57 protein-coding genes (2 of these 57 only partly in view) are annotated in these 54921 nt (G+C 62.1%); 25 read left to right on the top strand and 32 right to left on the bottom strand.

The genetic code is table 11. The features are described 5' to 3' along the window. The 3 genes in view from nadA to GYK42_RS10065 are tightly spaced (each overlapping or abutting the next) and all read left to right on the top strand, a layout consistent with a single transcriptional unit that may run on beyond the window. On the top strand, window positions 1-219 hold the end of the coding sequence (gene nadA / locus GYK42_RS10055; RefSeq protein ID WP_034756048.1) for a quinolinate synthase NadA. It extends 915 nt beyond the left edge of the window; 219 of the gene's 1134 nt are visible here — the last part of the coding sequence; its start codon lies beyond the left edge, outside the window; it ends in the stop codon at window positions 217-219. Next, window positions 216-1082, top strand: coding sequence for a carboxylating nicotinate-nucleotide diphosphorylase (nadC, locus tag GYK42_RS10060; RefSeq protein ID WP_166447394.1), 867 nt, complete (start codon window positions 216-218; stop codon window positions 1080-1082). The genes nadA and nadC overlap by 4 nt, the downstream gene beginning before the upstream one ends. Then, window positions 1082-1840 carry a substrate-binding periplasmic protein gene (locus tag GYK42_RS10065; protein ID WP_166447395.1) on the top strand — a complete coding sequence of 253 codons (759 nt, stop codon included), beginning with the start codon at window positions 1082-1084 and terminating at the stop codon, window positions 1838-1840. Before nadC ends, GYK42_RS10065 begins: the two co-directional genes overlap by 1 nt. Before the next feature lie 42 nt (window positions 1841-1882). On the opposite strand, the gene ypfJ is transcribed toward GYK42_RS10065, so the two are convergent. Then, on the bottom strand, window positions 1883-2776 hold the full coding sequence (gene ypfJ / locus GYK42_RS10070; RefSeq protein ID WP_166447396.1) for a KPN_02809 family neutral zinc metallopeptidase: 894 nt from the start codon (window positions 2774-2776) through the stop codon (window positions 1883-1885). Window positions 2777-2929: 153 nt separating this feature from the next. Between ypfJ and GYK42_RS10075 the strand changes: the two genes are divergently transcribed. Further along, window positions 2930-3823 (top strand): GNAT family N-acetyltransferase, encoded by an 894-nt coding sequence (locus GYK42_RS10075; protein ID WP_166447397.1) that lies wholly within the window; start codon window positions 2930-2932, stop codon window positions 3821-3823. Window positions 3824-3832: 9 nt separating this feature from the next. On the opposite strand, the gene GYK42_RS10080 is transcribed toward GYK42_RS10075, so the two are convergent. After that, window positions 3833-4531, bottom strand: a complete 699-nt coding sequence (locus GYK42_RS10080; protein ID WP_166447398.1) for a DAPG hydrolase family protein — start codon at window positions 4529-4531, stop codon at window positions 3833-3835. Window positions 4532-4638: 107 nt separating this feature from the next. On the opposite strand from GYK42_RS10080, the gene GYK42_RS10085 reads away from it, so the two are divergent. Further along, the gene (locus GYK42_RS10085) at window positions 4639-5322 is read left to right on the top strand and encodes a TetR/AcrR family transcriptional regulator (protein WP_166447399.1); all 684 of its coding nucleotides are present in this window, start codon (window positions 4639-4641) and stop codon (window positions 5320-5322) included. Here the strand turns inward: GYK42_RS10085 and GYK42_RS10090 are convergent. The 7 genes from GYK42_RS10090 to GYK42_RS10120 all read right to left on the bottom strand — a co-directional run bounded on the left by GYK42_RS10090 (window position 5285) and on the right by GYK42_RS10120 (window position 10658). Beyond that, complete coding sequence (locus GYK42_RS10090) at window positions 5285-5965, bottom strand: DNA alkylation repair protein (RefSeq protein WP_166447400.1); 681 nt, start codon at window positions 5963-5965, stop codon at window positions 5285-5287. The genes GYK42_RS10085 and GYK42_RS10090 overlap by 38 nt on opposite strands. Window positions 5966-6022: 57 nt before the next feature. Continuing rightward, on the bottom strand, window positions 6023-6799 hold the full coding sequence (locus GYK42_RS10095) for a peptidylprolyl isomerase (protein ID WP_034756072.1): 777 nt from the start codon (window positions 6797-6799) through the stop codon (window positions 6023-6025). A gap of 111 nt (window positions 6800-6910) precedes the next feature. Then, window positions 6911-7690, bottom strand: coding sequence for a peptidylprolyl isomerase (locus GYK42_RS10100; RefSeq protein WP_034756076.1), 780 nt, complete (start codon window positions 7688-7690; stop codon window positions 6911-6913). Window positions 7691-7774: 84 nt separating this feature from the next. Beyond that, window positions 7775-8062, bottom strand: a complete 288-nt coding sequence (locus tag GYK42_RS10105) for a BolA family protein (protein ID WP_058048143.1) — start codon at window positions 8060-8062, stop codon at window positions 7775-7777. Then, a complete protein-coding gene (locus tag GYK42_RS10110; RefSeq protein ID WP_071077228.1) occupies window positions 8059-8688 on the bottom strand; it encodes a septation protein A in 630 nt (209 codons plus the stop codon). The genes GYK42_RS10105 and GYK42_RS10110 overlap by 4 nt, the downstream gene beginning before the upstream one ends. Before the next feature lie 80 nt (window positions 8689-8768). Beyond that, window positions 8769-9170, bottom strand: coding sequence for a peptide-methionine (R)-S-oxide reductase MsrB (msrB, locus tag GYK42_RS10115; RefSeq protein WP_034756083.1), 402 nt, complete (start codon window positions 9168-9170; stop codon window positions 8769-8771). A 9-nt stretch (window positions 9171-9179) separates the two neighbouring features. Beyond that, on the bottom strand, window positions 9180-10658 hold the full coding sequence (locus tag GYK42_RS10120; RefSeq protein WP_205711356.1) for a protein adenylyltransferase SelO: 1479 nt from the start codon (window positions 10656-10658) through the stop codon (window positions 9180-9182). 226 nt (window positions 10659-10884) lie between these two features. On the opposite strand from GYK42_RS10120, the gene GYK42_RS10125 reads away from it, so the two are divergent. Next, complete coding sequence (locus GYK42_RS10125; RefSeq protein WP_072453534.1) at window positions 10885-12537, top strand: 3-(methylthio)propionyl-CoA ligase; 1653 nt, start codon at window positions 10885-10887, stop codon at window positions 12535-12537. A 6-nt stretch (window positions 12538-12543) separates the two neighbouring features. On the opposite strand, the gene GYK42_RS10130 is transcribed toward GYK42_RS10125, so the two are convergent. From GYK42_RS10130 to GYK42_RS10145, 4 genes are read right to left on the bottom strand one after another with little or no spacing between them, the layout of a single operon-like run. Next, window positions 12544-14070, bottom strand: a complete 1527-nt coding sequence (locus tag GYK42_RS10130) for a chemotaxis protein CheW (protein ID WP_240943537.1) — start codon at window positions 14068-14070, stop codon at window positions 12544-12546. After that, window positions 14057-14581, bottom strand: coding sequence for a chemotaxis protein CheD (locus GYK42_RS10135; RefSeq protein ID WP_166447401.1), 525 nt, complete (start codon window positions 14579-14581; stop codon window positions 14057-14059). The genes GYK42_RS10130 and GYK42_RS10135 overlap by 14 nt, the downstream gene beginning before the upstream one ends. After that, window positions 14578-15402, bottom strand: coding sequence for a CheR family methyltransferase (locus GYK42_RS10140; RefSeq protein WP_166447402.1), 825 nt, complete (start codon window positions 15400-15402; stop codon window positions 14578-14580). Before GYK42_RS10140 ends, GYK42_RS10135 begins: the two co-directional genes overlap by 4 nt. Before the next feature lie 3 nt (window positions 15403-15405). After that, on the bottom strand, window positions 15406-17406 hold the full coding sequence (locus GYK42_RS10145; protein WP_240943538.1) for a methyl-accepting chemotaxis protein: 2001 nt from the start codon (window positions 17404-17406) through the stop codon (window positions 15406-15408). A 620-nt stretch (window positions 17407-18026) separates the two neighbouring features. On the opposite strand from GYK42_RS10145, the gene GYK42_RS10150 reads away from it, so the two are divergent. Then, complete coding sequence (locus GYK42_RS10150; protein ID WP_166447404.1) at window positions 18027-20114, top strand: 3-hydroxyacyl-CoA dehydrogenase NAD-binding domain-containing protein; 2088 nt, start codon at window positions 18027-18029, stop codon at window positions 20112-20114. A 108-nt stretch (window positions 20115-20222) separates the two neighbouring features. Here GYK42_RS10150 and GYK42_RS10155 read toward each other — a convergent pair whose 3' ends face one another. The 3 genes from GYK42_RS10155 to GYK42_RS10165 all read right to left on the bottom strand — a co-directional run bounded on the left by GYK42_RS10155 (window position 20223) and on the right by GYK42_RS10165 (window position 21971). Beyond that, window positions 20223-21071 (bottom strand): alpha/beta fold hydrolase, encoded by an 849-nt coding sequence (locus tag GYK42_RS10155; RefSeq protein ID WP_166447405.1) that lies wholly within the window; start codon window positions 21069-21071, stop codon window positions 20223-20225. A gap of 106 nt (window positions 21072-21177) precedes the next feature. Beyond that, entirely contained in the window at window positions 21178-21576 is a 399-nt protein-coding gene (locus GYK42_RS10160; RefSeq protein WP_166447406.1) for a VOC family protein, read from the bottom strand. Between the two features lie 101 nt (window positions 21577-21677). After that, a complete protein-coding gene (locus tag GYK42_RS10165) occupies window positions 21678-21971 on the bottom strand; it encodes a DUF2798 domain-containing protein (protein ID WP_166447407.1) in 294 nt (97 codons plus the stop codon). A 96-nt stretch (window positions 21972-22067) separates the two neighbouring features. On the opposite strand from GYK42_RS10165, the gene GYK42_RS10170 reads away from it, so the two are divergent. Then, window positions 22068-22973, top strand: a complete 906-nt coding sequence (locus tag GYK42_RS10170; RefSeq protein WP_166447408.1) for a LysR family transcriptional regulator — start codon at window positions 22068-22070, stop codon at window positions 22971-22973. Here GYK42_RS10170 and GYK42_RS10175 read toward each other — a convergent pair. Further along, complete coding sequence (locus GYK42_RS10175; RefSeq protein WP_166447409.1) at window positions 22970-23719, bottom strand: nucleotidyltransferase domain-containing protein; 750 nt, start codon at window positions 23717-23719, stop codon at window positions 22970-22972. The two genes, GYK42_RS10170 and GYK42_RS10175, sit on opposite strands and share 4 nt — an antisense overlap. Before the next feature lie 195 nt (window positions 23720-23914). Between GYK42_RS10175 and GYK42_RS10180 the strand changes: the two genes are divergently transcribed. Then, the gene (locus GYK42_RS10180) at window positions 23915-24118 is read left to right on the top strand and encodes a hypothetical protein (RefSeq protein ID WP_046682764.1); all 204 of its coding nucleotides are present in this window, start codon (window positions 23915-23917) and stop codon (window positions 24116-24118) included. Between the two features lie 87 nt (window positions 24119-24205). Here the strand turns inward: GYK42_RS10180 and GYK42_RS10185 are convergent, their stop codons facing one another. Further along, on the bottom strand, window positions 24206-25906 hold the full coding sequence (locus GYK42_RS10185) for an MFS transporter (RefSeq protein WP_046682763.1): 1701 nt from the start codon (window positions 25904-25906) through the stop codon (window positions 24206-24208). Window positions 25907-26135: 229 nt separating this feature from the next. On the opposite strand from GYK42_RS10185, the gene GYK42_RS10190 reads away from it, so the two are divergent. From GYK42_RS10190 to GYK42_RS10200, 3 genes are all read left to right on the top strand, one after another. Beyond that, window positions 26136-27314, top strand: a complete 1179-nt coding sequence (locus GYK42_RS10190) for an acetyl-CoA C-acyltransferase (protein ID WP_166447410.1) — start codon at window positions 26136-26138, stop codon at window positions 27312-27314. Window positions 27315-27440: 126 nt separating this feature from the next. Then, window positions 27441-27743, top strand: a complete 303-nt coding sequence (locus GYK42_RS10195; protein ID WP_166447411.1) for a Dabb family protein — start codon at window positions 27441-27443, stop codon at window positions 27741-27743. 119 nt (window positions 27744-27862) lie between these two features. After that, window positions 27863-28861: an NADP-dependent oxidoreductase gene (locus GYK42_RS10200; protein ID WP_166447412.1), complete on the top strand. Its 999-nt coding sequence runs from the start codon at window positions 27863-27865 to the stop codon at window positions 28859-28861. Window positions 28862-28934: 73 nt separating this feature from the next. On the opposite strand, the gene GYK42_RS10205 is transcribed toward GYK42_RS10200, so the two are convergent. After that, entirely contained in the window at window positions 28935-30131 is a 1197-nt protein-coding gene (locus GYK42_RS10205; RefSeq protein WP_166447413.1) for an FAD-dependent oxidoreductase, read from the bottom strand. 125 nt (window positions 30132-30256) lie between these two features. On the opposite strand from GYK42_RS10205, the gene GYK42_RS10210 reads away from it, so the two are divergent. Together GYK42_RS10210 and GYK42_RS10215 are read left to right on the top strand one after the other, a co-directional pair. Further along, window positions 30257-31057: an AraC family transcriptional regulator gene (locus GYK42_RS10210; RefSeq protein ID WP_166447414.1), complete on the top strand. Its 801-nt coding sequence runs from the start codon at window positions 30257-30259 to the stop codon at window positions 31055-31057. A gap of 68 nt (window positions 31058-31125) precedes the next feature. Beyond that, window positions 31126-31551 carry a GNAT family N-acetyltransferase gene (locus tag GYK42_RS10215; RefSeq protein ID WP_166447415.1) on the top strand — a complete coding sequence of 142 codons (426 nt, stop codon included), beginning with the start codon at window positions 31126-31128 and terminating at the stop codon, window positions 31549-31551. 49 nt (window positions 31552-31600) lie between these two features. On the opposite strand, the gene GYK42_RS10220 is transcribed toward GYK42_RS10215, so the two are convergent. From GYK42_RS10220 to GYK42_RS10260, 9 genes are all read right to left on the bottom strand, one after another. Further along, entirely contained in the window at window positions 31601-32611 is a 1011-nt protein-coding gene (locus GYK42_RS10220) for an ABC transporter permease subunit (protein ID WP_046682756.1), read from the bottom strand. A gap of 36 nt (window positions 32612-32647) precedes the next feature. Further along, window positions 32648-34147: a sugar ABC transporter ATP-binding protein gene (locus GYK42_RS10225; RefSeq protein ID WP_166447416.1), complete on the bottom strand. Its 1500-nt coding sequence runs from the start codon at window positions 34145-34147 to the stop codon at window positions 32648-32650. A gap of 83 nt (window positions 34148-34230) precedes the next feature. Beyond that, window positions 34231-35166 (bottom strand): ABC transporter substrate-binding protein, encoded by a 936-nt coding sequence (locus GYK42_RS10230; RefSeq protein WP_138829099.1) that lies wholly within the window; start codon window positions 35164-35166, stop codon window positions 34231-34233. A 55-nt stretch (window positions 35167-35221) separates the two neighbouring features. Beyond that, a complete protein-coding gene (gene tal, locus GYK42_RS10235) occupies window positions 35222-36172 on the bottom strand; it encodes a transaldolase (protein WP_166447417.1) in 951 nt (316 codons plus the stop codon). A gap of 2 nt (window positions 36173-36174) precedes the next feature. Next, window positions 36175-37659 (bottom strand): xylulokinase, encoded by a 1485-nt coding sequence (gene xylB, locus GYK42_RS10240; RefSeq protein WP_431190167.1) that lies wholly within the window; start codon window positions 37657-37659, stop codon window positions 36175-36177. A 31-nt stretch (window positions 37660-37690) separates the two neighbouring features. Next, the gene (locus tag GYK42_RS10245) at window positions 37691-38698 is read right to left on the bottom strand and encodes a LacI family DNA-binding transcriptional regulator (RefSeq protein ID WP_072453547.1); all 1008 of its coding nucleotides are present in this window, start codon (window positions 38696-38698) and stop codon (window positions 37691-37693) included. 282 nt (window positions 38699-38980) lie between these two features. Continuing rightward, the gene (locus GYK42_RS10250) at window positions 38981-39718 is read right to left on the bottom strand and encodes an NRDE family protein (protein WP_166447419.1); all 738 of its coding nucleotides are present in this window, start codon (window positions 39716-39718) and stop codon (window positions 38981-38983) included. Beyond that, window positions 39709-39999: a DUF4936 family protein gene (locus GYK42_RS10255; protein WP_166447420.1), complete on the bottom strand. Its 291-nt coding sequence runs from the start codon at window positions 39997-39999 to the stop codon at window positions 39709-39711. Before GYK42_RS10255 ends, GYK42_RS10250 begins: the two co-directional genes overlap by 10 nt. Window positions 40000-40006: 7 nt before the next feature. Next, window positions 40007-41113 (bottom strand): YgfZ/GcvT domain-containing protein, encoded by a 1107-nt coding sequence (locus GYK42_RS10260; protein ID WP_166447421.1) that lies wholly within the window; start codon window positions 41111-41113, stop codon window positions 40007-40009. Window positions 41114-41289: 176 nt separating this feature from the next. Here GYK42_RS10260 and mltG point away from each other — a divergent pair, with 176 nt between their 5' ends. From mltG to GYK42_RS10310, 10 genes are all read left to right on the top strand, one after another. Further along, complete coding sequence (gene mltG, locus GYK42_RS10265; protein WP_166447422.1) at window positions 41290-42276, top strand: endolytic transglycosylase MltG; 987 nt, start codon at window positions 41290-41292, stop codon at window positions 42274-42276. Between the two features lie 24 nt (window positions 42277-42300). Continuing rightward, entirely contained in the window at window positions 42301-42942 is a 642-nt protein-coding gene (gene tmk, locus GYK42_RS10270; protein ID WP_166447423.1) for a dTMP kinase, read from the top strand. 15 nt (window positions 42943-42957) lie between these two features. Then, window positions 42958-43986 carry a DNA polymerase III subunit delta' gene (locus tag GYK42_RS10275; RefSeq protein ID WP_070218347.1) on the top strand — a complete coding sequence of 343 codons (1029 nt, stop codon included), beginning with the start codon at window positions 42958-42960 and terminating at the stop codon, window positions 43984-43986. Between the two features lie 90 nt (window positions 43987-44076). After that, a complete protein-coding gene (locus tag GYK42_RS10280) occupies window positions 44077-44463 on the top strand; it encodes a VOC family protein (protein ID WP_166447424.1) in 387 nt (128 codons plus the stop codon). A gap of 56 nt (window positions 44464-44519) precedes the next feature. Further along, complete coding sequence (locus tag GYK42_RS10285) at window positions 44520-45152, top strand: carbonic anhydrase (protein WP_166447425.1); 633 nt, start codon at window positions 44520-44522, stop codon at window positions 45150-45152. Between the two features lie 65 nt (window positions 45153-45217). Then, window positions 45218-45997, top strand: a complete 780-nt coding sequence (locus GYK42_RS10290) for a TatD family hydrolase (protein ID WP_166447426.1) — start codon at window positions 45218-45220, stop codon at window positions 45995-45997. 16 nt (window positions 45998-46013) lie between these two features. Then, a complete protein-coding gene (locus GYK42_RS10295; protein ID WP_166447427.1) occupies window positions 46014-46664 on the top strand; it encodes an ankyrin repeat domain-containing protein in 651 nt (216 codons plus the stop codon). Window positions 46665-46917: 253 nt separating this feature from the next. Beyond that, the gene (locus GYK42_RS10300; protein WP_046682741.1) at window positions 46918-47841 is read left to right on the top strand and encodes a methyltransferase domain-containing protein; all 924 of its coding nucleotides are present in this window, start codon (window positions 46918-46920) and stop codon (window positions 47839-47841) included. 100 nt (window positions 47842-47941) lie between these two features. Beyond that, window positions 47942-48190: a hypothetical protein gene (locus GYK42_RS10305; protein WP_034756165.1), complete on the top strand. Its 249-nt coding sequence runs from the start codon at window positions 47942-47944 to the stop codon at window positions 48188-48190. A gap of 163 nt (window positions 48191-48353) precedes the next feature. Further along, on the top strand, window positions 48354-48551 hold the full coding sequence (locus GYK42_RS10310; RefSeq protein WP_034784591.1) for a hypothetical protein: 198 nt from the start codon (window positions 48354-48356) through the stop codon (window positions 48549-48551). A gap of 57 nt (window positions 48552-48608) precedes the next feature. Here GYK42_RS10310 and GYK42_RS10315 read toward each other — a convergent pair whose 3' ends face one another. Next, a complete protein-coding gene (locus GYK42_RS10315; protein WP_240943539.1) occupies window positions 48609-49727 on the bottom strand; it encodes a phospholipase A in 1119 nt (372 codons plus the stop codon). 285 nt (window positions 49728-50012) lie between these two features. On the opposite strand from GYK42_RS10315, the gene fusA reads away from it, so the two are divergent. Next, a complete protein-coding gene (gene fusA / locus GYK42_RS10320; RefSeq protein ID WP_166447428.1) occupies window positions 50013-52121 on the top strand; it encodes an elongation factor G in 2109 nt (702 codons plus the stop codon). 98 nt (window positions 52122-52219) lie between these two features. Here the strand turns inward: fusA and GYK42_RS10325 are convergent, their stop codons facing one another. The 3 genes in view from GYK42_RS10325 to GYK42_RS10335 are tightly spaced (at most 21 nt apart) and all read right to left on the bottom strand, a layout consistent with a single transcriptional unit that may run on beyond the window. Further along, window positions 52220-53389 (bottom strand): HlyD family efflux transporter periplasmic adaptor subunit, encoded by a 1170-nt coding sequence (locus GYK42_RS10325; protein WP_166447429.1) that lies wholly within the window; start codon window positions 53387-53389, stop codon window positions 52220-52222. 21 nt (window positions 53390-53410) lie between these two features. Beyond that, window positions 53411-54847, bottom strand: a complete 1437-nt coding sequence (locus GYK42_RS10330; RefSeq protein ID WP_166447430.1) for an efflux transporter outer membrane subunit — start codon at window positions 54845-54847, stop codon at window positions 53411-53413. 17 nt (window positions 54848-54864) lie between these two features. Beyond that, window positions 54865-54921, bottom strand: the 3' end of a protein-coding gene (locus tag GYK42_RS10335) for a DHA2 family efflux MFS transporter permease subunit (RefSeq protein ID WP_166447493.1). Its footprint extends 1449 nt past the window's final position; only the last 57 of its 1506 coding nucleotides appear in the window; its start codon lies off the right edge, out of view; the stop codon is at window positions 54865-54867.

Genomic DNA, 54921 nt, shown 5'->3' on the forward strand with positions numbered 1-54921 from the left:
GCACACTGCCCGTGGATGGCCATGAATGGCTTGCTGAATCTGGCGCAGACGCTGGAAAACATGCACAACGAAATCCACGTCGATCCCGCCGTCGGCCAGTTGGCCGTGCGCTCGATCAACCGCATGCTCGACTTCGCCGCCGCCAAGAAGGCGGGCCTCAAGCCGGGCGCTGACCTGGCAAAAGAAACCACATTGTTCCAAGGAATCGGTCCAGCATGAGTACCCTCGTCAATTCTTTCGCTCCTTTCGATCCGGCCCTGGCGCGCGCGTTCGAAGGCAATTTGCTGGCCGCCTTGCTGGAAGATGTGGGCCAGTGCGACCTGACGGGCGAGCTGGTGCCGCCCGACCATATCGTCACGGCCCGTGTCATCGTGCGTGAAGCGGCCGTGCTGTGCGGCGCACCGTGGTTCGAAGGCATCATGAAAAGCCTGGACCGCAACATCGATATCGCCTGGCATTACGCCGAAGGCGACATGATGACGGCCGACAGCGTCGTCTGCACGATCGAGGCGCCGGCGCGCGCCTTGCTCACGGCCGAGCGCAGCGCCCTCAATTTCCTGCAGTTGCTGTCCGCCGTCGCCACGGCCACGCGCCAGTATGTCGACGTGATCGCCGGCACCAAGGCGTCCATTTTAGATACGCGCAAGACCTTGCCGGGCCTGCGCCTGGCGCAAAAGTATGCGGTGCGCGTCGGTGGCGGCAAGAACCAGCGCCTGGCCCTGTATGACGGCATCCTGATCAAGGAAAACCATATCGCGGCGGCGGGCGGCGTCAGCCAGGCCCTGGAAAACGCGCGCAACCTCGATGCGGGCGTGCCCGTGCAAATTGAAGTGGAAACCTTGGCGCAATTGCGCGAAGCGCTGGACGCGGGCGCCGTCTCCGTCTTGCTCGATAACTTCAGCAACGACATGATGCGCGAAGCCGTGGCAGTGACGAACGGCCGTGCCTTGCTCGAAGCGTCCGGCGGCATCAATTTCGACACCGTGCGCGCCATTGCCGAAACGGGCGTGGACCGCATTTCGATCGGCAGCCTGACCAAGGATGTGCGGGCCACCGATTACTCCTTGCGCATCGTCGGCTGATGGAAAAAGCAGGGCGGCGCCTGCTGGCCTTGGCGTTGCTGTGGCCGGCACTTGCCGCGCCTCTGCAGGCACGCGAGCTGCTGGCCGTCGGCGCGCAGTTCGAGCGCGTGTTCGAATACCAGGACAGTGGTGAATATGGCGGCCTGGGCGCGGAACTGCTGCGCCTGATGGCGGCGCGCACGGGTAACACCGTGCGTTTTCGCATGGTGCCGTGGGCGCGCGCGCAAGCCATGCTGGTGCAGGGCCAGGCCGATATCCTGATCGGTCCCTACAAGACGCCCGAGCGCATCGCCAGCATGGCGTTTTCCGACAAGCCGTTTTACCAGGATCAGATGGTGTTTTATACGCGCCAGGACGCCAGCTTCGGCTGGGATGGTGACTACGCGGTGCTGAAGAACCGCAGGGTGGTAATGCTCAATGGCTGGGCCTATGGCGCGGACTGGGAAAGAGTGCGGCCCGATTTGCAGGTCAGCGTGGCCAACAATGTGGAAAATGGCTTGAAGATGCTGGTGCACAATCACGTGGACGTGTTTGTCAGCAACCGCCGCAATACCGACCCCGTCATCGCCCGCCTGGGCTATGGACGTCAGGTAAAACCCCTGTCCAGAATCATCGAACTGCAAAACGGCTATTTCGCCTTCCCCCGCTCGCCCACTTTCGACAAACTGCGCCTGCAGTTCGACCAGGAAATGAATAATCTGATCGAGACGGGCGAGTTGAAAAGACTGGGCAAACGCTACGACGTGACCGTGCCCTGATGGATGCGCATGCCGGCCCGCAGCGCGGCATGCGCGGGTGCTCTACAACTGGCGTGCCTCGAACGTGTTGCACTGGGCGATCTGGCCGCTCTCGATGCCCTTGCTAAACCAGCGTACGCGCTGATCCGAGGTGCCATGCGTAAACGAGTCCGGCACGACATGGCCTTGCGACTGGCGTTGCAGCGCATCGTCGCCGATGGCCGTGGCCGCTTTCAGGGCCGCTTCCACGTCGCCCTGTTCGAGGATCTTGCGGTCGGCGTTCGCGTGATACGCCCATACGCCGGCAAAGCAGTCTGCCTGCAATTCCAGGCGCACGGACATGGCGTTGGCCTGGCGCTCCGAGGCTGTGCGGCGCGCATTGTCGACCTTCTCGGACAAGCCCATCAGGTTTTGCACGTGGTGGCCCACTTCATGCGCAATCACGTAGGCTTCGGCAAACTCGCCCGAGACCTTGAAGCGTTGCTGCATCAAGTTGAAGAAATCGAGGTCCAGATAGACTTTCTGGTCGCCGGGGCAGTAGAAGGGCCCGCTGGCGCTCTGGCCCGTGCCGCACGCGGTCGGCGTGCTGCCCGAGAACAGGACCAGCTTGGGTTTTACGTAGCTGCCGCCTTCGGCCTTGAACAGGGCGCTCCACGTGTCTTCCGTATCGGCCAGCACGGTTTTCACGAAGCGGGCCATCTCGTCCGATTCGGGCGGTTGGCGCGCCGGCGCCTGGCTTTGCTGGGTGCTGACCTGGCCGCCACCGCCGCTGAGCAGGTTCAGCAAGGTCAGGGGATTGACGCCCAGCACATACGAGCCGACGAGGGCGATGACGATGGTGCCGATGCCGATCGAGCGCCCGCCAAAACCAAAGCCGCCACCGCCGCCGCCTCCACCGCCGTCTTCGCCACGGCGATCTTCCACATTGTCGCTTTCGCGATTGCCTTCCCATTTCATGATATTTACTCCTGCTGCGATTTGCGATTGATTGGTGACGCCTGAATATGTTTCTTGCGACGAATCTTGTTATTATCGCAGCAAACCGCGCTGCGACAGGGGTGACAATGTTACCCTTTGCAACTTTCCACCTACTCCACGACAGGTACACGCATGGCGCTTGCCAACGATACACTCATTTCGCCAACGGCGGTGGTCCAGGCGCAACTGGACGCCTACAACGCGCACGACGTGCCGGCCTTGCTAGGTATCTACGCCGATGACGCACAGCAATTCCAGCATCCCGACAGCTTGCTTGCCCAGGGCAGCGCGCAGATCGGCTCCCGTTTCAGGGCCCGTTTCGCCGCCAGCCGGCCGCGGGCGCAGTTGCTCAACCGCATAGCCTGCGGCAAGCTGGTGATCGACCATGAAATCGTCCATGGCGACACGGACGATGGCGTGTCGGCCCAGGAACTGGTGGCGACGTACGAGGTGGAGCAGGGCCGCATCGCGCGCGCCTGGTTCAGCTTTGGCGCGTTGACGCGCTTGCGCGTGGCGCTGCCGGCCGACGTGCCGGACATGAATGCGCTGATCGCCCGTTCCGGCGTGGCGCTGAGCGCGGGGTTTTATACGCGGGAACAGGCCGAAGCCGTGACGCGCCATGTGTTCGGCGTCGATACGCAACTCGTTGCCGACCGGACGTATTTCGTGATCGAACGCGACGGCGTCATGCTGGCCTGCGGCGGCTGGAGCCAGCGCGCAACCCTGTATGGCGCCGACCGCGCCAAGAGCGGGCCTGACCCGCTGCTCGATCCGGCCAGCCAGCCTGGCCGCATCCGCGCCTTCTTTGTGGAGCCTGCGGCAGCGCGCCAGGGCCTGGGCAGCATGCTGATGCGCCATTGCGAACGCCAGGCGCTGGCCGCCGGTTTTGCCGCCCTGGAACTGGCCGCCACCTTGCCCGGCGTGCCGCTGTACCTGGCCAGCGGCTTTGCCGTGACGGAAGAGTTTCACCTTGACTTGCCCGATAACATCAAGCTGCCGCTGGCGCGCATGCACAAGCAGTTGTAAAACCATGTTTTACCAGGGCAGCGGCGCCTTTTCCCCGTTGGCATGCTCGCCGTAATACAGCGACGGCAGGAAGCGCGACAGATAGGTAAATTCGCTGTAGCAATGGCGCAGCAAATTCAGGCCCAGCACGTCGGGCACGTCGCGCACGGGATTCAGGCTATTGCGGCCCAGCAAGAAGCGACTGCGCAGCACGCAGCCCGTAGGCGTGTCGCGCGTCAAATGCAGCATCTCGCCATCGAGCGGGTCGCCCTGCGGGTCCAGTTGCACGTGCTCGCCAAAGCCGATGCGCGCGCAGATGGCGGCAGAGAGGGCGCCGCTCTCCTTGGCCTGCCGCAGTTGCGCCGGATCAAATACTTCCTTCGGATCATGGAACTTCAGCTTGGCTTTCACGGGCGGTATGTCGCCCAGGGACTCCACGGCCTCAATCGAGGCGCCATAGTAACTTGCTCCCTTTTTCCACGCGCTGTTCCAGCCGTGATGGGCCACGTGATCGTGCGGATGCCACCACTTGATGTGCTGCGTCGTTTCGAAAAAGGTAAACCACCAGTCCAGCATGCGCCCGCTGCAGCCGTGCAGTTCCGTGCGCGCCGCCACCAGCAGGCAACCGTCTTCAAGGCGCGTGATGCCCGTTTCCAGGCGCAGCGGGAACGGGTCGAGCAAGTCGCCCGTGCTGGTGATGCTCCATGGAAATTGAATATGTTGCGTCATGTCGTTCTCCTTTGTTGGGGTGAGTCGATTATATATTAAAGAAACGCATTACGTTTCCTAAATATATTTCAGTGTAAAATTGTCCATCGATCAAGCTTGGAGTCGGCATGCAGGAAGAAGAGAGCAAGGCTGTGCGTGGACGGGGCCGCCCGGCGCGCCCGCCCGAGGAAGCGCGCGAGGCGGCAGTGCAGGCGGCCACCTGGCTGCTGTTGCACGAAGGCTATGCGGCCACGACCATGGAAGCGGTGGCGCGCCACGCGGGCATGGCCAAGAAGTCGCTGTATCAGTACGCGGCCAACCGCGAAGAACTGGTCGCCCTGGTGGTGCGCGGCTGGACGGACGCCTTTTTACCGGCCATGGCGCACGATGCGGCCGGGCCCGGCGAAGTGCTGCCATTACTAAAAGAGATCTTGCAGGCGATGACGGCGCGCGTGCTGACGGCCGACGCCGTGGACCTGTTCCGCCTGCTGTGCACGGAGTTTCCCGCGCGCGCGGATTTGCTGGCCGTGTATCAGCGCAACGGCATCGAGCGGGGCACGGCTCTGCTGGCCGAGTGGTTGGGACGCCAGGCCGCGCGCGGCCATCTGGCGTTGCAGGATGGGCACGATGGGCATGAAATGGCCGGCTTGCTGCTGGCCATGGTGATCGCCGAGCCGCTGCGGCAGATGGCGCTGGGCTTGCTGGCACCCGTGCCGGCCTGGGATGCCGCGCCCCGCATCGATGCGGCGCTGCGATTGCTGGGTGGTCAGTCGTTCAGCGTGGCTGGTGTTTCAGTGCTTCGCGGTAGCTGAGGGGAGAGAGCCGCTGGCGGTGCTCCGTGGCAAAATCCAGCACGGCTGCCGGTGCATGACGCGCGTAATCGCGCAAGGCCCAGCCGATGGCCTTGCGGATGAAAAACGCGTCTTCGTGGGCCAGCATCAGCGCCGCGTCAAATAGCCAGCCGGCATCCGTGCTGGTGCGCCAGCCCAGCTGGTGCAGCATGGCGATGCGGCGCAGCCAGAAGTCTTGGTGGCGCAGCGCGCCATCCATGTGCGCGTGGCCGTTGCCGCCGCGCTGGCGCTCCGCCTGCAACACGTCGCCGACGATGCCCGTCATGCCGTCGACGCTGTCCCACCACGCCCGCTGGCGCGCCAGGCCGAGCAGGGTGGGGATGTGCCCGATGTGCAACTGGCGCCAGTGCAGGGCCAGCATGTCGAGCGCCACGTGCTGGTATTCACGCTCCGGCTGCTGCCACAGCAGCTGCGCGTGTTCCAGCAAGGTCGCGGCATCAATGCCCTTCAGGCCCGCCAGCAAGCCCCTGGCGGCCAGCCGCCGCTGCGGCGCTGCCACGCCCAGGAAAACGAACTGGTCGCGCATATAGGCCTGCATGGGCGCCGCACGGCCCGGGTCGGCAACCGCTTCGAGTGCGGCTCTTAATTCTTCATGCAGATTCATGGCATCTCCAGGCATAAAAAAAGCGCTCCGTAGAGCGCCTTTTCATCTTCGTCCGTATTACTGGATCTTTGCCTTCTTCATCAACTCGTCGCGGTAGGCGGCCAGTTTCTTCTGTTGCAGCGACTCGGCCACTTGGCCCTTGACTTCTTCCAGCGCCGGCAGTTTCGTCGGACGGGTTTCTTCCAGCTTGATCACGTGGAAGCCGAATTGCGACTGCACCGGCGTTTGCGTGACCTGGCCTGGTTTCAGGGCAACCATGGCGTCGGAGAATGGCTTCACGTACGAAGCCGGGCTAGCCCAGTCCAGGTCGCCGCCATTGGCTGCGGAACCGTCTTTCGATACTTTCGCCAGTTCTTCGAACTTGGCGCCGCCTTTCAGCTTGGCGATGATGTCTTTCGCTTCGGCTTCGGTGGCGACCAGGATGTGGCGTGCATGGTATTCCTTGTCGCCCGCTTGCGCCTTGAACTTGTCGTACTCGGCCTTGATTTCAGCGTCCTTGACGGGGTTCTTCTTGACGTAGTCGGCCAGCAGGGCGTTGATGATGATGCTTTGACGGGCATTGTCGATCTGCGACTTGACTTCCGGACGCGTGCCGTAGCCTTGCTTGTCGGCTTCCTGGATCAGCACTTCGCGGCCGATCAGGTCTTTCTTGATGGCTTCGCGCAATTGCGGCGAATCAGCTTGCTTGCCTTGGGCGACGACTTGCTTGACGACCTGGTCGACGCGCGACGATGGGATGGCCTTGCCATTCACGGTGGCGACGTTTTGCGCGAACGCAGGGATCGCTACGACGGCGACCAGGGCTAAGATCAGGCGGGCTGGCTTCAAAATCATGTTCATTCCTAATAAATATACTAAAAATCGATATACGCGACTGTCGCGCAGTGCGCATTCAGGCGCAGAATACACGACCGGCGCCGAAAAGGGCGCCGGGGAGGTCAGTTCTTACTGAACTTTCGCTTTTTTGATCATTTCTTCCTGATACGCTTGCAGTTTCTTTTGCTGCAGCGCTTCGGCGATCTGTGGCTTGACTTCTTCCAGGGTCGGCAGTTTTGCCGCGCGGGTGTCGTCCAGCTTGATCACGTGGAAACCGTTAGGCGTTTGCACCGGGGTGTCGGTGACCTGGCCTTTTTGCAGTTTCACGAAGGCGTCCGAGAACACTTTCGGGAACGACGATGGGGCTGCCCAGTCCAGGTCGCCGCCATTGTCGGCCGAGCCGGTATCTTTCGATTGCTTGGCCAGATCTTCGAACTTGGCGCCGCCTTTCAGCTTGGCGATGATGTCTTTCGCTTCCGCTTCGGTGCCGACCAGGATGTGGCGCACGTGGTATTCCTTGTCGCCGGTCTGGGCCACGAACTTGTCGTATTCGGCCTTGATTTCAGCATCGTTGACGGGGTTCTTTTTCAGGTAGTCGCCGACCAGGGCGTTGATGACGATGGCCTGGCGTGCGTTCTCGATTTGCTGCTTGACTGCTGCATCTTTACCGAAACCTTTGTTTTCCGCTTCTTGCATCAGCACTTCACGGCCGATCAAGTCTTTCTTGATCATTTCGCGCAGTTGCGGCGAATCCGGTTGCTGGCCTTGGGCGACGACTTGCTTGACGACTGCATCAACGCGCGACGATGGGATAGGCTTGCCATTAACAACGGCAACATTTTGCGCAAAAACAGGTACCGCGACAACGGCGAGTAGTGCGATCAGCAAGCGGGCTGGCTTAAAAGTCATTATTAAATCCTGTTAGGGAAAGTTTCGTAAAAAACGCATGGAAAGAAATTGATAACATGGCTCGGGTACGCCAAAACGCCATCCTTACACTACTTCGGATGGCGCCAAGGCCACAATCGCCAATGCATGTATCTCATTATGCATCATATCGTGCACGGAATCATACACCAGTCGATGGCGCATGACGAGCCTGAGCCCCTCAAATTGACTAGAAATTATGCGTAGATTGTAATGGCCTCCGCCCGAGGCGGCGCCCGCATGGCCCCGGTGGCGCGCCGAGTCATCTTCCAGCACGCATTCCAGAGGGGAAAGTGCCGTTTCCAGGCGGGTACGAATGCGCTCCATGCGCGTTGCCGTGTCGTTCGTCATCATGCGTCTTCCTTGATATGTTTGGCCAGGAACAGGGTTTGCGCCACGATAAAGGCAAAGAAGATGCCCGTCGCGCCAAACGCCTTGAAGCTGACCCAGGCGGCCATGTCGCCCTTGTACAGCACGAAGGCCACGAACAGGTTCAGTGCGCCGATGGCGCCAAAGAAGATGATCCATGCGGCCAGCAACTGGTTCCAGACGGCATCGGGCAATTGCACTTGCGCTTCCATGGTCTTGCGAATCAGGTTTTTCTTGAAGCCCACGTGGGCGATCAGCAGGGCCAGGCCGGACAGCCAGTAGATCAGGGTCGGCTTCCATTTCAGGAAGAAATCGTCATGCAGGTAGATGCTGGCGCCGCCGAACACGACAAAGATGAACAGCGACAACCACAGCATGCCGTCCACCTTGCGTCCGCGCAGCAGCAGATAGCTGACCTGGCAGGCGGTGGCGATGATGCCGACGAGGGTGGCAAGTATCCACGGCGCCTGGTCGGCCTTGATCAGGCCGCCTGACACGAAGCCGGACAAATATTGCTGCACGAAATCGTGCGTGGCCGCTTCATACATGCCGCCCAGTTTGAAGGCGGCGAAGAAGGCGATCAGGGGGAATAGGTCGAATAGAAATTTCATGGCGAGACTTTACACGGGTCTTGTTACATTCATCTTAGGAATGGCTTAGGAGCAAGATGCCCGCCCGCCATTCCAGTGTCTCACGGCTGTGGATCGAAGCGCAACGAAGCCGAATTGATGCAATAGCGCAAGCCGGTCGGCGGCGGGCCGTCCGGGAAGACGTGGCCCAGGTGGGCGTCGCAAACGGCGCAGACGATTTCCGTGCGCACCATGCCGTGGCTGCGGTCGACGATTTCCGTCACGTTGGCCGGGTCGAGGGCCTGGAAATAGCTGGGCCAGCCGCAGCCGGAGTCGAACTTGGTGTCCGAGGCGAACAGGGGCGTGTTGCAGCAGACGCAGGTGTAGACGCCGTGTTCATGGTGGTCCCAGAACTTGCCCGTGAAGGCCCGTTCCGTGGCCGCATGGCGCGTGACTTCGTATTGCATCGAATCGAGCATGGCGCGCCATTCGGCGTCGGTTTTCTTGACTTTATTCGTGGTCATAATGACTCCTCAGGATGAGCAACTGACTTCAAGGTGGCTGGCCCAGTCGGGCGGCAGGGCCGCATAGTGCTGGTGTTCTGGCTGTTCGTCAAATGGCTTTTGCAAAACTTCCAGCAATCTCGCCACTTCCGTGTAGTCCTGCTGCTGGGCTTTTTCGATGGCCACTTGCGCCAGGTAGTTGCGCAGCACGTATTTCGGGTTGACCAGGTTCATCGCCGCTTGCCGCTCGGCATCGACGCTGTGCTCCTGCCGCAGGCGCGCGCGGTATTGTGCCGCCCACGTATCGAACGCGGGGCGGTCGATGAACATGTCGCGCAGCACGGTGTCGTGCTCAGGGGCGTCTACTTGCAGTGTCGCCAGGGCGCGGAAGAAGTTGGTGAAATCCACGTGATTGGCTTGCATCAGCGCAAACATGCTGTCGAACAGCACCGTGTCTTCGGCTTGCACTTCGCGCAAGCCGAGCTTGGCGCGCAGCAAGGCATTCATCTTCTCCGCAAAGGCGCTCTGGTAGCTGTCCAGCGCCGCCTGCGCCAATTCCACTTCGCCGATCAACGGCAGCAGCGCCTGGCCCAGCGCATAGCAGTTCCAGTGGCCCACCTGCGGCTGATTGGCGTAGGAATAGCGGCCCTGCTGGTCCGTATGGTTGCAGATGTGCTCGGCGTCAAACGCTTCCATGAAGCCGAAGGGGCCGTAATCGAGCGTCAGGCCCAGGATCGACATATTGTCCGTATTCATGACGCCATGCATGAAACCCACGGCTTGCCACTGCGCAATCATGTGCGCCGTGCGCACGCAGACTTCGGCCAGCAAGGCTTGATATGGATTTGATGCAGCGCGCAAGTGGGGGTAGAAGCCGTCGATGACGTAGTCGGCGAGGATTTTCAGCTCGTCCGGCTGCTTGCGGTAAAACCAGTGTTCAAACGAGCCGAAGCGCACGAAAGTGGGTGCCATGCGCGTGACGACGGCGGCCGTCTCGACGGTTTCGCGCATGATGCCTTGCTGCGAACCCATGATGGACAGCGCGCGCGACGTGGGAATGCCCAGCGCCGCCATGGCTTCCGAGCACAGGAATTCGCGGATGGACGAACGCAGCACGGCGCGACCGTCGCCCATGCGCGAATACGGCGTGGCGCCGGCGCCTTTCAATTGCAGTTCCATCGGGCCGTGTTCGGTGGCGATATCGCCCAGCAGGATGGCGCGGCCGTCACCCAGCTGGCCGGCCCAGACGCCGAACTGGTGGCCCGAATACACGGCCGACAGGGGCAGCGAGCGCTCGGCAACCGCATTGCCGCTCAGCAACGCCACGTAATCGGGCTCGGCCAGGCGCGCCGCATCGAGGCCGATCAGGGCTGCGGCTGGCGCGCTGGCGGCCACGAAGTACGGGGCGGGCAGGGGCGTGGGCATCAAGCGCGTATAGAACGCGGGCGGCAAGGCCGCAAAGGCGTTATCCAGTGGTAAGGTATGAGCGGTGATGGCAATTCCAGTCAGTAAGATGGACCGGCAAGGTGCGCCAGCCTGGAATGCGATTTTACCGCACAGCGCCAAGGCGCGTGGCGGGCGCGCTGACAGGTGTTTGCATAGCAAGAAACGGAATCGAAAATTCCATGCTGCATCGCAATATCGAAATGCGTTGACGATTTCCGCACGACCGTACGAAACTAGGGAAAGTCTTTAAATTCCAACAATAACCGAGTATCCACTTTCAGGAGACACGATGTCGGCATTCCCCTTGAGTCCAGTGATGGGCCAGATGATGAATCAGCCCCTGCTGATTTCCAGCATTATCGAGTTTGCAGCGCGTCATTATGGGGGCAGCGAAATCATTTCGCGGCGGGTGGAAGGCGATATGCACCGCTACACCTACCGCGATTGCCACCAGCGCGCGCGGCGCCTGGCAAACGCCCTGCATGGCCTTGGCGTCGGCATGGGCGACCGGGTCGCCACCCTGGCCTGGAATGGCTACCGCCACCTGGAAGCATACTATGCCGTGTCCGGCTCGGGCGCCGTGCTGCACACGATCAATCCGCGTTTGTTTCCCGACCAGATCGCTTACATCTCGAATCACGCGGAAGACCAGGTCTTGCTGTTCGATTTGACTTTCCTCCCCGTGGTGGAAAAGATCGCCGCCGACTGCACCTTCGTCCGTCACTTCGTGCTGATGTGCGACCGCGAGCGCATGCCCGCCAGCAGCACGATTCCCGATTTGCTGTGCTATGAAGACTTGATCGCCACGCATTCCGACGATTACACGTGGCCCCTGTTCGACGAGAATTCGGCCGCCACCCTGTGCTACACCTCGGGCACGACGGGCAACCCCAAGGGCGCACTGTATTCGCACCGCTCGACCGTGCTGCACGCTTACGCGTCGGCCATGCCCAGCGCCCTGAACGTGCGCGCTTCCGACACGGTGCTGCCCGTCGTGCCCATGTTTCACGTGAATGCCTGGGGCTTGCCGTATTCCGTGCCCCTGTCCGGCGCGCGCATGGTATTTCCCGGCGCGGCGCTGGACGGCAAGTCGCTGTATGAATTGTTCGAGGCGGAAAAAGTGACGTTTTCGGCCGGCGTGCCCACCGTCTGGCTGGGTTTGCTCAACCATGCCTTGCAGAATAATCTGCAATTTTCCACTTTCCGCCGCACCGTGATCGGCGGCGCGGCGTGTCCGCCAGCCATGATGGATACCCTGATCGACAAGTTCGACGTGGAAGTCATCCACGCCTGGGGCATGACGGAAATGTCGCCGCTGGGCACGGCGGGCGGCTTGCAGACCAAGCACCTGGACTTGCCGAAGGACGAGCAGCGCAAGATCCTGCAAAAGCAGGGCCATGCGATCTACGGCGTGGACATGAAGATCGTCGACGACGATGGCAAGGAATTGCCGTGGGACGGCGTGGCGTACGGCCATCTGCTGGTGAAAGGACCGTGGATCATCTCGTCGTATTACAAGAACGAGGGCGGCGACGTGCTGCAGGATGGCTGGTTCCCCACGGGCGACGTGGCCACCATCGACACGGACGGCTACATGCAGATCACGGACCGCAGCAAGGATGTGATCAAGTCGGGCGGCGAGTGGATCGGCACCATCGACCTGGAAAACCTGGCCATGGCGCATCCGGCCGTGCTGCAGGCGGCCTGCATCGGCGTGTTCCACCCGAAATGGGACGAGCGCCCCGTGCTCGTCGTCGTGCTGCGTCCCGGCATGACGGTCACGCGCGAAGCGTTATTGCAATTTTTCGAGGGCAAGATCGCCAAGTGGTGGACGCCCGATGACGTGCTGTTCATCGACGCCTTGCCCATGGGCGCCACGGGCAAGATCCAGAAGAACAAGCTGCGCGAGCAGTTCAAGGGGCATCAGTTGCCGGGGATGTAAAGTAACTTAGGCCGCCTGCGGCAGCGCCGCCCCCAGTTTTTCCAGCAAGTGGTCGCACTGGAAGACGGACAGGGTCTGGCGCTGCGCATCCGTGCCGATGTCGATCATCTCATCCATTTCGCTGCGCAAGTCCTCATGTTCTCCCGTGCGGATGATTTGCGGCGCCGCGAAGCGCTGGCTGTCGGAAATGGTCATGATGTTGTCGACGTGATCGACGAGAAAGCCGTAGCGCTCGGCGCCCCGTTCCACGATCAAGATCTTGCCGGCGCTGGCGTCCGGCAAGGCCGGCATGGCGTACAGCTGGCGCAAGTCGATGATGCTGATCATTTGCTGGCGCAAGTTGAGCATGCCGCGCATGCAGGCCGGCATGCCCGGCGGCGTCGTGATGGCGCCGCTGAAATCGATGATTTCGCGCACTTGCCCGATTTCCACGGCGAAGCGGGTTTCCACGGTAAACGTGATGTAGACGCGGCGCGGCGCCTTGCGCGTGGCGGCCGTGTTCGCGTCCGTGTCGGCCGGGTACAGGCGCGCGTGGCCGTCGCGCATCTCGACGATCTCGGCCTGCGACAGGATGCCCTTGTGGTCGAGGAAAATGATGTCGCCCAGGCCCTCTTTCGTGATGCAGCCGGCAAACATGGCGGCGCGCGCCTTGCTCAGCAGAGGAATCGGCAACACCTCGTCGGCAAAGAAATGCACGATGCTGTCGACGGAGTCGACGAGGAAGCCCACGGTCGTGTCATCGAGGCGCACGACGATGATGCGCTGGTCGCCAGTTGCCGCCGTGCCGGAGCGGGGCGCCTGCAGCAGGGCGCCGAAGTCGACGACGGCCACCTGGCTGCCGCGAAAATGCATGCGGCCCAGGCACAGTTCGCTGTTCAGCAGGGAACTGTGCAGTTCCGGCACCCGGATGATTTCCTGGATGGCCAGCATTTCAAAGGCAAACGTGGCGCCGGCCGCATGGAAGCTGACGCACTGGCGGCGTTCGCTTTGCGCATGGTAGCGGGCCGTGCTCAGCTTGGCGCCCGTCGCCTGCAGGGCCAGCACATGGGGCACGTTTTCGATGCGCAGCAGGGCATGCGGGTCGAGCACCTGCAGCAGGCGCGCGCCGCCATCGAGCAGGATCGTGCCGGCGATGACGGCATGGCTGTCGCCGGCCGCATATTGCAGGGCGCTGCGGGCGCTGGCGGGCACGCGCAGGATTTCGCCCGTATCCTGGAAGACGATGCCGATCAGCACTTGCTGGAAGTCGAGAATGGCGATCTTGTCCGTGGCCACGGCGCGCGGCGCATCGGCGCGGAACAAGCGGTCCAGGTTGACCACCGGAATGACGCTGCCGCGCAAGGTGAACATACCTTCCAGATACGCCGGCGACAGGGGCAGGGCGGTGACTTTCGCGGGATAGTTCACCACTTCGCGGATGCAGCTGGCGGGCAGGGCGAATTCATCGTCGCCCAGGTGGAAGGAACCGAACAGCTCGGTGGCCGTTTCTCCGCTGGCCTGCGCTTGCAAGCCCGTCGCTTCATGCATATCCATATACGCCTTCCTTGCGTGGAATCAATTCGGGTGGCGCCACGACATCGGTGACGGCGTAGCTGTGATTGGCGCAATCGATCAGCAACTGGCGTCCGTGGCGGCCGCCCAGCGCGCAAAAACTGACGTGCAAGCCGCACTGGTCCAGGTACTTTTGCGCCGCTTCCGCGTTTTGCCGGCCCACTTGCAGGCGTCCATTGCGCGGGCCAAACATGCTGGCGCCGCCCGCCAGCACCACTTCGATGTCGGCGTAGTCGGCTTGCCGCACACCCATCAGGCGCAGCAGCGAAGGCACGGCCTGGCTTACATAGCGAGCGCCAATGGCGCTGTCGGCGCCGGGCGCTTCCGGCAGCAAACAATGGGCCAGGCCGCAGCATGGGCCGTTCTTCCAGATGAAACCGATGCCGATGCAGGAGCCGAGGAGGGCTTGCAGCTGCTCGCCATGCGTGCCCACGCTCAGTTGACCCATGCCGACATGGTGCAGCGGCAAGCCATGGTCGGTGATGATGCTCATGCGGTACCCGCCTTATAAATCATGGGAAACTCGAATTGATAGCCGGTGCCGAGGCGGGCGATGGTTTCCGATTCGCCCAGGATCAGCCGGCCCTCGTCCTTGAGACTGAGCCTTGCCTGGCGCAGCACGGTTTCCTGGTGCTCGGCATCGAAATAAATCAGTACATTGCGCAGGAATACCAGGTCGAATTGCCGGGCCGGGCGCAGCGCTTCGAGCAGGTTATGCTGGGCAAAGCTGACGTGTTGCCGCAAATCCTCGTTGACCTTGACGCCATAGGGTGCTGGCGTGAAATATTTGCGCAGCAAGTCCGGGTGCGACAAACGGATGCGCTCGACGGAGCGGCCGCTGTACTGGCCGGCCCGCGCCGCGCCCAGGATCTGCTGCGAAATGTCGCTGGCCAGGATCTGGTAGCGGAAAGACGTCACTTGCAGCTTGAATTGCTCGCACAGCATGGCGATAGAATACAGTTCCTCGCCGCTGGCGGCCGCCGCCGACCAGATGGCCAGGCAATCGCCCGGATGGGCGCGGGCCCAGGCGGGCAGGTAGCGGTCGCGGAAGTAATCCCAGACCTGCGGCGTGCGGAAGAACAGGGTGTCGTTGGTGGTCACCAGGTCGATGAAGTGGGCCACCTCGTCGCGGTCGCTGGCCACGCGCTCCAGGTAAGCCTGGTAGCTGTGCAGGGACAGCGCCTGCAGCCGTGGCTGCAAGCGCCGTTCCAGCAAGACGCTCTTGCGCGCCGTCATGGCGATCCCCGTATGCTGGCGCACCAGCGCGATCAAGGTCGTCAGCACCTCGGGCGTCAAGGTGGCCGCGTGGTTCATCGCCTACACCACGAAGCCGGAGACAGTCTGGTTCAGGCTGCCCGCACGCTCGTTCAGCCCATCCGTCGAGCGGGCGATGCTGTCGCAGTTGGCAGCCGACTTTTCCGTTTCCTCGGCGATGTACTGGATGGCCGTCGACACTTCGCGCGCCGTCAGCAGCTGCTCGTTGGCCGCCTTCGAGATATCGGAAATGGCCAGGGTGGTCTTCGCCACGCCCGAGACGATCTTGTCGAAGGCGTCGCTGGCCTGGCGCGAAATCTCGCTGCCCGTGGAAACGCGCTTGACGGACTCGTTGATCAGCTTGGAGATTTCCTTGGTCGCCTGCGACGAGCGCTCGGCCAGCTTGCGCACTTCGTCGGCGACGACGGAAAAGCCCAGGCCGTGCTCGCCCGCGCGCGCCGCCTCGATGGCCGCATTGAAGGCCAGCATGTTGGTCTGGTTGGCGATCTCGCTGATGACCTTGACGATCTCGCCGATGTCTTCCGACGAACGATTGATCAAGTCCATCGCTTCGATCGACTTGGCGACGGCGCGCGCACCCGCTTCCGCTTCCTGCTGCGTGGCTTTTGCCAGGAAATCGGCATTCGAGGTGTTTTCCGCGATGGAATTGATGGAAAACGTCAGGCCGTCGATGGACGCGTTCATTTCTTCCACCGTGGCGCCCAGCGCCTGCGTGCCCACGGCCACGCCCGTGGCCCGTTCGGCGATGGCGTTCGAGGCGTCGGCAAAGCCGTTGGCCGCCGAGACCACGTTGCCGATCACGCCGCGCAAGTCGACGATCATCTTGCTGATGCCGCCGGCCAGCAAATCGATCGGCTCGCTGCCTTCGGGCACGATATTGCAGGTCAGGTCGCCTTGCGCCGCGCGCGCCACCGAGTCGAGCAGGGCATTGACCTTGCGGCTGTCGTTGGCGGCCTTGGCCTGGATGCTGTTTTCCAGGTTCACCTGGTCCGTGATGTCGATGGCGAACTTGACCACTTTATACGGCTTGCCGTTCAAGTCCAGGATGGGGTTGTAGGTGGCCTGTATCCACACCACCTTGCCATGGTTGCCCAGGCGCTTGTAGCGGCCCGCGTCGAATTCGCCCCGGTTGAGCTTTTGCCAGAATTTCTTGTACTCGGCGCTGCCGGCATACTCGGGCTCGCAGAACATGCGGTGGTGCTCGCCCTCGATATCGCTCAAGTCGTAGTCCATGACGGCGAGGAAATTGTCGTTCGCGTCCAGCACCTTGCCCTGCATGTCGAATTCGATCACGGCTTGCGCCTTGCCGATGGCGCTGACCTTGCCTTCGTATTCGGCATTGCGCTTTTTCAAGGCCGTCACGTCGCTGGCGAACTTGACCACCTTGAAGGGCCGGCCTTCCGCGTCAAAGATGGGGTTGTACGACGCGTTGAGCCAGATTTCGCGGCCGTCCTTGGTGACGCGCTTGTATTCGCCCGCATCGAACTGGCCTTGTCCCAGCTTGTGCCAGAATTGCGCGTATTCCTCGCTCTTGGCGTACTCGGGTTCGCAAAACATGCGGTGGTGCTTGCCTGCGATCTCCTCCAGGGTGTAGCCGACGGACTTGAGGAAGTTGTCGTTGGCGCGGATGACGGTGCCGTCAAGCTGGAACTCGATCACGGCCTGCGCCTTGCTGATGGCGTCGATCTTGCCTTCGTAATCGGCATTGCGGCGCTTGCTGGCCGTGATGTCGGTGGCGAACTTGATGACTTTATACGGTTTGCCGTCCGCGTCGAGGATGGGGTTGTAGGAAGCGTTGATCCACACTTCGCGGCCATCCCTGGCGCGGCGCTTGTATTCGCCCTGGTCGAATTCGCCGCGTGCCAGCTTGGCCCAGAAGTTGGCGTATTCGGCTGTTTTGACATACTCGGGATCGCAAAAGATGGCATGGTGCTTGCCTTGCACCTCGGCCAGGCTATAGCCGACGACACGCAGGAAATTGTCATTCGCATGCAGGATTGTGCCGTCGAGTTCGAATTCGATGACGGCCTGGACACGGTTCAATGCAGTGTTTATCGCTTGTAAGTCCAGATCCTGGGAGTGGCTGACATGGCTGGCTGCGTCCATAGTATTTCCTTCGGGGGTGAGAAGAGGAATGGGAGCGATAAGGCTGCTTTTATTATTTTTTCTGCTATCCGTATAAGGCGGGAATGTTATTGCATGGGCCGGCATCTGGTGATAATCGGTGAGAATGTGCGCAATCAAAAGCCGCCAGTGTTTGCCCTGCAGTTTGCCTTATCGTGGATAAATTGTAGAGTATTGATTTGAATCAACAATTTTATTATTCCCCAGCGTCTGGCGAAAAACAAGGGGCGGGAATAAATAATGTAAAAACTGTCGCAATTGCCCCATGTCGCCATATAAAAAACGCATTCTTTTGCATAATAAAACATCGTTATTATTATTGTTGTTTTATTATTTAAATGAATATCCAAGTGATAGCTTCTACAAGAGCTTGCCGCTTGCAGCAGAATCTTTCCGCAAACGATGTTGTACCATGGCGTAGCATGCCGGCGCCGGGCGCGCCACGACAAAAATAATACGAGCGTTCTTTTATGCGGTATAGTGAAGCTTCATCCCTTGCAACCACCTCATCGCTGAGCAAAAATCAATAAGGAAGAGACATGAGTGCTGAATATCAAGTGAACGGCGTCGTTGCCGTCATTACCCTGGCCAACCCGCCAGTCAATGGCCTGGGGCTGGCGACGCGTACGGCCGCCGTGGCTGGCATCCGCCAGGCGCTGGCGGACGAGGCCGTTAAAGCCATCGTCATCACGGGCGCCGGCAAGGCCTTTTCGGGCGGCGCCGACATCAAGGAATTCAATTCGCCCAAGGCGCTCACGGAACCGACCCTGCACACCCTGATCAACGTCGTCGAGCAGTCGACCAAGCCGGTCGTGGCGGCCATCCACAGCGTCTGCATGGGTGGCGGCCTGGAGCTGGCGCTCGGTTGCAACTACCGCGTGGCCGCACCGGGCGCGCAGATGGCCTTGCCGGAAGTCAAACTCGGCATCTTGCCGGGCGCGGGCGGCACGCAGCGCCTGCCGCGTGTGCTGGGCCTGGAAATGGCCTTGAACATGATCGTCTCGGGCACGCCCGTCGCATCCGAAAAACTGGCCGGCACGGCCCTGTTCGACGAAGTCATCGCGCCCGGCGCCGACTTGCTGGCCGCCGCCGTGGCCTTCGCCACGAAAGTGGCCGATGTGCGTCCGCTGCCGAAAGTGCGCGAGCGCAAGGTCGACTACCCGAACCACGAAGCTTTCCTGCAGTTTTCGCGCAATACCGTCAAAGCCATGTCCGGCCCGTTCCCCGCACCGCTCAAATGCGTCGATGCCGTGGCGGCCGCCGTGACGATGAAATTCGACGACGGCTTGAAGTACGAGCGCGAACTGTTCATGCAGCTGGTGCAGTCGCCGGAATCGAAAGCCCTGCGCCACGCCTTCTTTGCCGAGCGCGTTGCCAGCAAGGTGCCCGACGTGCCGGCCGACACGCCCGTGCGCACGATCGCCAGCGCGGCCATTGTCGGCGCCGGCACCATGGGCGGTGGCATCGCCATGAACTTTGCCAACGCGGGCATTCCCGTGATGCTGCTGGAAACCAAGCAGGAAGCGCTGGACAAGGGCCTGGCCACGATCCGCAAGAATTATGAAAACACGGTGAAGAAGGGCAAGCTGACGCAAGAGAAGGCCGAGCAGCGCATCGCGCTGGTCAGCGGCACGTTAGCCTATGCGGACATTGCGCAGGCGGACATCGTCATTGAAGCCGTGTTCGAGGAACTGGGCGTCAAGGAAGCCGTCTTCAAGCAGCTCGACGCCGTCATGAAGCCGGGCGCCATCCTCGCCTCGAACACGTCCACTTTGGACCTGGACAAGATCGCCGCGTTCACCCAGCGGCCGCAGGACGTGGTCGGCACGCATTTCTTCAGCCCGGCAAATGTCATGAAGCTGCTGGAAATCGTGCGGGGCAAGGAGACGGGCAAGGACGTGCTGGCGACGGCGCTGGCGCTGTCGAAAAAGCTGAAGAAGACGGGCGTCGTCTCGGGCGTGTGCGACGGTTTCATCGGCAACCGCATGATCGAGCAATACAGCCGCCAAGCCGGTTTCCTGCTGGAAGAAGGCTGTCTGCCGGAACAGGTCGACAAGGCGGTCGAGAAATTCGGCTTCGCCATGGGACCCTTCCGCATGGGCGACCTGGCCGGCAACGATATCGGCTGGGCCATCCGCAAGCGCCGCTACGTGGAAAAGCCGGACGTCACGTATTCGAAGACGGCCGATTTGCTGTGCGAACTGGGGCGGTTTGGCCAGAAGACGGGCGCCGGCTGGTACGACTACAAGCCGGGTGACCGCAAGGCCTATCCGTCGGAGCAGGTCAACGCCATGATTATCCAGCACTCCGCCGACATCGGCGTGGCGCGGCGCAAGATCAGCGACCAGGAAATCGTCGAACGCCTCGTGTATGCGCTCGTCAACGAGGGTGCGCGCATCCTGGAAGAGGGCATCGCCCTGCGCGCCTCGGACATCGACATGGTGTATTTGACGGGCTACGGCTTCCCCTTGTTCCGCGGCGGCCCCATGTTCTACGCGGACACGGTCGGCTTGCCGAACGTACTCGACACGATTGCCGGCTACGCGAAAGGCCGCCACGGCGAGGCGTGGACACCGGCGCCGCTGCTGGTGAAACTGGCGGGCGAGGGCAAGGGTTTCAATAGCTGATCCGGCGCTGCCGTTGACGCCCGATGTTGTCGGATTACGCGCGGCTTCGCCACGCTAATCCGACCTACGCGTCGACAAGGGGTTCAATCGCCGCGTAATCCGACGCCACTACTTCTTCTTCGCCACCATCTTGACCGCCTCGTTGACGATGACGGGGTTGTCTTTCTGGATGTAGTAGCCGGCGCCCGTGATGCGCTCGATGGCCGGCGCGCCGGACAGGCGCTGCCAATCCTTTTCCTGGGCCCGTACCACGTTTTCAAACGAGCCCATTTCCTCGATGCCGAACTTGTCGCGCACCAGCAGCATGGCGGGCACGCGCAGCGGGCTGCTCATGTCGACGTGTTGCAAGCACTGCGTCTGGGCATCGAATTCGGCCGATTCCGTACTGTTGAACATGAGTTTACGCCGCGTTTTCACGAGCATGGCGTAGGTGGACGCGTCCTGTTGCAGGCGGTTCCACTGCTGCGGGTGCGTGGGATCGAGCAGCACCAGGCCGGCCACGTCCTGCGGGTACAGCCTCGCATACACATACTGGTACAGCCCGCCCAAGCCATGGCCGACCAGCACATACGGCGGTTTCAGGCCCGCTTGCGCCAGCAGGGCGCGCTGCTGGGCGGCGATGGTGCAGGGGTCGCGCGGCGTGGTGGTTTTCTGGCTGTCGCCGTAACCGGGACGGTCGTACACGAGCACGCGGTGCTGCCGGGCTACTTCGGGCACGACCTTGGCCCACACATCCTTGCCGTCGCCCATGGCCGACTGGAAGACCACGGGCAAGCCGCTCTGGCCGCTCAGGGTATAGGCGATGCTGGCGTCGGGCAGGGCGGCGGTGGCTGGCACGCCCGGCGTGACCGGCGTGGATGGCAACAGGGAGCAGCCGGAAAAACAGCCTGCCAGCAGCAGGCCGGCGCTGGAGAGGAGCATGGTGCGCGCGGGGCGGCCGACGAATAGATGATGCATGAATCTCCTTCTTGGTGCACGGACCGGGGACGGTATGGCTTGACAGCCATTATAGGCAAAACGTATCGAAGTGGAAATGCCGAACAGAGCCGGGTTTCCCGTCCTGTCAGCCGGCGTCGGCGCGATGGCAGACGGCTTCGATGCGATTGCCGTCCGGATCGAACAAAAAGGCCGCGTAATAGCTGGCGTGATAGTGGCGCAGGCCGGGCGCGCCCAGGTCGATGCCGCCGTGCGCCAGTCCCGCATGCCAGAACGCCTCGACGGCCGCGCGCGAAGGCGCCTTGAAGCAGCAATGGCGGCGCGGCGCGTCGTCTGGTTTCGGGCCCAGGCGCACGGAAAAGTAGCTGCGTTCGGGATGCTGCGCATCGCTGCGCTTGCCGTAGCCTATCCAGGCGTCGGCATGGTCGCTGCCCACCTTGGGCACGCCCAGCGCGGCGAAGATGGCGTCATAGAAGCGCTCGGCGCGTTCCAAGTCGCTGACGGTGAGGGAAACGTGATCGAGCATTGGCACTCCGCTGTAAAAACATGGACGCCCATAGCATAGCCCGGATCAGGGCGGCTGTGGGCGGGAGTGACCGAGTGACAGGATTGCCGAGCGACTGCCGGTTAAGGGCGGCTGGCGCATGCGCATGGCGCATCTGCCGGGCAGGCGGGGCAGGCTGGCGCCGGACGCGCGAGCCTGGCCACGATGGTGCGGCTCATCAGCTGCACGCGGGGCGCGAACAGCATCACGGCGCAGAAGGCCACGGGCCAGGCGGCAAAGAACGCATGGCGCCAGCGGGGCAGGAAGTCCGCCTGCAGGCCGATATTGAGCCAGGTGACCCAGGCGCTCATCAGCAGGGTCATGAGCAGCGACATCAGGAAGGCAAATACGCAGCGCAGGCGCAGGGCTTCGGACATGGGGCACTTTCAAAGTATGAAGATATGGCAGCGTAACAACTTGCAGCAATCTATACTAGAGCCATATTTTTAATTTCAAATTCCGTAAATGCAATTATGCTAGATGATTTAGCCCTGTTTGTCGCCATTGTCGAGGCTGGCAGCCTGCATGCGGCGGCCGTCAAGGAAGGCTTGCCCGCCGCTACCGTCACGCGCCGGCTGCAAAAACTGGAAAGCCAGCTCGGCTACCGCTTGCTCAACCGCAGCGCGCGCCGCTTGCAGCCGACGGCGGAAGGCTGGCAATACTACGAGCAGTGCCGCCCTTTGGTACATGCCTTGCGGCAGGCGACGCAGCAGCTCGACGCCAGCCTGTCAGCCGTCTCGGGCAGCATCCGCGTGCTGGCGCCCGTCAACTTCGCCAGCGGCTTGCTGACGCCGGCCTGGGTCAGCTTCATGCAGAAGTATCCGGACATCCGCCTGGAACTGGAACTGTCGAACCTGCTGCAAGACCTGGTGGGCAGCGGCGCCGACCTGGCCATCCGCGTCGGCGCGCTCGACGATTCCTCGCTGATGCAGCGCCGGCTGGGCAGCGCTTCGCTGGTGATGGTGGCCGCGCCCGGCTACCTGGCGCGCGCCGGCGTGCCGCGCGACTTGCAGGAACTGGAAAAGCACGAGCTGATCGTGGCCGAACCATTGCGCACCTGGCGCTTGCGGCGCCCTGGCGACGGCGCCGAAACGGTGATCGAACCGCAGGCGCGCCTGCGCGTCAACGAGATGCGCCTGGCCGTGGAAATGGCCGACGCAGGCATCGGCATCCTGCTGTGTCCACTGCTGCAATGCCGCGACGAAGTGGCCAGTGGCAGCCTCGTGCGCGTTTTGCCCGACTGGATGCCGCAGCCGCGCCACGTGTATGCCGTGTGGACGCAGCGGCGCTACCTGCCGGCCCGCGTGCGCGTGCTGCTCGAGCACCTGGCGGCGTTCGCGGCGGACAATCCGCTGTTGAGCGAAGAGCCTGGCGTTTAGCTCGGCTGTTGCTGCGCCAGCCACTGCGTGAACTGGCGCAGCGCGGGCGTAAAACCGCTGGCTGGCGCGGCGCCGGGCCGGGCCTGGGCAAGGAAATACGCCATCTGCGCCTGCAGGGCGGGATAGTGGCGCAGCAACAGTGCAGCATGCTCGTCCAGGCTGGCGGGCCAGCAAGGATCGTCGTCGTGGCGCAGGATATTGCATGAGCGGATCAGCTTGCGCGACGCTTCGCGCTGCAGGCGGACGATGGCGGCAGGGTCGCGCTCGTCGTCTAGGCGCTGTGCATAATTTTCCAGCACGCGGGCAAAGTCGCCATTGACGGCCTGGGCAACGGCGCGCGAGGGCGCGAACGGCGCAAAGTGCGGCGCCAGGTCGTCGCCCCACAGGCAGCGGCACTGGTGCTTGATCCAGTAGCCCCAGCTGTACAGGTGCTCGGGCGCCAGCACCTGGGCCCGGTGGCCGATATCGAAATCGATTTTCAGTACTTCCGTGTGGCGCGCCTGCAAGGCCAGGCGCAGCGCTTCCAGCGTGTCGGCCTGCTGCGGCGTGGGCGGCTGGCGCAGCACCAGGGTCAGGTCGAGGTCGGACACGCCGGGCGTGGCGTCGCCACGGGCGATGCTGCCATACAGGTATATGCCGTCGAGCCAGTGACCGGCTTGCGCAGCCAGGCTGGCGCAGACGTCTTGCAGCAAGGCGTCGAAATGGTGCTGCAGCGGGCCGCAGGGGGCGGAGGCTATGGTCGGCATGCCTGGCACGAGTCCGGTGATAGAAACTTCCACCATAGCATGCAGTAGGGCGCGCACGCAGGGGATTCCTTTCCATTTAGTAATACCGAGCGCTTGTACTTTTCGCCGGGATCGCGTTAAGATAAAGCTGCCCGCTTATCCAGAGGGCAATCTGGTGTTTTTTCGCGCAATCCGTTCCTATCCATGAGAGTAGCAATGAAATATCTGATCGTTCCCTTCTTGCTGGCCATGACCGGCTGCGAAGTACTGTATGACGCGAACCGGGACAAGATCGGCGAGTATTGCAACAGCCTCAATAATTTCGACGACCGCAACGCCTGCCGCAAGCGCAACCAGACCAGTTACCAGGAATACGTGCAGCAGCGCGACCAGCTGAAAAAGAGCAAGAGCGACAAGTAAGCTTGCAACCACATAAAAAAACGCCGCTGACCAGTCAGCGGCGTTTTGCTTTGCGGCCCCGGCCTTGCGACCGGGGTTTGCCTCAGACTAGTCGTCGGCGTAGATATTGTTATCCTTCGTTTCCTTGACGAACAGGGTGCCGATCACGACAGTCGCCAGGGCGACGACGATCGGATACCACAGGCCGTAATAGATATCGCCCTTGAAGGCCACCAGCGCGAAGGCCGTGGTCGGCAGCAAGCCGCCGAACCAGCCGTTACCGATATGGTAAGGCAGGGACATCGAGGTGTAACGGATACGCGTCGGGAACATTTCCACCAGCATGGCGGCGATCGGGCCATACACCATGGTCACGTACAGCACCAGGATGAACAGCAGCAACACGACCATCGGCTTGTTGATCTGGTCCGGATCGGCTTTTGCAGGGTAGCCCGCTTCCTTGATGCCGGCGCCCAGTTCTTTCTTCAGCGCCGCTTCGTGGGCCTTGCTTTCCGCATCGAAGTTCAAGCCATCGGCTGTCATGACGGCGTTAAACGACGTAAATTCCTTTGTACCAATGCGCACCTTGGCGATTGAGCCGGCCGGCGCGTCTTCTTTCGTGTAGTTCACCGAGCTGTTCGACAGGAAACCCGTGGCGATGTCGCACGACGATGGGAATTTCTTCGTGCCCGTCATGTTGAACTGGAAGTGGCAGGAAGCAGGATCGGCCACCACCACCACTGGCGAGTTCTTTAGAGCCGCTTCCAGCTGCGGGTTGGCGAAGTGGGTCAGGCCGTTAAAGATCGGGAAGTAGGTCGCCGCGGCGATCAGGCAGCCGCCGAGGATGATGTACTTGCGGCCGATGCGGTCGGACAGGCTGCCGAAGAACAGGAAGAACGGCGTGGCCAGCAGCAGGGCGATGGCGACGAGCACGTTGGCCGTTGCCAGGTCCACTTTCAGGGTCTGGATCATGAAGAACAGGGCGTAGAACTGGCCCGTGTACCACACGACAGCCTGGCCCGCGGTCAGGCCGATCAGGGCCAGGATGACGATCTTCAGGTTTTTCCACTGGCCGAACGCTTCCGTCAGCGGCGCTTTCGAGGTCTTGCCCTCGGCCTTCATCTTGGAAAACGCGGGCGATTCATTCATGGCCAGGCGGATCCACACGGAAATACCCAGCAGGATGACGGAGACGAGGAAGGGAATGCGCCAGCCCCATGCTTCGAAATCCTTCTCGCCGGTCGCCAGGCGGGTGCCCAGGATGACCATCAGCGACAGGAAGAAGCCCAGGGTTGCCGTCGTTTGTATCCACGCCGTGAACGCGCCGCGCTTGCCTTCAGGCGCGTGCTCGGCCACATAGGTGGCTGCGCCGCCATATTCACCGCCCAGCGCCAGGCCTTGCAGGATGCGCAGGATGACGAGGATGATCGGCGCGGCGATGCCGATGGAGGCGTGGCCCGGCAGCAAGCCGACGATGAAGGTGGAGCCGCCCATGATCAAAATGGTGATCAGGAAGGTGTACTTGCGGCCGATCATGTCGCCCAGGCGGCCGAAGACCAGCGCGCCGAATGGACGCACGATGAAGCCGGCGGCAAAGGCCAGCAGCGCGAAGATGAAGGTGGTGGTAGGGTCGCCGATGAAGAATTGCTTGGCGATGATCGATGCGAGCGAACCGTACAGATAAAAATCGTACCATTCAAAAACGGTGCCGAGCGAGGACGCAAAGATGACCTTGCGTTCCTCGGGCGTAATCGGCGTTCCCTTGGTAGAAGTTTTCCGTACGTCGGCCGAGCCGGATGGTGATGCCATGGTTTGTCTCCCTATGTTTTATAGTGAACTGGTGCCGCGGTCTTTTTGACCATTCTTGCAACAGCTGGAGGCGAGTGTGTTCTCCGAACCTTACGTCATGCTTGCTTGAAACTTACACCAAGCTTACAAATCGCTGTTCGGCAGAACTTTGCGAACGACCGTACTTAAATGTGCTATTCTCATTCCACAGATATCTCACCCCATAATATTTCCCACAAGGAGACACAGCATGAATGAAGCCGTCATCGTATCGACCGCCCGCACGGGCCTGGCCAAGTCCTGGAAGGGCGCGTTCAACATGACGCATGGCGCCACCCTGGGCGGCCACGTGCTGGCCGCCGCCGTCGAGCGCGCGCGCATCGAGGCGGAGGAAGTGGAAGACGTGCTGGTCGGCTGCGCCTTTCCCGAAGGCGCCACAGGCGGCAATATCGCGCGCCAGGTGGCCCTGCGCGGCGGTTGTCCCGTCACGACGGCCGGCATGACCGTCAACCGTTTTTGCTCGTCGGGCTTGCAGGCTATCGCCCTGGCGGCGCAGCGCATCATCGCCGGCGAAGGGGATATCTATGCGGCGGGCGGCGTGGAATCGATTTCCTGTGTACAAAATGAAATGAATACGCACATGTACCGCGAGGTCTGGCTGCAGCAGCACAAGCCGGAAGTGTACTGGCCCATGCTGCAGACGGCCGAAACCGTGGCCAAGCGCTACCAGATTTCGCGCGAGCGCCAGGATGCCTACGGCGCGCAAAGCCAGCAGCGCGCCGCCGCGGCACAGGCGGCCGGCCTGTTCGACGCGGAAATCGTGCCGATGACCACCATCATGGGCGTGGCCGACAAGGCCAGCGGCATGCTCGTGTCGCGCGAAGTGACGATTGCCGCCGACGAAGGCATCCGTGCCGACACGACGTATGACGGCGTGGCCAAGATCCGCCCGGCCATTACTGGCGGCGTCATCAGCGCCGGCAACGCCAGCCAGTTTTCCGATGGCGCGTCCATGGCCATCGTCATGAATGCGAAAGTGGCCGAAGCGAAAGGCTTGCAGCCGTTGGGCATCTTCCGCGGCTTTGCCGTGGCCGGCTGCGAACCCGATGAAATGGGCATCGGCCCCGTCTACGCGATTCCGAAACTGCTGAAAAAGGCGGGCTTGACTGTCGCCGACATCGGCCTGTGGGAACTCAACGAAGCGTTTGCCGTGCAAGTGCTGTACTGCGCCGACACCCTGGGCATCCCCATGGAGCGCCTGAACGTCAACGGCGGCGCGATTGCCGTCGGCCACCCCTACGGCGTGTCGGGAGCACGCCTGACGGGCCACGCCTTGATCGAAGGCAAGCGCCGTGGCGTCAAATACGTGGTCGTGACCATGTGCATCGGCGGCGGGCAGGGCGCGGCTGGCCTGTTCGAAGTGCTGTGATTTAAATGAAACCCAGTCTGCGGGCGGCTTCCAGGGCCGCCCGTTTGCATTGCGCGCCCGGTTCCTGCAAGGCGCGCCGATAGCGGTTACAGTAATGCTTCATTAATAAACAAGCAGCCTGCCGCCATGATCAAACACATCGTTTTCTGGAAACTGTTAGACCACGCCGAGGGCGCCGACCGCGCCACGAACGCCTTGAAACTGAAAGCCCTGCTCGATTCCTGTTCCGACCTGGTGCCCGGCATATTGAAATTCGAAGCAGCCGTGGCCCAGCCGGGCCTGGAAGCGACCTACGACATCGTCCTGTACAGCGAGTTCGCCAGCCGCGAAGCGCTCGATGCTTACCAGAACCATCCCGAGCACGTGAAAATCAGGCCGTTTTTTGGGGCAGTGCGGGAAGCCCGGCAATGTATGGACTACGAAGTGTAATGACAGCGTAAATCCGGGGTCAGTCGCTTCGCGATCGGAATGCGTCCCATTGGGACGCATTCCCCCGCCGGGTCTGACTCCGGTCTTCCGCTGATTTTATCTATCGACAAGGAGCATTCATGACCACCTACCAACGCATCGTCCTCGCCTCGCGCCCCGCCTCCACGGAGGAAGTGCAGCCGGCGCATTTTCGTCTGGAAACTCAAGATATTCCCGCCATCACGGATGGCCAGTTGCTGGTGCGTAACCAGTACTTGTCGCTCGACCCGTACATGCGCGGGCGCATGAGCGCGAATAAAAGCTATGCGGCGCCGCAGGCGATTGATGAAACCATGATAGGCGGCACGGTGGGCGTGGTGCTGGAATCGAAGCATCCGAAGTTTGCCGTGGGCGACACCGTCGTGGGGACTTTGGGCTGGACGGAGGTGGCCGTATCGGATGGCACGATGCTGCGCAAGGTCGACACGACGCACATTCCTGCATCCGCCTACCTGGGTTCCGTCGGCATGCCGGGCATGACGGCCTGGTATGGCCTGAGCCAGATCATGGCGCCGAAGTCGGGCGAAACCGTGGTCGTGTCGGCCGCCAGCGGCGCCGTGGGCAGCGTCGTGGGCCAGCTGGCAAAATTGAAAGGCTGCCGTGTCGTCGGTATCGCGGGCGGTGCGGAAAAATGCCGCTATGTTGTCGAGGAACTGGGTTTTGATGCCTGCGTCGACTACAAGGCGGGCAATCTTGAGGCCGATCTGGCGGCGGCCACGCCCGACGGCATCGACGCCATCTTTGAAAACGTGGGCGGCGCCATCTTCGATGCGGCGCTGGCGCGCACCAATGCGTTTGGCCGCGTGGCTGTGTGCGGCTGGATCGCCGGCTACAACGGCGAGCCGACGCCGCTCGACAATGCGCGCCTGATCCTCACCAACCGCCTGACCGTGCGCGGCTTTATCGTTTCCGAGCAGCCGGAATTCTGGCCGCAGGGACTGGCGGAACTGGGCAGCCTGGTGGCGACGGGCAAGCTGAAATTCCGCGAATCCGTGGCCGATGGCCTGGCCAGCGCGCCGGAAGCCTTCATCGGCTTGCTGAAAGGGCGCAACTTCGGCAAGCAACTGGTGAAGTTGTAAGCGGGCTGTTTTGAAATGACCTGGTGCGCCGCCAGTTCCTTGCCCGGCTGCGCCCGGTAGCACAGCAATGCTTTTAATAGATCGGCAGCGTGAAATCCTCGTCTATCCTGCGCGCCCTGGTCTTGGCGTTCGGTTGCAACAGCGACTGGATCAGGGCGCTGCCGACGCACTGTTGCAGCAGATGCGCGATGGCTATGCCGAACCGCGTCCGTACGTGCATGAGCCGGATGAGGCGAGGGCTCAGCTCCCGCTGTGTACGCTCGGCATACGGGCGAAGGATGCGTTCGTATGCATCGAACGCCTGGGTGTGGCTCGCGCGCCTCTTGATTTCTCCCGCCAGCACGTAGGCTCCCACCAGCGCCAGGGCCGTGCCCTTGCCCGTGAATGGCGTCGGGCAGTGCGCCGCATCGCCCAGCAAGACCAGTCGGCCTTTTGACCAGGTGGAAGCTTGCACCTGGCTCATCGGCCCGAAGTAGAAGTCCTGGACGTTATCAAGCTCGGCGATGATACGATCGGCCACCTTGCCCCGCCCCACCAGTGCCGCCCGCAGCGTCTCGCGCGGCGACGGCGTCGTCGGACTGCGCAGGCCAGGCTCAGCGGCAGGAAAGGTCATCAGCACGGTAGTTTCAGTCAAGCCACCTGGCCTGAGGTTGATCATCGTCCCGCCAATGCCGTTGACGGAGCAGGCCCAGAAGTCGTCTTCAGGCCGCCGGGGAATGTTGAAAAACGCCATGTAGGCGCCGAGGTAACGCATGCGCGTTTCAGCGGCCAGCGCCAGGTCTCTGGTCGGCGAGCTCACGCCGTCGGCGCAGATCACCAGTTCGAAGTCCTCTGCCGTGCCATTGGCAAAGGTTGCCCGCACGCCATTTTCAATCTCTTCAACGCCACTGACGGACGTGCCAAAACGGTATTCGCAAGTGCCGTGGGTCGCATCGAACAAAATACGGGCGAAATCGCCGCGGAGGATTTCGAAATCGCAGGTCAGTCCACCGATACTACCTTTGGGAAAAACAGCCACCACCTTGCCGGCTTCGTCGAGCCACTTCTGTCCGCATTCCAGCGTGTTGCGCGCCTCGACCTGTTCCGTCAAACCCATGAGCTTGATGACCTGCTGCGCGGCATCCTTCACATCGACGTTCTGTCCGCCGACCCTGAGCGCGTCGGCCTTTTCAACGAGCACCACGGAATAGCCATACCTGCTCAGCCACCAGGCACACGCAGGGCCGGCGATGCCGCCGCCGCAGATCAGGATTTTCTTCGTTTGTTCCATGTGACAGCTTCCGTGGTTGTGATTTCAGCGTCCATGTTAGGCGCGCCACGTGCTGGTCACAATGAGCCAACAGGCCATGTTATATTGAATTCTTGCCACTGATTCTGACCCTTGAAAGGTACCCGATGCCTGTTTTCAGCGACGACTCGTCCAGCGACTGGGAAGATCCCGACTCCGTGCCAAGGCCGGTGGTTACGCTTGGCGCCGTTGGCCGGGAGATGGATAGCCACAAGGAGGCGGGCTTCCATCAGCATCGAAAAGGCCAGTTCCTGCTCTGGATGCGGGGCGTGCTCACCTGCGAGGTCGACGGCGGCTTCTGGCTGGTGCCGCCGGGGAGCGCCATTTGGGTACCAGGCGGCACACAACATCGAATGGATGGGGCCGGCACGGTCGATTGTTATGTGGTGTATGTCGATCCTGCGGTGGGCGACGCGTTGCCGCGGGAGTGCTGCAGCTTGTCGACCACGCCGCTGCTGCGTGAATTGGTGATCCGTTCAGCGGCATTGCCAATGCGCTATGAAGAGGGCGGCATGGCGTCACGCGTGATGACACTGCTTCTCGACGAAATGGCGTTGGCGCAGCCCGGCCAGGTTCATCTTCCCCTGACGCCAGACAAGCGGCTACGCAAACTGGTCGAGTGGATCATGGCGCGTCCGTCCGATCCAGGCAACATCGAATCGTGGGCGCAGCGGATGGGCATCAGTGCGCGCACGCTGTCACGCCTGGTGTCCCGGGAAACCGGCATGAGTTTCGGACGCTGGCGCAGGCAACTGCATATCCTGCTCGCCTTGCAATGGATGGCCAGGGGTGCCACGGTCCAGCATGTCGCAGAGGGCCTGGGCTACGAAAACGCGAGCAATTTTGTCGTCATGTTTCGCAAAATACTCGGTGAAACACCTGGACGTTACTTGAAATCGAACGCTTGAGCCGCACCGCCTGCCAAGGCGTGGCGCGCCGTGCGACAATGGCGGCCCCTCTCTTATTGCCGCATGCCATGACCAAGCACACCATCCGCCTCGGCGACTGGGCCACACTGGGCCCCGACGCCACCGCCATTCGTTTTGAAGTTTTCGTCGATGAACAGAAAGTGCCGGCCGAGATCGAACTCGACGACATGGACACCGTCTGCCTGCACGCCGTCGCCTATGACGATGCCGGCAACGCCATCGGCACGGGCCGGCTATTGCCAGACGGCCACATCGGCCGCATGGCCGTGCGCCAGCCGGGCCGCGGCAAGGGCGTGGGTGGCGCCATTTTGACCTTGCTGATGGAGAAAGCCCGCGAACGCGGCGATGCAGCGGTGGTGCTGAACGCACAAACCGTGGCTGCGCCATTCTATGCGCGCCACGGTTTCGCGCAGCAGGGGGAGCAGTTTGAAGAGGCGGGGATTGCGCATGTGGAGATGCGGCTGGTGTTCTAGGGTGTTGTCGGATTACGCGCGTAGCGCTAATCCGACAACACCAGCACAATCAGTTCTGCGCGTGCGACTGGCGCCATTTGTCGAGGATCACGGCCAGCACGATCACGACACCCTTGGCCACATACTGCCAGAACGACGACAGGCCCAAAATCGTCAAGCCATTGTTCATCACGCCGATGATCAGGGCGCCGATGACGGTGCCCCAGACGGAACCCACGCCGCCCATCAGGCTCGTGCCGCCCAGCACGACGGCCGCAATCGCATCGAGTTCATAGCCCGTGCCCCAGTTGCCGTTGGCCGCATACAGACGGCTGGCCGACATGGCGCCGCCCAGGCCGGCGAACAGGCCGCTGATCGTGTAGACAAACATCAGCACGAGGCCGACCTTGATACCCGTCAAACGGGCCGCCTGGATATTGCCGCCGACAGCGTAGATATGCAGGCCCAGGGTGGTCTTGCGCAGGATGAACCATGTCAGCACGACGACGGCGGCCGCCAGCCAGATCAGCCAGGGCACGGCCAGGAAGCTGCCGTTACCCATCCATTCGAAGCTTGGGATTTCCGTGTTCAGCACGCTGGTGCCGTCAGCCAGCAGGTAGGCCGCGCCGCGCAGGGCTGTCATGGTGCCCAAGGTCACTACGAAGGGGTTCAGGCCGACGAGGGCGACGAGCACGCCATTGAGCGCGCCCAGCAGCAGGCCGACGATGATGAAAGTGGGGATCGAAAAGCCGGCGAACTGGGCCGACAGCGACATCAGCATGCCTGCCACGGCCGAGACGGCCAAGACGGAACCGACGGACAGGTCGATGCCGCTGGTCAGAATGACGAAGGTCATGCCGGACGCCAGCACGATGTTGATCGATACCTGGCGGAAGATGTTCATGGTGTTATTGCTGGTCATGAACGTCGACGTGCCGTCGGCCGAGAAGTACACGGTCAGGCCATACATGGCCAGGTACAGCACCACCAGCACGGGCAGCATGCCCAGGCGGCGCATCAGGTTCGAGGCATTGAAGGGTTCGCCGGCGCGTGCGGCGCCGCTGGTGGTACTCGTTGTCATGTTAATTCTCCTGAATAATTATGCTAATGCTTATTTTTATGCCGCTTCCAGATGGGTGGCATAGGCAAGGATGTTTTCCTGCGTGATATCGTCGCCCGTCACTTCGCCCGTCAGGCGTCCTTCGCACATCACCATCACGCGGTCGCAAATACCGACCAGCTCGGCCAGTTCGCTGGAAATGCACAGCACGGCCGTACCCGCATCCGCCAGCTGGTGGATGATCTTGTAAATTTCGCTCTTCGCGCCCACGTCCACGCCGCGCGTCGGTTCGTCGAGGATGAGGACTTTCGGGGCGATGGCCAGCCAGCGCGCCAGCAAGACTTTCTGCTGGTTGCCGCCGGACAGTCCGCCCACGATGCCGTCCGGTCCCGACACTTTCACATTGAGGTTGGCTATCGCCTCGCGCGTGAGCTGGGTCAGGGCGCCACGGTTGACCACGCCCGCCGTCGCATGCTTGGACAGGATATTCATCGACATGTTTTCCATGGCCGACAATTGCATGAACAGGCCCAGGCTCTTGCGGTCTTCGGGCAGGTAACCGATGCCGTGGCGGATGGCTGCCAGCGGCCGGTGGATGTGCACTTCCTGGCCATCGAGCCACACTTGTCCCGTTTGTTTCTTGTCGGCGCCAAAGATCAGGCGCGCCAGTTCCGTGCGGCCCGCACCGACGAGGCCGGCAAGACCCGTCACTTCGCCCGCATGCAAGGTGAACGAAGCAGGCTTGACCTTGCCGCCGCCCACGTTTTCCACGCGCAAGCGCTCGGCGCCCCGCGTGGTGCGCCGCTGGTGCGAATAAAAGTCGTCGGCGGGGCGGCCCACCATCATTTGCACGACTTTCTTTTGATCCAGTTCATCCTTGCCCAGCTCGCCCACATAGGCTCCGTCGCGCAGCACCGTGATGCGGCGCGCCAGGCGTTCCACTTCGGCCATGCGGTGGCTGATGTACAGCACGGCCAGGCCCTTGTCGCGCTGTTCTTCGATGATGCGGAATAATTGTTCTGTTTCCCGGTCGGACAGGGCGGCAGTGGGCTCGTCCATGATCAGGATGCGGCTTTCGTGCACGAGGGCGCGGGCGATTTCCACCTGCTGCTGCTCGGCGATCGACAGGGTAGCGACCATGGTGTCGGCGTCGAAACGGGAACCGAGGTCGGCCAGGATGGCGTTCGTGCGCGCACGCATTTCGCCGCCCTTGACGGTCCAGAATGGTCCTTTCGGCTCGCTGCCCATGAAGACGTTCTGCGCCACCGTCATGTTCTTGGCCACGCTGAGTTCCTGGTAGATCAGGTTGATGCCCAGCGCGCGTGCCTCGCCCGGGTTGCGGATGCGGATCGGCTTGCCGTCGAGAATGATCTCGCCCGCGTCCGGCGTGTAGACGCCGGATAAAATCTTCATCAGGGTGCTCTTGCCGGCGCCATTTTCGCCCATCACGGCATGGATTTCACCGCTGCGCACCGTCAGGTGCACGCCGCGCAGCGCGCGCGTGGCGCCAAAGCGCTTCTCGATGCCGCGCATTTCAAAAATAATATTGTCGCTCATGACTGTCCTTCCTTGCTTTTGAAACTGTTGCCCGCCCTTGGGCCGGGGCCGGGGCGGGCAACACGTGGTTCAGGTCAGGCAGATCAGTTCTTTACCCAGCCCGTATAGGTGGCGACGTTTTCCTTGGTGATGGCCGGGGTCGGCAACAGCACCATCGTCTGTTTTGGCGTGCGGCCGTTCATGATGTCGTAGCCCATCTGCACGGCGTCGGTCGCCATGCGGTACGGGTTTTGCGCCGAGGTGGCGGCGAACAGGCCAGCCTTGTTCTTCAGGGCGTTCTGGCCATCGGGCGCGCCATCGACGGCCGTGATCAGTTTCACGTCCGTGCGCTTCGATTGCTTGATCGCCAGTTCGGCGCCGATACCGGTCGGATCGTTGATGGCGAACACGCCGTCGATCTTCGGATAGGCCGTCAGCAGGTTCGACATCACGGTCATGCCGCCGTCGCGGCTGCCGCCGGCGTTCTGGTTGTCGGACAGGATCTTGATGTCCTTGAACGCAGCCAGGGTTTTCTTGCAGCCGTTGACACGGTCGATCACGGACGTGACCGGCGGGCCGTTCAGGATCACGACATTGCCCTTGCCGCCGATCTGCTTGGCCAGGTATGCGCACGACACGTCGCCAGCCATGGTGTTGTCGGACATCACGGTGGCCGAAGCACCTACGGCGCCTACGTCGACGGCGATCACGACCACGCCCGCATTGCGCGCTTTCTTGATGGCAGGGGCGATGCCCTTGGAATCGACGGCGTTCAGGATGATGATGTCGGTCTTGTTGGCAATAAAGTTTTCAATCTGGTCCACCTGGGTGTTCAAGTCATACTTGCTGGAAACAGTGGTGACTTTCACGCCAGGGCCGCCCAGCTTTTTCGCGCTTTCTTCCGCGCCGCGGCCAATGGCGACAAAAAACGGGTTGGCCAGGTCGCCCACGCTCACGCCGATGGATTTCAGCGGTTTGTCAGCGGCGAAAGCGCCGCAGGCGGCGGACAACAGCAGGGAGGCGGTAATGACTTTTTTCATGTGGATCTCCAAGGGTTTTTATTGTGAAAAACAAACGGTGCTACGGGTGAAAAACTTATTGATTACGTAATTTCTCGATCATGGCGTCCAGCTTGCCCGCATCGACGGCAAAGCCGCGGATGCCTTCGGCCAGCTTTTCGGTGGCCATCGCGTCGTCATTCAAGGCGTAGCGGAAAGCGGCCTCGTCATACGTGACGGCCGGCTGTGCCGCGCCCAGGTCGCCGCCCAGTGCGCGCTCGAACGGAGCGTCAAGCGCTTCCAGCTTGGCCAGCAGGTCGGGGCTGATGGTCAGCAAGTCGCAGCCGGACAGGGCCGTGATCTGGCCCACGTTGCGGAAGCTGGCGCCCATCACTTGCGTGGCGATGCCATGTTGTTTGTAGTAATTGAAGATGCGCGTTACCGACTGTACACCTGGATCGTTGGACAGGCTGCGCGCCGCTTCGTCCCATGCCGCACCCATGGACTTCTTGTGCCAGTCGTAGATGCGGCCCACAAATGGCGAAATCAGGCGCACTTTCGCGTCGGCGCAGGCGACGGCCTGGCAAAACGCGAACAGCAGGGTCAGGTTGCAAAAGATGCCGTCTTTTTCCAGCTCGCGCGCCGCCTGGATGCCTTCCCAGGTGGCGGCGACCTTGATCAGCACGCGCTCGCGACGAATGCCGGCTTGCTCATACAGGGCGATCAGGCGGCGCCCGCGGGCGATGGTGGCGTCGCGGTCAAAGCTCAAACGGGCGTCGACTTCCGTCGATACGCGGCCCGGCACGACCTTCAAAATTTCCAGGCCGAAGCGCACCAGCACCTGGTCGACGATATCGTCCAGCGATGCATGCTTGTGGGCGGCGACAGTGCTTTCCAGCAAGGGTGCGTAATCGGGCTGCAGCACGGCTTTTAAAATCAGCGATGGATTGGTGGTGGCGTCCTGCGGCGCGAAGCGCGCCAGTTGCAGGAAGTCGCCCGTGTCGGCGACGACGGTGCTGTACTGTTTTAATTGTTGCAGCTGATTCATTACTATTCCTTATCACTGAGTTGGTGCAAGGCTTGCACGGCGGGAAACAGGCTACGGTAGCGACCATAGCGGATGCTCAAGGCTGCGCTGTGCGCGGCATCGGGCAGGAAAGTGTTTTTGATGGGCAAGCTGGTGGCCAGCAACTGGCGCTGGCCGATGGCGGCAAAGCCCAGCTTGGCCGCGCCTAGGCTGGCCGACAGTTCGCTGTTGTGCAGGGTGCGCATTTCCCGGCCCAGCACATTGGCCAGCAACTGCGCCCAGTACTGGCTGCGCGCGCCGCCGCCCACCAGCATGCAATGGGGAACGACGGCGCCCGTCGACGTGACGGCCGCCATGGCGTCGCGCAAGGCGAAGGCCACGCCTTCGAGTACGGCATAGCCGAGCTGCGCCGGCGTGCTGTCGTGGCCCAGTTGCAGGAAGGCGCCGCGCACTTGCGGGTCGTTATGCGGCGTGCGCTCGCCCGACAGATAGGGCAGGAACAGGGGCGCGGACGGCGCGACGGGGGCGTCGAGCGGCAAGCCCGTTTCCACCAGCGCCAGCAGGGCTGCCTCGTCGGGCTGGCCCAGCACGCCCGTGGCCCAGCGCAGGCAGCTGGCGCCGGACAGGATCGCGCCCATCGCATACCAGCGGCCGGGCAGGGCGTGGCAAAAGCTGTGCACGCCGCCGGCCGGGTTGCCCAAAGGCGCTTCGGTGACGGAAACGATGGCGGCGCTGGTGCCCAGCGAAATGAAACTGTCGCCGCCGTTGACGGCGCCGATGCCCACGGCCGAGACGGGATTGTCGCCGCCGCCGGCCGCCACCAGCACGTCCGATGGCAAGCCCAGCTTGTCTTCGACGGCGGCCAGCACCGTGCCCGTGGCGGCATCGCCTTCGGCCAAGGCCGGCATCTGTTCCGGCGCCAGGCCGCAGGCGGCCAGCATGGGGGCGAACCAGGCACGCTTGGCCTCGTCCAGCCACAGGGTGCCGGCCGCGTCGGACATGTCGGTGACCTTGTTGCCAGTCAATTGCAGGCGCAGGTAATCCTTGGGCGACAGCAGGCAGGCGATGGCATTGAAAGCGTCAGGCTCGTGCGTTTGCAGCCACAGCAGTTTCGGCGCCGTCAATCCCGCCATGGGCAGGCTGCCCGTCACGTCCGCATAGGCGGGATAGTCGCGCGCCAGGCTAGCCGCTTCGGCTTCGGCGCGCGCATCGTTCCACAGGATGGCGGGACGAATTACATTGTCGTTGCTGTCGAGCAGCACGGCGCCATGCATCTGGCCCGACAGGCCGATGCAGGCGATCTGCGCGTATTCCTGCGGCCAGCCGGCGCGCAGCTGGCCCAGAGCGTTGACGCAGGCGGCCCACCAGTCTTGCGGCGCTTGTTCGGACCATCCCGGCTGCGGGCGGCTGGTGTCGATGCGCACGGAAGCCTGGCCGCGCACGGTGCCAGTGCTGTCCATCAGCACGGTTTTCAGTTCGGAGGTACCGAGATCGATACCGAGGGAAATCGCTGGATGCATATTGATCTACTGTAAAAGGTCAGGGGCAGCCGCAGGAATTGCGTACGCGCAGGGTCGGCGACAAGCGCTGCACGTGCCTGGCGCGGCCCGGGTTGGCGATACGGTCGATCAGCAGGTCGACGGCCATGGCGCCCAGCTCTTCGAGCGGCTGCGCCATCACGGTCAAACGGGGGCTGAAATAATCGGCCCAGTCGAAATCATCGAAGCCTGCCAGTGACACGTCTTGCGGTACCGCAATGTGCGCATCGCGCAAGGCGTGCATGGTGCCGATGGTCATCAGGTTATTGCCGGCAACGATGGCCGTGGGACGCTGTCCTGCGGGCAGGGCCAGCAATTCGCGCGTGGCCGCGCCGCTGCGCTCCAGATTGGAGTCGCCAGAGCGCAGCAGTGCGGGGTCAAAGACGATATTGGCGCGCTGCAAGGCCAGACGATAGCCGTCGATACGCTCGTCCGTCGTGGACAGGCCGGGCGCGCCCGCGATGAAGCCGATGCGGCGGTGGCCGTGGACGGTGATCAGGTGGCCGACCAGTTCGGCCGTCGCCTCGATGTTTTCCACGCCCACCTGGTCGAACGGCTGCGCCGACATGCGGTCCACCAGCACGGAAGCGATCTTGTTGCTGGTCAAATAGTCGAGCGTGCGGTGATGCGTGTCGCCGGAAGGCGCCAGCACGATGCCGTCGACCCGGCGCTGGTGCAAGTTCTGCACCACTTTCAATTCCTGCTCGGGATCGTCATGCGTATCGGAAAACAGCATCATCAGGCCATGGCGCGTGCAGGCGGCCTCGATGGCGCGCACGGTTTCGCTGAAGTAATGATTGGTGAAGGCGGAAATGGCCACGCCGATGGTGCCCGACGAGGAGCCGGCCAGCGCGCGCGCCAGCATGTTGGGCACATAGCCGATCTGCTGCATGGCCGCATTGACGGCGGCGACGGTTTTCGGGCTGACCTTGCGGGTGCCGTTGAGCACGTGAGAGACGGTCGACAACGATACGTCCGCCGCCCGCGCTACATCTTCCATGGTGGCCATGGTGTCTCCTGATGGTTTTATTATTATTGTGTGCTGCGATTGAGTACGGCTGTGTCGCCGCGTTTGAATCTATCGTAAACAAAAGAAAGCGCTTGCGCAAGCGCTTTCTTTTTTGTGCGAGCGGATGGATATAGGTTTTTTGATGCGAGTCGGGATGCGAGCGTAGGTCGGATTAGCGCGCCGCAGGGGCGCGTAATCCGACGTCGGGAACGGCGGTGATGCCGGTTGAGTGTGGCGGTGTTGTCGGGTTACGCGCTTGCGCGCTAAGCCGACCTACCCGACCTACTGTATCACCAGCTCATGCAGTTCGCCGGGAGAATCCGGGAATAATTTGACGACGGTGGACGTGCGCGTGCCGTAGCCCGGCGTTTCGATGCAGACGGCGGACAGCACGCGCTCGAGGTCGAGCGGCACGCCCGTATCCGGCAAGCGGAAGTCGGGCGCGCGCGTGGTGTCGGCCAGCATGTCGAAATACGCTTCGTCGGGCGCGCCCTGGCACAGCAGGCTGGCGAACTGGGCCTTGGTCTTCAAGACCTTCGGCCACGGCGCGTCCAGCAGAGCGTTCGACAGGCCGTAGATGCCAGGCTCCAATGGTTGTCCATTGCGCGCATCGCCATCGCCCCGGTTGGAAAACCAGATCAGGGTGTCCGCATCGCCCAGCACCAGATTGAAACCGTTATAGGCTTTGCATCCGGGGCGGATTTGCGCGATGTAGTCTTGCGGCGACATGTTGCCGGCCAAATAGTCGGCTACCAGGGCACCGCGCGAGGGGGCGTCGGGGTTGCGGTCTTGCGGGCTGCGGATATTCGTGATGGCGGCAAAGCGCGAGCTGCCGCTGCCGGCCTGGGTGATGCCCATCCAGCTGCCGCCCGCCTGCAGGTCGCGGCCCGCATACACTTGCGGGTGTTCGGGCCAGGCGCGGGCGGGGGCGCTGGCGCGTTCATAGAATTCGTCGCGGTTGGCGGCGGCAATCAGCGGGATGTGCGGATTGACTTTCCAGGCAAAAACGATCAGGCACATGGAGGCAAATCCATGAACACTTCCGTATGGCGCGCGCCAGCCGTCAACGACAGCAAGCCCGCTTCGTCGGATGCGCTGGCCAGCAGCTCGGCAAAGCCTTCGCCGACGACAGGGTAGATTTCCATCCACGTCTGCAAGCCATCCTTGGCGTCAGGGCGGCGCTTCAGTTGCGGCGCCACGCCGGACGCGGCCGCCAGTTTCGCCTGCATGGCGCGGACCCTGGCTTCCAGCGCCTGGGCGTGCTCCTCTTTTACCTGATAGTAAACGTACAGATCTTTCATGGCATTCTCACAAGTCGAGTGCGTCGAGCACGTAAGGCATGGGCAGGAACTGCACGGCAGCGCCCTGGGCCGAGCCGTAGCGCACGGCGCCGGCGGCGCTTGAACCTTCTGCTATCGCCCCCAGTTTCATTTCAACGAGGGCGTCGATGCCGCCCACGCCATTTGGCGCGGCGTTGACGACCATGCCGCACGGTTGCTCGGGATCGCTGACGGCGAACAGTTCGCCACCGGCGGCGACGGTTGCATCAGCGATCCTGACGAGGGTGGTGCGGCGCTTGAGCTTGCCCAAGTACTGGCTGCGCGCGACGATTTCCTGGCCCGGGTAGCAGCCTTTCTTGAAATTGACACCGCCCAGCAGCTCGAAGTTGACCATTTGCGGCACGAACTGCTCTTGCGTGGCGGCCGTGATCTGCGGAATGCCCGCGTGGATTTCCGACAAATGCCAGGCGTCATTACCAGCCTTGGCGAGAGTTTCGGCCAGCTGCGGCCACACGTCGCGCGCCGTGGCGGCCGACGTCAGCCATTCATAGCGGGCGCTGCCAAACGCATCGGCCACGCGCAGCAGGGCGCCCAGTGCATGCTCGACCTTGCTGAACGGCGTGGCGGGCAGCGTCGGGAACCAGGCGGACAGGGCCGCGCTGGCCTTTTGACCGCCGAGGCCCAGGACGACTTGATTGGCATCGTCAGCGGACGCATCGTGCAGCTTGGCCTTGGCGCGCAGCACGAACATCTGCAGGCGCTTCTGGATGGCCGGCTGTATGGCGCGCGGCAATTGCAGATAAATGGTGGTGGCGTTGCGCCACATCAGGAAACTGGCCAGCAAGCGGCCCTTCGGCGTGCAGTAGCCGGCCAGGCGTACTTGCTCCTGGTTCAGGTGTTCCACGTCGTTGGTCAGCTGGCCGTGCAGGAAACTGGCTGCATCGTCGCCGTTCAAGCCGATCAAACCCTGGTCCGTGATGGCCGCGACAAAACCTTCTTGCAGCTGGGGCACTGTCAGGGACTGGCCGAAATCTGCGACAGGGGAGTTTGCGGTGCTGTCAGGCGCGCCATCAGTGACAGCGGGGCGGGCGCCTTGGGCGGTTAAAAATTGATTCCAGTTATTCATAATTTCCATTAGATCAGCGATTAAGCATTATCATTACGGGTTCATTATAGTGATGTCGCGCAGATTGCGTCGGCAACGGCAAGATTGCCAGTGTTGGCGCCGCTTTGCGCGCACTTGCTTCACAAATGAACGATCATAACAAGCGCGCGTTGCCTGCCAGCGAGCGCATCACAAGAATCGGAACAATGGCTTTCTTTAAAAAACTTGTAGTCAGTTCAGTCATCGCCGCCATCGGCGTGGGCGGTACTTTTGTGTACTGGGCGCAGCAGCCCATCACCATCGACGGCGAAGCGATCCCGTTTACGATCAGCCCGGGCAGTGGCGCGCATGCGGCAGGCCAGCAGATCGCGGACGCGGGCGTGCCCATCGTGCCCATCCTGTTCAATATGCTGGCGCGCATCGAAGGCAAGACTTCGAAGATCAAGGCCGGTTCCTACGAATTGAAACCGGGCACCACGCCGCAGCGCCTGATCACGCAGCTGGCGCGCGGCGAGTTCGCGCAAGAGTCGCTGACCATCATCGAAGGCTGGACCTTTAAACAGATGCGCCTGGCCATGGCCAACCACCCGGGCCTCAAGCACGATACCGCAGGCCTGTCCGACAAGGAACTGATGGCGAAGATCAGCCCCGAATATGTGCTGCCGGAAGGCCTGTTCTTCCCGGACACGTATCTGTTCGCCAAGGGCGCCAGCGAAATGCAGATTTTCAAGCAGGCGCACACGGCCATGATCGGCCGCCTGTCCGAAGCGTGGGACAAGCGCGATCCGGCCTTGCCATATAAAAACCCGTACGAGGCGCTGATCATGGCTTCCATCGTGGAAAAGGAAACGGGGCAAAAGTCCGAGCGCGCCATGATTGCCGGCGTGTTCGTCAACCGCCTCAAGACGGGCATGCTGCTGCAGACGGACCCGACCGTAATCTATGGCATGGGCGACAATTACCAGGGCAAGATCCGCAAACGCGACCTGGAGGCGGACACCCCGTACAATACCTACACGCGCGGCGGCTTGCCGCCCACGCCGATCGCCCTGGCTGGCGCTCAATCGCTGACGGCGGCGCTGGCGCCGGCCCGCACGCAAGCGTTGTATTTCGTGGCGCGCGGCGACGGTACCAGCCAGTTTTCGGCCAACTTGCCCGACCATAACCGCGCCGTGAACCAGTATCAGCGTTAACATCATCACAAGATTAAGAGTTTCATGACACAACAATATCAACCCCGCTTCATCACCTTCGAAGGCATTGATGGCGCGGGCAAGTCGACGCATATCGGCTTTGTCGCCGACTACCTGCGGCAAAGGGGTGTGAGCCTCGTCTCGTCGCGCGAACCGGGCGGTACCAGCCTGGGCGAAAAGCTGCGCGAACTGCTGCTGCATGAAAAGATGCATCTGGAAACGGAAGCCTTGCTGATGTTCGCCAGCCGCCGTGAACACATCGCGCAAGTCATCGCACCCGCCCTGGAACGGGGCGAGTGGGTCATTTCCGACCGTTTCACCGATGCCAGCTTCGCCTACCAGGGCGGCGGCCGCGGCATGGACCTGGGCAAGATGGAAGCGCTGGAAGCGTGGGTGCACCCGCACTTGCAGCCGGACCTGACGTTTTTGTTCGACGTGCCGCTGGCAGTGGCCCGCGCCCGCCTCGATGCGACGCGCGCGCTCGACAAGTTCGAGCAGGAGCGATCGGACTTTTTTGCCGCCACGCGCAACGAATATCTGCGCCGCGCGGCCCAGTTCCCGGAACGCTTCCGCATCATCGATTCCACGCAAAGCATTGCCGACATCCAGGTGCAGCTCGCGCAATTACTTGATATTTTGCTCGAACAAAGCGTCGCAACACGCTGATTTACAAAGAATAAAATGACCAGTTCTCTCTATCCGTGGCAGCAGGACGCCTGGCAGCAATTGCAAGCCTTGCGTCCGCGCATGCCGCACGCCATTTTGTTCCATGGCGCGCAAGGCATCGGCAAGGCCGACTTCATCGAGCATTTCGCGCAGGCGCTGCTGTGCGAAGACGTGCGCGCCGACGGCCATGCCTGCGGCGCCTGCGCCTCGTGCGGCTGGTTTAGCCAGGGCAATCATCCCGATTACCGCCGCGTGCGTCCGGAAGCGCTGGAAGACGAAGTGGCCGACGACGGCGAAGAGGGCGAGGGCGCGAAGAAAAGCGCCAAGACCAAGACGCCGTCGAAAGACATCAAGATCGAGCAGATCCGCAACCTGGCCGACTTCATGAACATTTCCACGCACCGGCAAGGCTTGCGCGTGGTGGTGCTGTACCCGGCCGAAGCGCTGAACACGCCCGCGTCGAACGCCTTGCTGAAGACCCTGGAAGAGCCGCCGCCGGGCACCCTGTTCCTGCTGGCATCGAACAGCCTGGACCGCTTGCTGCCGACGATTTTGTCCCGCTGCCGCAAATTTGCCTTGCCCATGCCCAGCCACGAGCAGGCCTTGACGTGGCTCAAGGCCCAAGGCTTGAACGACGCGGACAGCTGGCTGCGCGAGCAGGGCGGCGCACCGCTGGCCGCGCTGGCCCAGTCCGAATCGGGCGGCCGCGAGGAAACGGAACAATTGCTGCAGGTGCTGGCCAATCCCGGCGTGGAAGCGGCCCTGAAGGCGGCCGACAAATTGCAGAAAGCGCCGCTGGCGCCGCTGGTGGCATCACTGCAGCGCTGGCTGTACGACGTGTTTTCCGTCAAGCTTTCGGGCACCATCCGCTACTACCCGCGCCACCGGCGCGAACTGGAAGCCTTGGCAGGACGCATCAACGTGAGCCGTTTGATGGCCGCCATCAAGGCAGCGAACGAGCGCCGAGCTATTGCCGAGCATCCCTTGTCGCCCAAGCTTTTCCTGGAAGACATGCTGCTCGATTACGCTTCAAGTTGCCAATAAAATTAATAGTTTATGGTGCTGAGTTAATGTAAATTCTCTCTTCGTCATTTGGTGTTACAGTCAAGGCAGTGGACAGCAATGGAGGCGTGCATGAAACGAGTCACTGGCATCGGCGGCATCTTTTTCCAAGCGCAAGACCCGGCCGCGCTGCGCGCCTGGTACCAGCGCCACCTGGGCCTGGACGTGCAGCCCTGGGGCGGCGCCGCCTTTAGCTGGACGGATGCGGACGGCCAGCCCACGGCCGGCACCACCATCTGGTCCGTGGCAGGCAGGGACAGCGAGCAATTTGCGCCAGGCAAGGCTTCCTTCATGATAAATTACCGGGTTGACGACCTCGATGCGCTGCTGCAAGCTCTGCGCGAGGAAGGCTGCACGGTGCTGGACAAGGCGCCCGACTCGGAATACGGCCAGTTCGGCTGGGTCATCGATCCCGAGGGCAACAAGGTGGAGCTGTGGCAGCCGCCACAGGGGCAGTAGGCGGAACCTGCCTCGTTCAGCGATAATACCGGCTCAGATAACGATCCCTATTTATTATGCGCGACATTATTGCTGGATTCCTACGCTTCCAAAAAGAGGTTTTTCCCGAGCGCCGCGAGTTGTTCAAGACCCTGGCCACGGGGCAAACCCCCAAGGCCCTGTTCATTTCGTGCTCGGACAGCCGCATGGTGCCGGAACTGGTGACGCAGCGCGAGCCAGGCGAACTCTTCGTGATCCGCAACGCGGGCAACATCGTGCCGTCGTACGGCCCGGAGCCGGGCGGCGTCAGCGCCACGGTCGAGTTTGCCGTGTCCGCCTTGAACGTGACCGACATCGTCATTTGCGGCCATTCCGATTGTGGCGCGATGAAGGCCATCGCCACCTGCGCCTGCCTCGATCACATGCCGGCCGTGCGCAGCTGGCTGCACCATGCGGACGCGGCGCGCATGATCAACGAATCGGTCGAGCATCCGACGGAGCAGTCGCGCATCGACGGCATGGTGCGCGCCAACGTGGTGGCGCAACTCAATAACCTGCGTACCCATCCTTCGGTGGCCCTGGCTATGGCGCAACACCGGCTGACCCTGCATGGCTGGGTGTACGATATCGAGAACGGTTCCCTCGACGCGCTCGACGAGTCGACCGGCAACTTCGTGCCGCTCGCGGAACATCCTGCATCGCAGCTGTGAACACCAGGGCACTTCGGTGCCCTTTCCCCTGCCAGTTTTCCTGTGCTCCGGTACAATCCCGCCTTATGTATATCGATTCCCATTGCCATATCAATTTCCCCGAGCTGGCTGCTCGCATGCCCGAGATCCTCGCCAAGATGGCCGAGAACAAGGTGACGCACGCGCTGTGCGTGTCCGTCGACTTGCCGGACTTTCCACAGGTGCTGGCCCTGGCCGAGCAGTATCCGCATATTTTTGCGTCCGTCGGCGTGCATCCCGACTACGAAGACACGCCTGAACCGTCCGTGGAAGACCTGGTGCGCCTGGCCGACCATCCGAAGATCATCGCCATCGGCGAGACGGGCCTCGATTATTTCCGCCTGACGGGCGACCTCGAGTGGCAGCGCGAGCGTTTCAGAACTCACATCAAAGCTTCAAGAATCACGCGCAAGCCCTTGATTATTCACACAAGATCGGCCAGCGAAGACACCATACGCATCATGCGCGAAGAGGGCGCTGGCGTGGCCGACGGCGGCGTGGCCGGCGTCATGCATTGCTTTACGGAATCATTGGAAGTGGCGCGCGCCGCCATCGACATGGGTTTCTATATTTCGTTTTCCGGCATCGTCACCTTCAAGAGCGCCAAGGATTTGCAAGCCGTGGCCCTGGAAGTGCCGCTCGAGCGCATTCTCATCGAAACGGATTCGCCGTACCTGGCACCCGTGCCGTTCCGCGGCCGCATGAACGAGCCGGGCTACGTGGCCCATGTGGCGGAATACCTGTCGACCCTGAAAGGCATCCCGCTGGCCCAGGTGGCGCAACAGACAACGGACAATTTCTTCAAATTATTCAATAAGTTGCCATAACTTCTTAAGGTCAGATATGATGAAAAAACTCGCCCTGGCGATGCTGCTGTGCTGTGCCGCCGCCAGCCAGGCGGCGCCGGAACCGGATGCCTTCTTCCGCGCCGTGTCCGTCAACAACGCCAGCGGCGTGCGCGACATGCTGGCCGAAGGCATGAACCCGAACCAGCCGGATGCGCAGCGCGGCGACATTCCCCTCGTGCTGGCCTTGCGCGACGATGCGGACCGGGTTTTCAGGCTGCTGCTCGACGCACCCGGCATCGACATCGAAGCCCGTTCGGCGAACGGCAACACGGCGCTGATGATGGCCGCCTATAAACACAAGCAGGACGCCGTGGAAGCCTTGCTGGCGAAAGGCGCCAAGGTCAACCAGAGAGGCTGGACGGCGCTGCACTATGCGGCCTCGGCGGGCGACTTGCCCATCATGAAGATTTTATTGGACCGCGATGCCGTCGTCGATGCGCGCGCCCCCGCCAACGTCACGCCGCTGATGTTTTCCGCCCGCGAAGGACAGGAGGGCGCCGTCAAGCTGCTGCTGTCGTGGGGTGCGGACGCCAGCCTGAAAAGCGACCATGGCTGGACGGCCGCGCAGTTCGCCCAGGCCGGCGACAAGCCGGGCGTGGTCGCCATCATCGAAGCGGCGCAGAAGGCGCGCGCAGCCAGAAAGTAATCTTCTGGCAATATTTTCCATGCCAGCGCTGAAACTGGCATGGAATTGCCTCTCACCTCAGCCCTTTGTTCTCCTTGCCGATTAACGATAATGATCGTGTCGCATTAATCAGGAGATACGTCGCATGGGCAATCACATCAACGTCAGGCGCCGGCTGTACTGTCGCCGCCCCTCGCGCAGCCCGTGCGATATCACTGCTTTCTGGAATGACAAAACCGATCGGCCATCGGAGCCAGACTCCAAGAGGACAGACATGCTGAATGAACGAGAAATCGAGAGTTGTTACCTGGGGCAATTTATCCCCGTCCATTACCACCACAATATGTTGATGGACCAGAACCGCATGCACGGGTTCAAGTCGGCGATCGATTACGCGGTAAAACCCGGCATGAAAGTGCTGGAGCTGGGCGGCGGCACGGGCGTGCTGTCGTGGTTTGCGGCCGCGCGCGCCGACAAGGTGTGGTGCGTGGAGTTCAATCCGGACATGGTCAAGGAAGCGCGCAAGATGCTGGCGCTCAATCCTAACGGTGAAAAAGTCGAGGTCGTTCATGCGGACGCCTTTGAATACCTGCCGCCCGAGCCCGTCGATGTGGTCATTTGCGAAATGATCCATGTTGGCATGCTGCGCGAAAAACAAGTGGAAGTGATCGAATCGTTCAAGCGCCGCTACCTGGCCCGCTTTGGCGGCCCGCTGCCGATCTTCCTGCCCGAAGCCGTCATCATGGCCGTGCAGCCGATGCAGCAGGAATACGATTTCGAAGGTTTTTATGCGCCCATCGTGCAATTCCAGGAAACCACGGCCATCCATCCTGGCGTGCAGGAACTGGCGCCGCCGTCCGTCTACAGCATCATCGACTTCAGCCAGCCGACGGACAGCGTGTTCGGCTTCGACGGCAAGTTCGTCGTAGAGCGCAGCGGCACCCTGAACGCCTTGCGTTTCGTCACCAAGAACATCCTGGCCGTCGTGCCCGAGCGCTCGACCACCATCGACTGGCTGAACCATTACATGTGCCTGCCGCTGGCCACGCCCATCGCCGTGAAGGCGGGCGACGTGCTGCAAGTGAGCTTCCAGTACCGCGCCGGCGGCTCGATTCCTTCGCTGGAAACGTCGATCCGCGCGCAGGTGATCTATGACGTGAATCTGCAGCCAGTCACGCAGAACGCCGTCTACGCATAAGTACCGTTGATCCAAAGGCAACGCCGCAGCGATTTCGTCCTGCGGCGTTTGTCCATTCAGGGTATATTTCGTCTTTTACCCACCGGACAGCTTTACTATCATGGAACAGATCGATCAGCGTTACCTCGTGCAACAGAACAAAATCAGCGATGGCGAGACCAAGCCGCCCGTGTTTGCCAAGGTAATGCGCAGCAAGGAAGGCGTGTTTGAAGGCGTGTCCTTCATCAAGTCGAAGGACAAGGCCTCGATCCTGACCATCGAAGATGCCAACCAGGCCATCAAATGGGCCACCAGCAAGAAGCCGAACGCGCATGAGTACATCACGAAAGTGATTTGCGTCGGTCAATAAAGCTATCCGCACGCACCGCTCATTCCCGTTTTTGCACCGTTCATCCCCCCAGCACGCAGTTCATCGCATGGCCGTTGCCGTCGTGGCGGCGCTTGCATAGAGTGGCGTCACGGTAGCGGGGCAAGCACGGCTTGCTCCGCACATTTCATTCTAGGGGGACGCGATGCTGGGATTTGTGCTGTGGCTGCTGCTCTTGCTCGTATGCTGGCCCCTGGCCTTGCTGGCTCTCGTGCTGTATCCGCTGGCCTGGCTGCTGTTGCTGCCATTCCGTTTGATCGGCATCGGCGTGGAAGGCGTGTTCGAATTGTTGCGCGCCATCGTCATGCTGCCGGCCCGCGTGCTGGGCGGCGGCCGGCGATAATATTTCCCATAAAAAATGGCGCCCTCGGCGCCATTTTCGTTTCTGTCACTGTGCTGCTTACAGGTCGACCATGAAACCGGCGCCGATCGATTTCTGCGAATAGTTGTAATCGATCAAGCTCTGGCCATAGCCGGAGAACAATTGCAGATAGCCTTTCAGATTGGCCTTCAACGGGAAAGCCCAGCTGGCCTGCATCGAGCCATGCTTCTTGCTGAAATTACGGCGGGCCGTCACGGCATACTCGTGCCCCTTGTTGCGGTAGCTCACGCGCAAGTCGCCATGTCCCATGTAATCGGTGATGTCGATATTGTCATTGTCGGTCTTGCCATTGTCGAGGCGGTGCCAGACACGGGCCGTGACGGCCAGATTGTCTTTTTCCATGCCCAGCTCGGCATACACGCGGTTCCAGCTGCGCGACAGGGTCGACGTCTGGCCGTTGGACTGGTGCACGAGGCCGAAGTTTAGGTAATTGAATTCCACGCCCGCGAAATTCTTGTTGATCGGCAAGATCAACATCAGTTCCGGCTGGTAATTGGTCTCGCGGAACGGGCTCGATGCCTTGCGGTTATATGCCTGCCAGAAACTTTGCTGCGTGTAGCCGAACCACATGTCGATCGGCGTGCCGGCGATGTCTTCCAGCAGCTTCATCTTGAAGCTCAGCTGGAACGTCAGTTCCACATGCTGGCTCTTGATGCCGGCCGGCGTGAAATCCTGGAACGGCTCGTCGTTCGAGGCGTCGCTGTAATTGGCCAGCAACAGATAGGTGTCGCGGTGCGGGCGGAAGTTGAACAGGCCGCGTTTCGAGGCGTCGTTCAGTTCCCACGATTGCTGCGTGCGCGAAATCGGCGCTTCCGGTGGCGCTGCGCCAGCCTGCGCGATGGCCGGAATGGCGGCGTTGACGGCATCCGGCGTGGCCACGCCAGGCGGACTGACGGGGGTGATGGGGGCAACCTCGGCTGCCGCCGCCAGGGTGACGGCAGCGGTGGCGGAATCACCACCGGCGGCGATGGTGGCCTTTTCCGCTGCCTTGGCCAAGGTGTCGAAGCAACCCAGGCGGGCGCTGGCGTCGCCAAGCACGGCGCAACGCTGCATTTGCTGTTCCAGTTCGCCGGCCATGGCCAGCGCCGGGGATGCCAGCAGGGAAGAGAGGATTATTTTTCTTAGTTGGATAGTCATAGGCTGAGTAGGGCATGTCGTTCGGTGCGCACCTGGGCTGCATGCCGGCGGCGTCGCCTTGCATGGCGGGATGCCATGCGTATTGATTTTTATTAATCTTTGTTGAATTAAAGTTCAAAAATTAACGTCTGGGAAGTATAGCCGAAACCGCAATTAGCCTTCGTGTCCCTGACGTGCGCAAGGCGGACAGTGTTGCGCGCTTGGTAAACGGCGGCTGCCGTGCCGGCCAAATCGATGTCTGATACACTGGAAAACCGGGTACCGGGGCTAGCCATGGAGATTGTGATGACCCGCAAAACACCTATCGAGCGCTACCGCAACATCGGCATCAGCGCCCATATCGACGCCGGCAAGACCACCACCACCGAGCGCATCCTTTTCTACACCGGGGTGAATCACAAGATAGGCGAAGTGCACAATGGCGCCGCCACCATGGACTGGATGGAGCAGGAGCAGGAGCGGGGCATCACCATCACCTCGGCCGCTACAACGGCCTTCTGGAAAGGCATGGCCGGCAACTTCCCCGAACACCGCATCAACATCATCGACACGCCCGGCCACGTGGATTTCACGATCGAGGTCGAGCGCTCGATGCGCGTGCTCGACGGCGCCGTGATGGTGTATGACGCCGTCGGCGGCGTGCAGCCGCAATCGGAAACCGTCTGGCGCCAGGCCAACAAATACCATGTGCCGCGCATCGCCTTCATCAACAAGATGGACCGGGTGGGTGCGGATTTCCTGCGCGTGCGCCAGCAGATCGCCGACCGCCTGAAGGGCGTGGCCGTGCCCATCCAGCTGCCCATCGGCGCCGAGGACCATTTCACGGGCGTCATCGATCTGCTGAAAATGCGCGCCATCACCTGGGACGACGCCAGCCAGGGCGTGCAGTTCAGCTATGGCGAGATTCCCGCCGAGCTACAGGCACAGGCGCATGAGTGGCACGATCACATGGTCGAACACGCGGCTGAAGCCACGCTCGACATGACGGAGCGCTACCTGAATGGCGACACGTTTACGGAAGCGGAGCTGAAACAGGCCTTGCGCACGCGCACCATCCGCAATGAAATCGTGCCCATGCTGTGCGGCAGCGCCTTTAAAAACAAGGGCGTGCAGGCGATGCTCGACGCCGTCATCGAATACCTGCCGTCGCCGATGGAAGTGCCGCCCATCATGGGACACGACGAGCACGACAACGAGGTGGAGCGCCATCCGACGGACGACGAGCACTTTGCCGCGCTCGCCTTCAAGATCATGACGGACCCGTTCGTGGGTCAATTGACGTTCTTCCGCGTGTATTCGGGCGTGGTGAATTCGGGCGACATGGTCTACAACCCCACCAAGAGCGCGCGCGAACGACTGGGGCGCATCCTGCAGATGCATGCGAACGAGCGCAAGGAAATCAAGGAAGTGTATGCGGGCGACATCGCCGCCGCCGTGGGCCTGAAAGCCGTGACCACGGGCGACACCCTGTGCGCCATCGACCACGTCATCGTGCTGGAAAAGATGATCTTCCCGGAACCCGTGATTTCGCAGGCGGTCGAACCAAAGACCAAGCCGGACCAGGAAAAGATGGGCATCGCCCTGAACCGCCTGGCGCAGGAAGACCCGTCGTTCAGGGTGCATACGGACGAGGAATCGGGCCAGACCATCATGTCGGGCATGGGTGAATTGCACCTGGAAATACTGGTCGACCGCATGCGGCGCGAATTCGGCGTGGAAGCCAATGTCGGCAAGCCGCAGGTGGCTTACCGCGAAACCATCACGCGCGCGGTGGAAGACGTGGAGGGCAAGTTCGTCAAGCAGTCGGGCGGTCGGGGCCAGTACGGCCACGTGGTGCTGAAACTTGAACCTTTGGAGCCGGGCACTGGCTACCAGTTCGTCGACGCCATCAAGGGTGGCGTCGTGCCGCGCGAATTCATTCCCGCCGTCGACAAGGGCATCATTGAAACCTTGAAATCGGGCGTGCTGGCCGGCTATCCGGTCGTCGACGTGAAGGCGACCTTGACCTTCGGCTCCTACCATGACGTCGATTCGAACGAGAATGCCTTCCGCATGGCCGGCTCCATCGCCTTCAAGGATGGCATGCGCAAAGCCCATCCCGTGTTGCTGGAGCCGATGATGCAGGTGGAGGCGGAAACGCCGGAAGAGTTCATGGGTAACGTCATGGGCGACCTGACGGCCCGCCGCGGCATGGTGCAAGGCGTCGACGACATTCCCGGCGGCGCGGGGCGCATCGTCAAGGCCCTCGTGCCGCTGGCGGAAATGTTCGGCTATTCCACCACCCTGCGTTCGCTGACCCAGGGCCGCGCTACCTACACGATGGAGTTCAAGCACTATGCGGCCGTGCCCAAGCATATATTGGATCAGGTGGCGGCGGCTGGCAAGGCAAAGTAGGTCGGATTAGGCCCTCGGGGCCGTAATCCGACAATATTGTTGGCCGAGGCCGGTGGTGGCGTCGGGTTACGCGCTTACACGCTAACCCGACCTACGCATCAATTCAGCAGGTTTTGCGCAATAATCGCATCGGCCATCTTCTCCGCCTCGACCACCGGCTGTTCCAGCGCCTTGGTCGTGTAGACGGTGGAAGCCACCATCGGCTGGTCCAAAGTGGCCCCTTCGCCATGGCTGGTGTCGACCGTTACCGTAGTCGACAGGCCGATGCGCAGCGGGTGGGCGGCCAGTTCCTTCGGGTCGAGCGTGATGCGCACGGGCACGCGCTGCACCACCTTGATCCAGTTGCCCGTGGCGTTTTGTGCCGGCAAGAGGGAAAATGCGCTGCCCGTGCCGGCCGACATGCCCAGCACCTTGCCGTGATACACCACCTTGCTGCCATACAAGTCCGTTTCGATGGTGGCCGCCTGGCCCACGCGGATATTGCGCAATTCGGATTCCTTGAAGTTGGCATCGACCCACAGCTGGTCCAGCGGCACGATGGACATCAAGGGCGTGCCCGGCGTCACGTGCGAGCCCAGCTGCACGCTGCGCTTGGCCACATAGCCCGAGACGGGCGCGACCACGGCATTGCGGCGCACGGCCAGCCACGCCTGCAGCACGTCGCCCCTGGCGGACAAAATCGCCGGATGGCTGGCCAGGTGTACGCCGGCCACGCCCGATTTGGCCGACTCCGCCTGGCGCTGTGCCACGGTCAAGGCCGCTTTCGCGTCGTCGACGGCCTGTTTCGCGTGAGCCAGGTCTTCGCCCGAGATCGTCTGGTCCGCGGCCAGCGGCGCACGGCGCGCCAGATTGCCCTGCGCCGTGGCCAGGGCCAGGCGGCGCTGTTCGATGACGGCGTCATACTGCGCCACATTCGCATAGCGTTCGCGCTCCTGGCGCACGACGTTGCCCAGGCGTGCCTCGGCTTGGCTCAGGGCCAGGTCCGCATCGATGGCGTTCAGGGTGATCAGGGGCGCGCCCGCCTTGACCATCTGCGTCTCGTCGGCGCGGATGGCGTCGACATTGCCCGTCACTTGCGCGGACAGGGTGACGAGGTTGCCTCCCACGTAGGCGTTGTCCGTGACCTCTTCCTTGGCCAGCACCAGCTGATAATAGGCGGCCCAGGCCGCGCCGGCCACGAGGAAGGCGGCCGTGATGGCGATGAGGACGGCCTTGCGCTTGCCCGGCTGTTCGGTTGGGGAGGTCGTTGCTGTGGTATCGCTGCTCATGATGTAGTCCGTAATCGATGGTTATTGTTGTGCGGTGGCGTTGGCGGAAAAATCGCTGCTGCCCCGGTAGCCGCCGCCCAGTGCCACGCTCAGGCTGATTTCCGCGTCCTGGCGCTGGTTTTGCAGCTGCATGCCCAGGTCGACCTGGCCGCGCACGGTCATTTCCGCATTGAGCTGCGTGGCGCGGTCGGCCAATCCCTGTTTCAGCCTGGCATTGGCGTTGCGCAGCTGCGCCTCGCTGGCGCGCAGGTTTTCCTGCTGCAGGCGCAGCTGGTTTTCCACGCCTTGCACCTTGGCGCCCGCTTGCGCCACGTCGCGCACCACATTAAACACGCTCTGGTTGTAGTCGGCGATCAGTTCATTGCGTTCGCTGCGCGCGCCGGCAAGCTGCGCCTGCAGGCGGCCGCTGTCGAACAGGGGCAAGGACAGGGCCGGGCCGATGAACAGGGTGCGGCTGCCCGATTGCAGCAGCTTGCCCAGCTTGATGGCATCCAGGCCGAACGAGGCACCCAGGTCGATATCGGGATAGAACGATGCCTGCGCCGCCTCGATATTGCTCATGGCCGCCTGGACTCGCCAGCGCGCCGCCTGCAAGTCGGGCCGCCGCGCCAGCAACTCCATGCCCAGCTTGCCGGGCAGGGCGCGCGGCAGCGGCTGGGCTTCTTTCGGCTGCAGGCCGGCCAGTGCCGTGCTGTCCGCACCGAGCAGGGCGCGCAAGGCTTCGCGTTCCGTGACGATCTGCGTTTCCAGCAGGGCAATTTGTTGCTGCAGCAGGCTCAAGCGCGTTTGCGCTGACAGATGGTCGTCGCTGACGCCCAGGCCATGGGCGATGCGCTTTTCCTTGTCTTCCACCAGTTGCTGCTGCAATTTCACCAGCGCATGCAGGTTGTCCATGCGGGCCCAGCCATTTTGCATGCTGAAGTAGTGGCGGGCGATCTCGGCCGCCAGCATCTGTTCCGCCATCGCGTACTCGGCGCGGCGTGCATTGACTTCGCCCAGGCTGGCCGCGATCTGCGCCTTGTGCTTGCCCCACCAGTCGAGGTCGTAATGGGCTTGCACGCCCACGGTGAATTCATTGTAGTAATTGCCGCCGATGGGTGCGGGCATCAGGCCATTGGCCGAATAGCGCTGGCGGTTGGCGCTGGCGCCCAGGTCCAGCCTGGGGCCGCGCTCCGCATGTTGCGCATCGAACGCGGACAGGGCCGAGCCGATGCGGGCGTTGGCCACGTCCAGGCTGGGGCTGGCGGACAGGGCGTTGTCAATCAGCTGGTTCAGCTGAGCGTCCTGGAACTGGCGCCACCATTGGGCGGCTGGCCAGCCTTCGCTGGCCAGGTGGATGTCGGCCGCCAGTTGCGCCTTGGCCAGGTCTTGCTGCGGCAACTGTTGCGTGTCGGGCGGGATGCTGGCGCAGCCGGCCAAAGCCAGGCTCAACGTCAATATGCGCAGGGAAAGTTTCATAGGTGTGTGCATGAGGGTTATTCCATGGCCGCGTGGTCAACCACGACAGGCGCATTCTTCTTCGGTGGTTTTAT

This window comes from Janthinobacterium lividum (assembly GCF_011601275.1).
Classification (GTDB): Bacteria; Pseudomonadota; Gammaproteobacteria; order Burkholderiales; family Burkholderiaceae_D; genus Janthinobacterium; species Janthinobacterium lividum_E.

Excerpts from the sequence above, each read along its gene's own strand:
- GYK42_RS10205 (WP_166447413.1), bottom strand. The coding sequence starts at position 30,131 with ATGGAACAAACGAAGAAAATCCTGATCTGCGGCGGCGGCATCGCCGGC.
- GYK42_RS10140 (WP_166447402.1), bottom strand. The coding sequence starts at position 15,402 with ATGAACCACGCGGCCACCTTGACGCCCGAGGTGCTGACGACCTTGATC.
- GYK42_RS10110 (WP_071077228.1), bottom strand. The coding sequence starts at position 8,688 with ATGAAATTTCTATTCGACCTATTCCCCCTGATCGCCTTCTTCGCCGCC.
- GYK42_RS10210 (WP_166447414.1), top strand. The coding sequence starts at position 30,257 with ATGCCTGTTTTCAGCGACGACTCGTCCAGCGACTGGGAAGATCCCGAC.
- GYK42_RS10180 (WP_046682764.1), top strand. The coding sequence starts at position 23,915 with ATGAAATATCTGATCGTTCCCTTCTTGCTGGCCATGACCGGCTGCGAA.
- GYK42_RS10150 (WP_166447404.1), top strand. The coding sequence starts at position 18,027 with ATGAGTGCTGAATATCAAGTGAACGGCGTCGTTGCCGTCATTACCCTG.
- GYK42_RS10090 (WP_166447400.1), bottom strand. The coding sequence starts at position 5,965 with ATGAATCTGCATGAAGAATTAAGAGCCGCACTCGAAGCGGTTGCCGAC.
- GYK42_RS10175 (WP_166447409.1), bottom strand. The coding sequence starts at position 23,719 with ATGCCGACCATAGCCTCCGCCCCCTGCGGCCCGCTGCAGCACCATTTC.
- GYK42_RS10085 (WP_166447399.1), top strand. The coding sequence starts at position 4,639 with ATGCAGGAAGAAGAGAGCAAGGCTGTGCGTGGACGGGGCCGCCCGGCG.
- GYK42_RS10075 (WP_166447397.1), top strand. The coding sequence starts at position 2,930 with ATGGCGCTTGCCAACGATACACTCATTTCGCCAACGGCGGTGGTCCAG.
- GYK42_RS10260 (WP_166447421.1), bottom strand. The coding sequence starts at position 41,113 with ATGGAAATTATGAATAACTGGAATCAATTTTTAACCGCCCAAGGCGCC.
- GYK42_RS10245 (WP_072453547.1), bottom strand. The coding sequence starts at position 38,698 with ATGGCCACCATGGAAGATGTAGCGCGGGCGGCGGACGTATCGTTGTCG.
- GYK42_RS10185 (WP_046682763.1), bottom strand. The coding sequence starts at position 25,906 with ATGGCATCACCATCCGGCTCGGCCGACGTACGGAAAACTTCTACCAAG.
- GYK42_RS10160 (WP_166447406.1), bottom strand. The coding sequence starts at position 21,576 with ATGCTCGATCACGTTTCCCTCACCGTCAGCGACTTGGAACGCGCCGAG.
- GYK42_RS10105 (WP_058048143.1), bottom strand. The coding sequence starts at position 8,062 with ATGATGACGAACGACACGGCAACGCGCATGGAGCGCATTCGTACCCGC.
- GYK42_RS10065 (WP_166447395.1), top strand. The coding sequence starts at position 1,082 with ATGGAAAAAGCAGGGCGGCGCCTGCTGGCCTTGGCGTTGCTGTGGCCG.
- GYK42_RS10280 (WP_166447424.1), top strand. The coding sequence starts at position 44,077 with ATGAAACGAGTCACTGGCATCGGCGGCATCTTTTTCCAAGCGCAAGAC.
- GYK42_RS10250 (WP_166447419.1), bottom strand. The coding sequence starts at position 39,718 with ATGTGCCTGATCGTTTTTGCCTGGAAAGTCAATCCGCACATCCCGCTG.
- GYK42_RS10255 (WP_166447420.1), bottom strand. The coding sequence starts at position 39,999 with ATGAAAGATCTGTACGTTTACTATCAGGTAAAAGAGGAGCACGCCCAG.
- GYK42_RS10230 (WP_138829099.1), bottom strand. The coding sequence starts at position 35,166 with ATGAAAAAAGTCATTACCGCCTCCCTGCTGTTGTCCGCCGCCTGCGGC.
- GYK42_RS10130 (WP_240943537.1), bottom strand. The coding sequence starts at position 14,070 with ATGGATATGCATGAAGCGACGGGCTTGCAAGCGCAGGCCAGCGGAGAA.
- GYK42_RS10080 (WP_166447398.1), bottom strand. The coding sequence starts at position 4,531 with ATGACGCAACATATTCAATTTCCATGGAGCATCACCAGCACGGGCGAC.
- GYK42_RS10290 (WP_166447426.1), top strand. The coding sequence starts at position 45,218 with ATGTATATCGATTCCCATTGCCATATCAATTTCCCCGAGCTGGCTGCT.
- GYK42_RS10100 (WP_034756076.1), bottom strand. The coding sequence starts at position 7,690 with ATGACTTTTAAGCCAGCCCGCTTGCTGATCGCACTACTCGCCGTTGTC.
- GYK42_RS10295 (WP_166447427.1), top strand. The coding sequence starts at position 46,014 with ATGATGAAAAAACTCGCCCTGGCGATGCTGCTGTGCTGTGCCGCCGCC.
- GYK42_RS10305 (WP_034756165.1), top strand. The coding sequence starts at position 47,942 with ATGGAACAGATCGATCAGCGTTACCTCGTGCAACAGAACAAAATCAGC.
- GYK42_RS10225 (WP_166447416.1), bottom strand. The coding sequence starts at position 34,147 with ATGAGCGACAATATTATTTTTGAAATGCGCGGCATCGAGAAGCGCTTT.
- nadC (WP_166447394.1), top strand. The coding sequence starts at position 216 with ATGAGTACCCTCGTCAATTCTTTCGCTCCTTTCGATCCGGCCCTGGCG.
- GYK42_RS10155 (WP_166447405.1), bottom strand. The coding sequence starts at position 21,071 with ATGCATCATCTATTCGTCGGCCGCCCCGCGCGCACCATGCTCCTCTCC.
- GYK42_RS10220 (WP_046682756.1), bottom strand. The coding sequence starts at position 32,611 with ATGACAACGAGTACCACCAGCGGCGCCGCACGCGCCGGCGAACCCTTC.
- GYK42_RS10170 (WP_166447408.1), top strand. The coding sequence starts at position 22,068 with ATGCTAGATGATTTAGCCCTGTTTGTCGCCATTGTCGAGGCTGGCAGC.
- GYK42_RS10095 (WP_034756072.1), bottom strand. The coding sequence starts at position 6,799 with ATGATTTTGAAGCCAGCCCGCCTGATCTTAGCCCTGGTCGCCGTCGTA.
- GYK42_RS10325 (WP_166447429.1), bottom strand. The coding sequence starts at position 53,389 with ATGAGCAGCGATACCACAGCAACGACCTCCCCAACCGAACAGCCGGGC.
- mltG (WP_166447422.1), top strand. The coding sequence starts at position 41,290 with ATGGCTTTCTTTAAAAAACTTGTAGTCAGTTCAGTCATCGCCGCCATC.
- GYK42_RS10215 (WP_166447415.1), top strand. The coding sequence starts at position 31,126 with ATGACCAAGCACACCATCCGCCTCGGCGACTGGGCCACACTGGGCCCC.
- GYK42_RS10200 (WP_166447412.1), top strand. The coding sequence starts at position 27,863 with ATGACCACCTACCAACGCATCGTCCTCGCCTCGCGCCCCGCCTCCACG.
- ypfJ (WP_166447396.1), bottom strand. The coding sequence starts at position 2,776 with ATGAAATGGGAAGGCAATCGCGAAAGCGACAATGTGGAAGATCGCCGT.
- fusA (WP_166447428.1), top strand. The coding sequence starts at position 50,013 with ATGACCCGCAAAACACCTATCGAGCGCTACCGCAACATCGGCATCAGC.
- GYK42_RS10135 (WP_166447401.1), bottom strand. The coding sequence starts at position 14,581 with ATGAGCATCATCACCGACCATGGCTTGCCGCTGCACCATGTCGGCATG.
- GYK42_RS10195 (WP_166447411.1), top strand. The coding sequence starts at position 27,441 with ATGATCAAACACATCGTTTTCTGGAAACTGTTAGACCACGCCGAGGGC.
- GYK42_RS10165 (WP_166447407.1), bottom strand. The coding sequence starts at position 21,971 with ATGTCCGAAGCCCTGCGCCTGCGCTGCGTATTTGCCTTCCTGATGTCG.
- GYK42_RS10275 (WP_070218347.1), top strand. The coding sequence starts at position 42,958 with ATGACCAGTTCTCTCTATCCGTGGCAGCAGGACGCCTGGCAGCAATTG.
- GYK42_RS10315 (WP_240943539.1), bottom strand. The coding sequence starts at position 49,727 with ATGACTATCCAACTAAGAAAAATAATCCTCTCTTCCCTGCTGGCATCC.
- tal (WP_166447417.1), bottom strand. The coding sequence starts at position 36,172 with ATGAATCAGCTGCAACAATTAAAACAGTACAGCACCGTCGTCGCCGAC.
- GYK42_RS10190 (WP_166447410.1), top strand. The coding sequence starts at position 26,136 with ATGAATGAAGCCGTCATCGTATCGACCGCCCGCACGGGCCTGGCCAAG.
- GYK42_RS10330 (WP_166447430.1), bottom strand. The coding sequence starts at position 54,847 with ATGAAACTTTCCCTGCGCATATTGACGTTGAGCCTGGCTTTGGCCGGC.
- tmk (WP_166447423.1), top strand. The coding sequence starts at position 42,301 with ATGACACAACAATATCAACCCCGCTTCATCACCTTCGAAGGCATTGAT.
- GYK42_RS10300 (WP_046682741.1), top strand. The coding sequence starts at position 46,918 with ATGCTGAATGAACGAGAAATCGAGAGTTGTTACCTGGGGCAATTTATC.
- GYK42_RS10285 (WP_166447425.1), top strand. The coding sequence starts at position 44,520 with ATGCGCGACATTATTGCTGGATTCCTACGCTTCCAAAAAGAGGTTTTT.
- msrB (WP_034756083.1), bottom strand. The coding sequence starts at position 9,170 with ATGACCACGAATAAAGTCAAGAAAACCGACGCCGAATGGCGCGCCATG.
- GYK42_RS10125 (WP_072453534.1), top strand. The coding sequence starts at position 10,885 with ATGTCGGCATTCCCCTTGAGTCCAGTGATGGGCCAGATGATGAATCAG.
- GYK42_RS10310 (WP_034784591.1), top strand. The coding sequence starts at position 48,354 with ATGCTGGGATTTGTGCTGTGGCTGCTGCTCTTGCTCGTATGCTGGCCC.